We start from the raw sequence: 54,920 nt of genomic DNA on the forward strand, positions 1-54,920 counted from the left end.
AAGATAATTTTTGCGAGTATGCGAAAATTCTGCCTCCTATTTATATTGAATTTAATGAAAGCTTTGTTGTATCTGACGATGAATTTGAAAAAATTGAAAAAGATGCGGCTGATGTAGATTTATTTTTAATTACGTATCGGGTTCCCGGCCTCGAACGTTTCGGAAAACCTATTTCGATGATAAATCTCGGACCTACACCTGTCGATATTGTCGCTTTTTATCGTGATATCGGCCTTGATGCTTATATGGCGCATGATTATGACGAATTCAACGAACTGTTAAAAATGTTCCATGTAAAAAAAGCGATATCCAATACAAAATTCCTTGTTCTTTCCGCTACCGAACAAATCCCTGCAAGTGTAAACAGCAGTATACCTGATTTATACGGATTATTTAAACGGTACGGTATTAAAAATAATCGTATGTCTTTTAAGAATGTCTTTGACGTTATGGATAAACTTGAAATTAGCGAATCGATAGAAAAAATAGCTGACAATCTTATTGCCGGTTCAAAAAAAACCGGTATCAAACGGGATTGGATATTACAGGATATTAAATATTATTTTTCAGTACGGACACTAATGGAACAATACGGTTGTAATGCGTTTACTACTTCATGTAAAGAATTGTGCGCTTCACGCTATCCGATGCGTGAAAAATGTACCCCCTGTCTTACTCACTCACTGCTCAAAGATGATAGGATACCCTCTGCCTGTGAAGAGGATATAAATGTTTTGCTGGCAGAGATGGTTTTTATGTATTTGACCGAGAAATCCGTCTTTATGGGAAATCCGGTATTGGTAAAAAAAGGTTCCAAAACGGTCGAACAGCTTGGAATGCCCAAGTTATTATTTGATCCTGCACAAACTTTTGACGAAGATGTTCTTGAAATTCATCATTCCGTTCCGGGACTTAAGATGGAAGGATACAATCAAAATTCGATGGAGTATGAGCTTGGTCATTTTACCTATGCCGGTTGGGGAACTAAGATTCAAGTTGATATGTCAAATGCAAAAACTAAAACTGTCACTTTCGGTCGATTTAATCGTAAAGGAACTCGAATGCTTGTTGCTTCCGGTGAAATAGTGGGATGTATTTTTAAAGAAACTTATTGCAGTCCTGTTGTGTATTATAGGGTTACCGGCGGTGCCCGTGAACTGCGTCATGCGCTTGCAAACGGATGTTACGGGCATCATTTAGCTGTTGTTTATGGTGATTGTATTTCACAAATAAAAAAACTCGGTTCTGTCGTAGGGTTTGAAGTGGAGGTATTCAAGTAGCAAAGTGTCCAAATATTTCTCAAAGGAGGAGTAGAAATATGAGAAAAAAAATTCTAATGGTTGCAATTATTTTAATTGTAACAATGGTCGTTCTTAATGCTTCCGGCGGTAAAGAAAATGCAAAGGGCGGAAAATCCCCGTCATACGTTTTAAAGCTCAGTTACGTTCAAAATGAAGAAGATCCTTTGACCAAAGGATTGTACAAGCTGGCGGAGAATGTCGGAGCGGCAACAAACGGCGATTTTGAAATTCAAGTTTTTCCAAGCGGTCTTCTCGGCGATACGGCAGATGTTGTAGAGCAAGTGCAAACTGGATCAAATATCGGGTTGTTGACTGATGCCGGACGATTTTCCGGAAATCTTCTGGAAATCGGTATTTTGGATGCCCCCTATCTTTTTGATACCTATGAAGAAGGAAATAAAATAGTACAATCGGATCTTTTTAGAGGATGGACAGATCGACTGCAAAAAGACGGATACAGAGTTTGCTCTTTTAATTGGTACCAAGGTGCTAGAAATTTTATTACAAATAAACCGATTAAAAGTATGGCAGATCTTAAAGGCTTAAAAATACGCACAGGTTCTTCTCCTGTTTGGCAAGCTACTGTTGATGCTTTCGGCTGTAAACCCACTTCACTTGCTCAGGGTGAAGTATATTCGGCTATCCAGCAAAAAGTTGTTGACGGAGCCGAACAGCAGGATATGGCTACATATGGCCTTAAACTGTATGAAGTCGTAAAATATATTACAAAAACACAGCATTTCCAACTTCTTACCGGTTTGGTTGTAAGCGAAGCATGGTTTCAAAAACTGCCTGAAAGGTATCAAAAAATTTTAATTGAAGAGAGTATTAAAGCCGGTGAATATGCTTCAAACTTGACTTTGCAGAATATAAGCCGCGCCAATGAACAGATGCGGAAAGCAGGTATTGTTATCAATGAAATTGATCTTGCCGAGTTCAAAAAAGCCGGAGATAATGTATATAAAAAATTCAACGGTTTTTCTGATATCAAAAAAGAAATAGATAAGATTCTCGGAAAGTAACAGGTAAAAGATGGTGACTGTTGTTTGTGACAGTCGCCATTTTCTTTTTTGATAGTTAAGAACTAAAATAAGGTAGATGTATGCAAAAGAATATAATGAATGATTTGTATAAAACAATTGTAAAACTGGAGCAATATATAAGTAAAATTATTCTATTCTTTATTATCGGACTTACATTTATAGCTGCTATGTCACGTGCTTTTAACTTTCCGCTGCCTTGGTCGATAGATGTTATTTTGCTTTTATTTTGTTGGTTTGCATTTTTTGCCGCCAGCCAAGCGACTCGAAGGAAAGCGAATCTCGGTGTTGATATTATTGTCAGGCATTTACCCAAAACGGTGCAAAATATTATTGACCTTATCAATAAATTATTGATTACATTTTTTTTGATATGCATGGGATACAGTTCACTCAGATTATCCATAACAAACGTAAAAAGACTGATAACATCTTTAGATATCAGTTATTCTTTTATTACTGCCTCTTTATTTGTTGGATGTGTGCTTATGACTATTTCGGAAATTATTCAAATTGTAGAACGGATTCAAATAATGCGAGAAAAAGCTGAAGAAGAAAACTTTAAAAGTGTAAAAACTGATTGAGTGTTATTGTTTAAGGAGTGGTGCGATTATGACTGCGATTATTATACTTTTTGTTGTATTACTTTTAATGGGGATGCCGATAGCTTTTGTCATAGGAATCTCTTCCCTTATTTTTTTCTTGGGAAATCCCGATCTTTCTCTTGATATAGCTGCTCAAAAAATGGTCAGTTCAACACAATCGTTTACATTTCTTGCAGTTCCCTTTTTTTTAACGGCAGGAAATATTATGAATGCTTCCGGAATAACAGAAAGATTGGTAAAATTTGCAAAAGTATTGACCGGACATATGGTGGGGGGGCTTGCCCAAGTAAGTGTTATGTTGAGTGCTTTGATGGGAGGTATTTCCGGCAGTGCAGTTGCGGATGCTTCAATGGAAGCACGGTTTCTCGGACCTTCTATGATTAACTCAGGGTATTCGAAAGGATTTGTTGCATCGGTTCTTTCATACGGCGGACTTATCACTGCAACCATTCCGCCAAGTTTGGGTTTGATTGTCTACGGTTTTGTAGGGGATGTTTCCGTCGGTCGATTATTTGTTGCCGGTATTATACCGGGGTTATTGATGACAGTCATTCTCATGGTTCCGACACATATCATTTCAAAAAAAAGAAATTATAAGGTGGAAAATGAAAAGCCTCCGCGGATTGGAGATGTTTTTAAGGCACTAAAAGAAAGTTTTTGGGCACTACTATTTCCTCTTATATTAATTGTAGGTATTAGATTCGGCTTTTTTACTACATCCGAAGCCGGTGCATTTGCCATCGTTTATGCAATGTTTGTCGGAAAATTTATTTATAAGGATTTGACCTTAAAAAAACTTATAGCAGTTATTGATACCAGCGTTTCCGATAACGGTGTAATTTTACTTATTATTACCGCTGCCGGTATTTTTGGGTTTGTATCGGCTTATAGCGGAATGCCTGCTGCAATTGCAAAATTTATTACAAGTATTACAACGAATAAATATATACTTTTATTATTGATTACTGTTTTTCTTTTGTTTATGGGTATGGTGATGGAATCTACCGTAAATTGCTTAATTTTTACTCCTATTTTTCTTCCTATCCTTAAATCGGTTGGAGTAAATCCCGTTCATTTCGGTATTGTTATGATGACTCTTGTTACCATGGGATGTATGACTCCGCCTGTAGGAACTGCGATGTATTCCGTTTGTCAAATTCTTAATTGCCCGACCGATGAATATATGAAAGAAGGTTTACCCTATATTATTACAATTTTGGCAGAGATCCTTTTACTCATTTTTATTCCGCAGATTTCTTTATTTTTACCGAATCTTATATTCGGGAAGTAATAGTCGCAAGCGCTTACGACGCTTATACAGTAAAAACAGGGCTGTTATCACACAAAGCAAGAAAAAAACTTATTGACGATTTTATATATTATTATAATAATATATGTATATGAAAAGATCTTAACCGGTTCATTCCGGAACAACCGGTCGTTTAGAATGCTCTAAGAATTGAGGTTATTTCATTCAGTTGATGACGAGGAGGAGCCTTGAGGTTTAAGATAAAAAATCAAACAGATAAGGAATTGTATCCCCTTGCGATTACATACAATGCAAAAATAGCATTGGTTTTTTCAGGTGTTCTTTTCATTGCAGTTTTATTTGTAAAAGTATTCGGCTTTAAAGTCGCTTCTGAAATAATCAAAGAAGAAGCTCTTTCTCAAAATAGTATTCTTACAAAACAATTTTCGGAGAGACTTGATGTTTTATTTAATGAAATTGACAGATTATCTCGTATCGTTCTTATCAATTCCGAGATTCTTAATGCATTGGATTATAACCTTGACAAAAATTCTTCCGAGTATCTTGGTATAGATGTTTCTATGCAAAATGCAATGGAACACGGTTTGCTTATTAGAACTGATATAGCGAGAATTTTAGTGTCGAACGGTTATAATGCTTATGCGGCAGGCCCTTATAATTATCGAGATGAACCGATGGAGTTATACGAACTTGCTGCTAAGTACGGTTTTTTTGAATCCAATGCATTATATATGATTATACTGCCTTATGTCAGCATTTACAATCAAAAGGTGTTTACCTTTATAAGAAAAATACGTCATTATGATGATCCGAAAATTATAGGCTTGATTGCAATTGATATGCGCTTGCGTACTATTGATGAGATTTTTGCCGGGATTGAATTTGGGGAATCATCGATTATAATATTTGATGCAAAAGGTAATGCCGTTTATTCTAAAGGCGCTTTACTTGAAGCGGATACCCTGAATTTGATTCGACAAAAACTTAAAAAAGAATTTCAGCAGTTTAGCGTCATTCTAAGTGACCAAATAAACAATGCCATTGTGACTGCAGAGTATTCTGACTATTCCAATTTATATATTTGTAGAGTAATTCCTGAATCATCACTTTTTCATCAGATAAAGAAGGGAAATAGAATGTTTAATTGGATTACCTCCTTAGTATTTGCAAGCTCGCTTTTATTGATCATTGTGAATTCAAAATTGATGACACGTCCAATTCATGAATTGTTAATTCAAATGAAGCAAATAGAAGTTGGAGAAAGAAAGCTTCTCTGCATTCAATCTAATGATGAAATTAAACTTATTGCAGAGAGTACCAATGACATGTTAATTCAAATAATAGAATTAATGAAACGAAACAGTGAGATAACTCTTAGAAATAGAGAGGCTCAATTAAAAATTCTGCAAGAACAGTTAGATCCTCATTTCCTTTTTAATACACTGGAATGTATCAGGATGAAAGCGATAATGGCAGGAGATGAAGCAACTGCTTCAATGATAGAAAAATTAGGGATTCTATATCATGCGGTGAATGGGAATGAACCGATTATTTCACTTGCAGAAGAAATCGGTTATGTTAGAAATTACATAGCATTACAAAATATACGATTTAAAGTTCCAATTACGCTTTTTATCGGAGTATCGCCGATTTTTATGAATGTAGGAGTCCCTAAACTCATGTTACTTACGCTGGCAGAAAATTCTATAAGGCATGGATTGGGGAATAAAAAAGATAACAGGAATATCTCCATCAATACCGCAATCAACGATGGTACGACATTTATGTTGACGTTCTCGGATAACGGATGTGGTATTTCTTCTACAAAATTGAAGGAATTGAACGAAAAATTGGAAATACCGCCTGATATGGATATCAATCATATAGGACTTAGAAATTTGAATAGCAGGATCCGTCTCTATTACGGAAACTCATATGGGCTTTCCATAGAGAGTGTTGAAAAATACGGGACGACCATACAAATTACTTTACCATGGAACGGATAGGCGAGAATAATATGTTCAGCGTAATATTAGCAGATGACGAACCTTTAGTGCTTGATGGGCTTGAATGTATAATTCCATGGAAAAAACTCGGCTTTGAGATAAAGGGAAAAGCATATGACGGAGAAGAATTAATAAAACTTGTTGATAAATACCATCCTGCCGTTGTAGTTACCGATATTCAAATGCCTGTATATACCGGACTTGAATGTATTTCCATAATTCGTAATATTAATCCGGAAACAAAAATATTGATTTTAAGCGGTTATGCAACTTTTGAATATGCAAAAACTGCAATGTCATACGGTATCATAGGTTATATTCTTAAGCCCATTAACAAAAAGGAATTGATAGATTTTTTAATCCGTATAAAAGAAATAATTGAACGGGAAAAAAAGCAAAGTACATTTCGATCTATAGCTTTAAATGACATGATGCGGGAATATTTGGACGGAAACCTTCCGGGTAAAACCCTAAAGGATATATTTAATTTTTTTGAAATAGGCAAGATTCCCTCTTCATTCATCATTGTTGCTATTGAACCATTATTGCTTTTAAGCGAAGATAGAGAAAAAATACGAAAGATTATATTGTATATCGAGAATCTAGTGGATAAAACGGATGCAGGAATTTTTATTCCATACTCAGAATCACTTATACTTTTGTTGATCTACAACAAAAATTATCTGGAAAATGACCAAAGATCAATTAAAGATCTTATTGATGAAATAAAAAAAAATTGCTTTATGAATTTTTCAATTGCGATAAGAACCATTTGTTCAAGCATCGTATTTTCAGATGAGGTTCGGGAAAGTTTTTATAATATAAGAGCTTCTTTAATGAGAGATGATGACGTATCAAAAATCGAAAAAGAGATAACTTCTCTTTTTATTTGTATAGAAGACGGTATAGGTATCGGAGCTGTTGATGACATGGAATATATCATTTCTTTATTGGTCTTAAAGCTTTCCGGACTATCTTGTATGGAGGCAGGTAGTATTTATAGTTCTTTTATTTATTCTCTTCGTCAAAAATACGGACAGAAACTATGTCCTGAAATTTTTTCATTTTCAAGTATTTATATGTCACAACATTGGTGGCAAACACGATCATCAATTGCGGAGATGAATGAAATCCTCAAAACGGTGATTAAATTATGCATAAAAAATATGCAAATCGAATTACAAAAACATAGTGTAACCGAGTCTATGATTGAAGATATATCACATTATGTGGAAAAAAATTATTGCACTGTTACACGAGGTTCCGTTGCAGAATATTTTAATGTAAATCCATCATATCTTTCACAAAGTTTTCAAAAATACAAAGGAGTATCCTTTATCGACTTTGTTACAGAAGTGAGAATTAAAAACGCAAAACGTCTTTTACAAACAACAAATATGAAAATCCAAGTTATTGCTGAAGAAGTCGGATATAGCAGTGCGCAGCATTTTGCAAAAATATTTAAAAAATCAACCGGCATAATGCCCAGTACTTTTAGAGAAAATTTGTTTACAATCTAACAAAAACGTTGTTTTATTCTAACAATATCGTCACAGGTGTTTTTTTTGCATGGTATAATAAAATCCGAAAAGGAGACAGCTATGAAAAGATATTCAAAGTTTATTTTTAATCTTACAGTTTTCCTGTTAGTCTGTTCAACATTATTTGCAACAGGTAATCGTGAACCTTCAAATAGTTCAAGAGTAGCAGAAGTGAAGATTTGGGTCAGGCAAAGCGGCCCGGATGCCGGTTTTGATGCGATTATAAATGCATTCAATAAAGCGAATCCCGATATTCATGTGAGCTATGAATATTATGGAGAGAACTATCCCTCAATAGTTCAAATGGCTTTTGCAAGTGGTAATGCCCCCGATATTGTAGAAGCAAGTACCGGTATTACTGTCAATGATCTTGCAAAAGCCGGTAATATTATTCCTTTGACCGACGTTTTAACACCGGAACTCGTTTCCGGCTTGCATCCGAATGCCTTTTCATCTCTTTCCCTGCAATATAAAGGTAAGCCGTATTCCGTTCCTGTCAGAATTAGCGGATACAGATTTTATTATAATCGTGATATTTTTGAAAAGTGCGGCCTTGATCCGAATAATCCTCCTAAAACATTGGAAGAAGTTCGGGAATATGCAAAGATAATTACAAAGAAAGGTAATGGAGATTTTTACGGATTCGGGCTTCCCCTTGGAGTTAATCAGATTTGGGAAAGAGTAATAGACCCGATACTTATTGCACAAAATGAATGCGGAAGGTATGGATATAATCCGGCTAAAAACAAATATATGTTCGAAACCAATAAGCGTTTTTTTAATTTCTATATCGATCTTATGAAAGACGGATCTCTTTTTCCCGGATATTTGACTATGGGCATTGACCCGCTTAGAGCAAATTTTTTTGCAGGAAAGGTGGGCATGTATATTGACGGTAACTGGATGGTAGGGCAATTTCCCACACAGTTTAAAGGAAGATGTAACTATGAAATAGCACCGCTTCCCGTTTTTAAGGGCGAAGTTGCCGATAAATACTGGGCCGAGTCCGGTGTTGCATGGTGCATTACAAATGGGCCTAATAAGGAAGCGGCAAAGAGATTCTATGCCTTTTGGCTTTCGCATCAGGAACTCGCAAATCAATTTGTGCCGGTACCCAGAACATATTTAGCTGCAAACAAACCTGAAAACCTTCCCACAGATAAGCTTGATATCAAGGGGATGGAGTATGGTTTTAAAACAGAAGATCTTACAATTCCTTATTTTGAACCGCATTATTTTATAAGTCTTGAAGGCGAAAACCGAAATCGCACATTTACAAACCTCTTTGCCGAAGCAACTCGGGGTGTTGATATTTCAAAGAAGCTTGATGCAGCCATCGATGATTTAAATAAACGTTATACAGAAGCGTTTAACAAAGCCGTCAAAAGCGGTGCAATCGATTCTTCTTGGTTAAAAAAATAAAACCTGACATACTGGGGCTGTCTGATAAACTTGCTTTTTTGGCTGGCCCCAATTATGCAATCGAAAAACTATGGAACAATTTAATTCTGCAAACGCGAACAACGATATCAGAAAATTACTCAAAGAGAATGTTGTTCAATATCTCATGATTTTACCGACAGTTATTTTGGTAATTCTATTCGGAATATATCCTATTGTTTATATATTCTATTACAGTTTTATGCAGTATAACGGATTTTCAGATCCGATATTTATCGGCCTATATAATTATGTTCGGGTTTTTTTAGACAGGTCATTTTGGATTTCAGTGAAAAATACATTAGAATTTGGACTGCTTATTCCAATTGTGCAGATTCCATTTGCACTTTTTCTTGCTGCTTTGCTTAATAAAAAATTTAAAGGGAGCGGAATAGCAAGAGCTATTATATTTGCTCCCAATATTACAAGTACTGCGATAATGGGAATTGTGTTTTTTCTAATGTTTGCTTCGTATAATGGTATTGTCAATGCTTTTTTACAGTCATGGCATATTATTTCAAAACCTATAGAATGGCTTGGAAATGGTATTCTTGCAAAATTGGTAGTAGTTATATTTTGTACATGGAGCGGGGTAGGTTTCTATATGGTTTTATTTCTTGCCGCACTTCAAAGAATCCCCCATGATGTGATTGAAAGTGCAACCATTGACGGAGCAAATTCCAGGCAAATTTTTTTTAAGATAACGATTCCTATGATGGGAAAAATGTTTCAAATTATTTCAGTTCTTTCTATTTTAAACACATTAAAACTTTTTGACTCGGTTAAAGCACTTACCAACGGAGGGCCTGGAAATGCCACGGATGTAATGACAATGTATATTTTTAGATATTTTTTCGAAAATCCCGGTACTCCGCAGCATGGATATGCATCGTCTGTTAGTATAGTGACTACATTGATAATTCTCATTGTTACAGGCACCTATAGCTATTTGATAAGAGGAATGAAGGATAACGGGTAGGAGTCTAATATGTTAGAGAATAAGAAAAAACGTATCATTTCACAGATATTAGTTTATTTTATTCTTGTGATTGTTATAGCTTTTATAGGATTCCCTCTTGTATATGCGTTTGGAGGATCATTTAAAACTATCAATGAATTTCTTGTTGGTGGGACAAAAATATTTCCGGATGCATTTCAATGGCAAAATTATACTAAAGCGTGGAAACAGGCAAACTTTGCCAGATATACACTAAATAGTATCTTTTTTTCATTGTTTTCGGTAATCGGAACAGTCATTACAACCAGTATGACAGGATATATTATGAGCCGCTTTAATTTTCCTGGGAAGAAAATTCTTACTCTTATATTTGCTGTTATGCTTTTTTTAATCGGTGCTGTAACGCTCTATCCTATTTTTTTACTTTGTAATAAAATGGGACTTTTGAATTCAATTTGGGGGATGGTAATTGCGGAAGTAGCTACTCTTCAGCCGTTTTATTCAATTCTTATTATGGGATACTGTGATGGAATACCGAAACAAATTGATGAAAGTGCAAGAATAGATGGAGCCGGCACTTTTCGTATATATATAGGAATAATACTTCCGATAATAAAACCCATATTGGCGACATCGGCAATTCTTTCCTTTCGGGATTCTTGGAATAACTATATGATGCCTCTTGCTTTTACTATTGCACAGCCTAAATTGCGTACTCTTACTGTAGGTGTTGTATTACTAAAAGATCAAGGAGACGGGATTGCTGCGTGGAATACAATGTTGGCCGGTACAATAATGAGCATATTGCCTATTTTAATTGTTTATATGTTTTGTAACAGATATTTTATAGAAGGTATGACACAAGGTTCAATTAAGGAGTAATTCAATGAAAGTACTTAAAACATTACATATTGAAGAACTCACTATTGAGCAAAAAATTGGTTTAATGCTTTTTATGCGAAATCCTATAGATGCTGAAGATTTAGATTTTACTTTGGAGATGATACGAAATCATAGTCTTGGCGGGATACATCTTTCTTTTCGATATGTTCATGAAAATTATTATTGTCCAGGAGAAAAATACCTGCTGGAGAAAGTTCTAGAGAATGCAGATTATCCGATTTTAATTGGAGATGACATGGAATATGGATTTAATTATGGTAATATTGAACTTCCATATCAAATGGCATTGACTTCAACTAATAATATAAAGCTGGCATATGAATACGGTCGTATTACTGCAATAGAAGCAAAAAAAGGATATTACAATACTGTTTTTGGGCCAATAATGGATATTGCCGCCTTACCCTTGAGCAGTTGTGTCGGGAGTAGGGCATATGCTGACACAAAAGAAAAAGTTTCAGAGTACGCTATTGCAACGATAAAAGGTTACCAGGATCAAGGAATGGTCGTTACAGGTAAACATTATCCTGGCTTTGGATATTCTCCGGTAGATTCACATATAGGAATGGTATATTTAGATGCAGATGAAAAAACCTTGATAAACCGTGAACTTGTTCCATATACTGAAGCAATAAAAAGTGCCGATCTTTCCGGAATAATGGTTGGTCATATTATGGTTCCAAAGGTAGACCCGCAATATCCGGCATCTCTTTCAAAGAAAATAGTTGATGTGATACGTAATCAGGGATATGACGGTCTTATGATAACAGATAGCCTTGCGATGATTGGATTGACTAATATCTTTGGACTTGAAACTTGTCATCAACTCCCTATGGCGGCCGGTATAGATATGGTTCTTACAAGTTATAGAATCAGTTGTAAAGAGGCGTACACATATATGCTGGATGCCTATAAAAAAGGTATTGTAAGTGAAGAACAAATCAATAATGCGGCAAGACGTGTGATAACGGCGCAAAATCGCACATTAAAAAAACCGGTAGTTTCTGATATCTCGGAAGAGGATAGAAGTACCGTTTTTCAAATGAGCGTCGATGCTGTTATTGATATAAGAAAAAATGGTAGTGCTACAAAGCTGTTTGACGGTACTGATTTGCTTTTTGTATTCCAAAAAGGAAACATATATGAAGATTTTGATACTGGAGAATTAAAAAGAGAAAGCTACAATTTTTTAACCTTTGAAGAAAATATAAAAAAGAATTATCCCAAAGCATCTATTCTCTATCTGCCGGAATTTCCTGCAAGAAATCAGCAGGAAAGATTTATGGCAAAGACTATGGATTACTCTCGCATAGTTATGGTTCTTGGCACTAAAAATGAGTCATACAGGGGGACAAGTGATATTCCTCGAAGAATGCTTGCGATGATGGAAGGTCTTAAATCTAAACTTGTATGTGTAATTCTTTCAGGCTGCCCCTATGCATGTCGTGAATTTTTGTATGTTCCCAGAATAATCTGTGCTTACGATGGCCAATTATGTCAAAAGATTGCTATAGATGTTCTTTTAGGAAAGAAGAAGTCAACAGGCATTCTGCCTGTTAATCTTATAGAAAGAAAGATAATGACCGAAGAATGATGGACTTGTCCGGTTTGCGGAAAATTATGAGATTTTATGAAAATTTAGGTACGAAGAAGGTATAACGATGCCTGCAATGACGAATTACCATAGTTCGGTATATATTAAGCGATATAGTAATGGAAAACCTGTATTAGATGCATCTATGGTCCCCTATGATGCACAATTGGTATTTAATGCCGGTGTCGTGAAATTTAACGGAGAGTATATAATGCTCTTTCGTGACGATTATGGATATATAGAAGGCCCATCACAATTTATGGGAGGGAACAAGTTTAAAGGGACCTATTTGGGCTTTGCAAGGAGCACCGACGGATATACATGGAAATGTGATTCGAATCCTTTTTGGAGTGCTGAAAAGATTGCTGATAATGAAATATTTAGAATATACGATCCGAGATTGACTGTAATTGAACATAAATTATATTTATGTTTTGCTGCTGATACATATCACGGACTAAGGGGAGGAATCGCAAAAATTTCGGAAAAATTAGACAGCGTTACAATAATCAGTTTGTCTTTGCCTGACAACCGAAATATGGTTTTGTTTCCGGAAAAGATAAACAATAAGTATTATCGTTTGGAACGTCCAATGCCGGTTTACTCTCGTGATGGAAAGGACAGTTTTGATATCTGGATATCAAATTCTCCGGATTTAGAATACTGGGGTGGGAGTTCGCTTTTACTGGGCTTGGAGTCGGTTTCATATGCAAATGACAAACTTGGACCTGCAGCTCCTCCGGTAAAAACAAATAAAGGTTGGTTAACGCTTTTCCATGCAGTTCACAAAGATATTTCAAGAGGAAAAAACGGCTGGGAAGATAAATGGCAAAAATGCTATATGACCGGAATAATGCTTTTGGATTTAGAGGATCCTAAAAAAATAATCGGTTTTTCAAAAGAACCTCTCATAGTTCCAGAAACATATTGGGAAGTTGATGTCGGATTTAGAACTAATGTTATATTTCCCGGAGGAATGATATTGGAAGAAAACAATGAAGTAAAAATTTACTATGGTGCAAGTGATATGGTTGAATGCCTTGCAACGGCGCAACTAGAAGATCTTATTTCATTATGTACTCATGAATAAAATTAAAGGTGTCATATTTGATCTCGATGGTGTTCTGTGTTCTACAGATACTTATCATTTTATTGCATGGAAAAATCTTGCAAAACGGCTGGGGCTTAGAATCGATGAAAGCTTAAAGGATAAAGTAAGGGGAATAAGTCGTATGGCCAGTTTGGATATTGTGCTGGGCGAAAAAAGTAGTTCGTTTACAGTTGAAGAAAAACAAAAGCTTGCAGATGAAAAGAATACAGATTATAGAAGAATGCTTTCAAATATGAATCTGGCGGATAGAAGCGAAGGAGCGTTTGAGGTAATATCGTTTTTAAAGAAAAAAGGAATAAAAATTGCAGTCGGTTCCGCCAGTTGTAATGCTCCTCTTATACTTAATAAAATAGGGCTTAGGCAACAATTTGATGTCGTTGTCGACGGCTCAATGATAAGCCATTCAAAACCGCATCCGGAAGTGTTCCAAAAGGCTGCGGATTTTCTGCATCTTTCCCCGGGGCAGTGTTTAGTTATTGAAGATGCGTATATGGGAATTGAAGCTGCAGCAAGGGGAGGGTTTGTACCTGTTGCGATAGGTACTGATGCTTCAAAACATGAAAAAGCCGTTTTCAAAATTAAAAATCTTTTAGAAATAGAAAATATAATCCCACTTGACATAAAATTCCGTTTTTGATATTATATGCAAGTCGCTTATTGCGGTATGTCTCCTTCGTCTAGTGGTTAGGACATCGGGTTTTCATCCCGACAACAGGGGTTCAATTCCCCTAGGAGATGGCAGGCCGGTTCTTTCGAATCGGCCTTTTTTTTATTTATAGGAACTCTATGGAACTTGAATCGACTCCTTTGGAATTATTGGATCCTCTTGAAGTTTCTCATTGGCTTTCGGCCGGCGGACCTGCGGAAAAAATATTCGACGGTTTTGAGGAACGCGAAGGTCAAATAGACTTATTACAGCATATTTGTACGGCTTTCAATGAAGATAAAATCGGTGTTTTTGAAGCCGGAACCGGTGTCGGAAAGTCGTTTGCATATTTGATTCCTGCAATACTTTGGGCGGTAAAAAATAAAGAACGTTCGGTTATTTCCACCGGTACAATCAATTTACAACAGCAATTATTTGAAAAAGATATTCCGGCGGTACGCCGCTTACTCGGCATTGATTTTAAAGCCGCCCTTATGAAAGGCAGACAAAATTATCTGTGTTTACGCCGTTTACATGACAGTTTGGAAGAAACCGATTTATTTGATGAAGAAAAAGAAGATTTATACACAATTCTCGAATGGTCAAAAACATCCGAAACGGGAAGTAATTCCGATTTAAGTTTTATGCCGTCTTTTTCCGTATGGCAGCGGGTTAACTCGGAAAGCGATGCTTGTTTGGGTAACCGTTGCCCGTTTTACGAAAGCTGTTTTGTGATGAAAATGCGTAAAAGAGCGGCAGAAGCTTCAATTTTAATTGTTAACCACCATTTACTGTTTGCCGATATAGAAATGCGTTCCGCGGGAGCCGGGTTTGAAGATATTGCCGTTTTGCCGCCGTACAAACGGCTTATCTTGGATGAAGCGCACGGCATTGAAAGTGCGGCGACCAGTTTTTTTTCAAGTTCGGTAAACCGCTTTAGCTTTACAAAACAACTGAATAAACTGTACCGAATACGTAAAACGTCGGCGGCGGGACTCTTATATACTTTGCAAACATTGTCTTCGGCGGAAGAATCGCTGCAAGAAGCAATTTCTTTAATTCAAGTTATCAAAACCCGCTTACAGGATATGGAAGAAGCCGCTTTGTCTTTTTTGGCGGGAGCTTCGTCATGCAGACTGTGTGAAGCTACGGTTTCGCGGGCAACTTCGTTTATCGGAGCGGCCGAATTACTTGCAAAAGAGATCGCCTCTTTATGTTCATCCGTTAGAAATCTTATCGACGGTATAAACGAAGAGGAACAAGCCGGACAATGTGTATGGGAAACGCGGCATATTTTGCGCCGCCTTGAAAGTGCGGCTTTGGTATGTAAAAATTTCGGCGAATGGGCCGATAGGAGTGCTTCCGTTTTTTGGGTGGAAAAACATTCGCTTGAAAAAGGCGGTTTTTATCCGGTTTGTTATGAAACGCCCCTTGATATAGCCCCGCCGATATACGAAAATCTGTTTGAACCCATACCAACAGTTGTTTGTACTTCGGCTACCTTAACATCGAGTTCCGCAAAGAGAACGGGCAGTTTTGTTTATTGGCTGGGAAGGACAGGCGCTTGTTTTGCGGAAAAAGAACGTTTACTGTGCGCGGAATTTATATCACCTTTTAATTATAAACAAAATCTTTTGCTGACCGTCGCTTCAGATATGCCGGTACCGAATAACGATGGTTTTCAACAAACCCTTGAACAAACAATTGTCCGCCTTATACGTTCATCCGCCGGACGTTCCCTTGTGCTTTTTACGTCTTACGAATCTTTACAATCCGCTTGTACCTATGCACGTACTATTTTGGCAAAGGAGGGGATTCGTGTTTTAAAACAGGGAGACGATGACCGCTTTCGCTTATTGGAAACTTTTAAAAAAGATGCGACAAGTGTACTTTTCGGAACCGATTCGTTTTGGGAAGGTGTCGATGTACCCGGCGAAAGTTTATCTCACGTCATTATTGTAAAACTGCCGTTCAGTGTTCCTTCGGATCCTGTTTTTCAAGCACGGTGTGAGAATTTGGATTCACGCGGATTATCGTCTTTTATGGATTTAAGCATTCCGGAAGCGATTATTCATTTTCGTCAAGGTTTCGGCCGCCTGATACGTCATTGCTCCGATTTCGGTGTCGTAAGCGTTTTGGATAAACGCCTTCTCATAATGCCCTACGGAAATTTATTTTTAAACAGCTTGCCTGAAAGTAAGCGCCTTTTTGATTCTACCGAAACAATTTGCACTTCGATTCGGCGGTTTTTGGATATTTAAAATGTTTAGCTTCTAAGAGATTTTGCCTTTAAAATAAAAAAGCCGTCCTACAGGTATCACCTTTAAGACAGCTTTTTGCTGAGTTTCCCCTCGGATGTCTAAAAACAACCAAGCTTTAGACACAAACCCCGATTGAGTCTTTTATCTAAAGTCTTTCGGACGGCGTTCGGTGCGTTTGCATTTTGTGCATTCGGCAACATTTTTTACTTTTCCGCCTTCACACATTGTTTTCATAATAACTTCACCGCCGCAGCTGCAAAAAAACTTATGGGTTGAAACTGTCGTACGAGAGTTTTTACTGGCTCCTGCCATAATAACCTCCGAAAAATAAGAGTGTATTAAATATACCCTTTTTTGCTATCTTAGTCAATCGCTTAAAAGTGACATCGGTTAAAATGTATGCTTGTAATTTTTATTTTTTTGCATTATTTGTTGTTTTTTGCCATACATGCACCTTTAATGCTGAATTGACAGAGAATTCAGCTTATGGTATAATATAATGTATTTTTATATGTGATAGGAGTTTCGATGTCAGGACATAGTAAATGGGCGACCATTAAACACGCAAAAGGTGCTGCCGACGCAAAACGGGGGCAGCTGTTTACGAAATTTATCAAGGAAATCTCCATTTCCGCCAGAATGGGCGGCGGCGATCCGGCTTCCAATCCGCGGCTTCGTACTGCGATACTCAAAGCCCGTGCCGCAAACATGCCTAAAGATAATATTGAACGGGCTATAAAAAAAGGCACGGGAGAACTCGGAGGTTCCGTATACGAAGAAAAAATCTATGAAGGCTACGGTCCCGGCGGTGTTGCCGTTTTGGTTGAAGTACTTACGGATAACAATAACCGTGCTGCGGCGAATGTACGCAATATCTTTTCAAAAAGCGGCGGTAACTTAGGAGCTACCGGTTCGGTTGCCTATATGTTTAACCGTAAGGGGGTTATCGAATACGATGCCGAAGCGGTCAATGAAGACGAGCTGATGGAAGCGGGACTTGAGGCGGGAGCGGAAGATATTGCCGCCGACAGCGGAGTTATCACCGTTACCACGGATCCGGCCGATTTTGAAACCGTTCTTGAGTTTTTACAAAATAAGGGTTACGAATCGGTTTCTGCGGGTATTTCCATGGTTCCCGATACCTATTCCAGTTTGGATGCCGATACGACACGGAAGGTTTTAAAGCTTATAGACCGTTTGGAAGAAGATGACGACGTACAAAACGTGTACTCGAACATCGATATTCCTGAGGGTTTTGAAGCAGAATAAATCGGTGACGTTTTGTTCAATGCCGGGAACCGAAAAGAACGTTTCCGGCAGCGCCCCTTTATTGAAAATGACTTCGTTCCGGCGCGTATTGGGAATAGATCCGGGACTTGCTTCTACCGGCTGGGCTGTTATTGATTATGCGGATTCGCGTTACCGCAGTGTAGGGTGGGGCGTAATAGAAACTGAAAAAGATATGAAAAGAGGCGAACGCCTTTTATATATCTATGATCAGCTTCAAAATATTTTGGATATGTATAATCCGAATGAAGCCGGTATGGAAACTTTATATTTTGCAAAAAATGTAACCAGTGCACTTGTCGTTGCCGAAGCACGGGGCACCGTAACCCTTTGTCTGAGCCGTAATGCCGTTCCTCTTTTTGAATATTCACCCAACTGTATAAAAAAAGCCGTTTCCGGTACCGCAAGGGCGGACAAGATCCTTGTTCAACAATATGTTAAATTATTGCTGGGCTTATCCGAACTTCCCAAGCCCGATCATGCCGCCGATGCTTTAGCTGCGGCTATTACTCATATTCATACTGTGCTATAACTTTTATTTATTGGACGTATTATGGTTGGTGAACATATAATCGAAACTGAAAATGCAGAATACCTTTCGGAACAGCTTATTACGTATTTGGGTAATAAACGTTTGCTCCTTGATTTTATCGGTGATGCCGTCGATATTGTAAAAAAGCGCCTTAACGCAGATAAATTGCGTTTTTTTGACGTATTTTCAGGCTCCGGTATTGTCGCGCGGTATTTTAAAAAAAATGCGTCATATTTAATTGCAAACGATTTGGAATTATACAGTTATATGATAAATACATGCTATCTTTCCAATGCCGCCGACCGCGATATGGTCGAATTGCGCGGTTTTTTTTGCGATTTAAAAGATCATCTTGAAGATTGTGAATTTGACGGCAATTGGAAGTACGGTATTTTAAGCGAATCCTATGCACCCCAAAACGATTCCAATATTAAAAAAGGCGAGCGGGTTTTTTACACGCGAAGAAACGCCGCTTATATAGATACCGCACGCAGTTTTATCGATACCTATCCGCAGCGACTGCATCCGTATTTTATTTCCCCGCTTATGGCCGAAGCATCGGTACATGCAAATACCGCCGGCGTTTTTAAAGGATTTTATAAAAATCGGGAAACAGGTATCGGAGAATTCGGCGGGAAAAACCGTGATGCGCTCAGCCGTATTATCGGCAATATCAATCTTTCGTTCCCTCTATTCAGTAATTATGATTGTGACGTTTCAATACACCGGCGCGATGCAAACGAACTTGCCTATGAGGTTCCGGAAGTGGATCTTGCATATTTGGATCCGCCTTATAACCAGCATCCCTACGGTTCCAATTATTTTATGTTAAATATTATTGCGGAAAACAAAAAACCGCACAATATAAGTCCGGTATCAGGAATCCCGGCAGATTGGAACCGTTCGGTATATAATAAAGGAAAAGAAGCGCAAAAGGCTCTTATAGAACTTATCGACGCCTTAAAAGCAAAATTCGTTCTTCTTTCGTTTAACTCGGAAGGCTTTATTTCGAAAGACGCACTCGTAAACATACTGAAATCGAAAGGTAATTTGCAGGTATTTGAATCTCCGTATAATACCTTTCGGGCAAGCCGCAATTTGAAAAACCGCAATACGCATGTTACCGAATATCTTTTTTTACTTGAAAAAAAGTGACGATACGATTATAGTAATATAATGTTTAACAGCATAACCGGAACGGTGACTTTTAAATTTTCACAAACGCTTTGCATACAAACACAGGGTTTGGAATGGGAATTGACCGTGCCCCTTACAAGTCTTGATGCACTCGGTCCTGTCGGCGAAACGGTAAAAGTGTACACATGGTTGTATCACCGCGAAGATTCGATGAAACTGTTCGGCTTTGCGACGGCAAACGAGCGATCCGTTTTTCTTGATTTAATGAAGGTTGAAGGAGTCGGCGCTAAGGCTGCCATTCGCATATTATCTTCGATAAATGCCGGCGATTTAGCTGCGGCTTTGGATTCCGAAGATATCGGCAAACTGGAAAAAATTCCCGGTGTCGGTAAAAAAACGGCACAAAAAATGATGCTTACCTTAAAAGGTAAACTGAATCTGGAAGACAGCTCAAACGTATCGAACGGCCGTATACGCGAAAACTCGTATTCGCCCTGGTCGGATGTCATTTCCGCTTTAGTAAATATGGGCTATGATAAATCCCGCTGCGAGCAAACGGTGGAAAATTTGCTGCACTTGTTATCATCGGATACGGATTTTATGGCCAAAAATAAAGTCGCTCAAGAGGAAATTCTTTTCCGCCGCGCTATTGTTGAGCTTGCATAACGGAGAAATTATGACTGAAAATATACTTAGGGCTGCGGTACAAATGGAAGAAGATCAGGATTTAAATCTTCGGCCGAAATTCCTAAATGATTTTTTAGGTCAAACAAAGATAAAAGAAAATTTAAGCGTATTTATAAAAGCTGCCCGCGAGCGTTCCGAAAGTTTGGACCATTTGTTTTTAATCGGGCCGCCCGGATTGGGCAAAACGACGCTTGCACAAATTACTGCGCGGGAATTGGGCGCCGATTTTAAAGTGACGAGTGCGCCCGCTTTGGATAAGCCCAAAGACCTTGCGGGAATTTTATCGACAATAAGCGAGCGCACCGTTTTTTTTATCGACGAAATACACAGATTAAAACCGGCAATAGAAGAAATGCTCTATATTGCAATGGAAGATTATGAACTTGATTGGGTTATAGGGCAGGGGGCGGCGGCACGTACGGTTCGTATTCCCATTCCGTCTTTTACCCTCGTCGGTGCGACTACCAAAGCCGGTATGGTTTCCAGTCCGCTTATAAGCCGATTCGGAATAGTCCAGCGTTTCGGCTTTTATAAACGTGAAGAACTTTCCGCCATTATCAAGCGTTCCGCCGGTATTTTGAACATCGGCATTGATGAGGATGCCGCCTTTATTATGGCCGATTGTTCCCGCGGTACACCCCGTGTCGCGAACCGTATTTTACGCCGTATGCGGGATTTTGCACAAGTACTGGGAGGCGGACATATTACGAAGGATATTGCCCGCGCGGGTTTGGATAAATTGGAAATCGACGCTTTAGGTTTGGAACATTATGATCGTGCGATTTTACGTTCTATTATCGAAAATTTCGGCGGCGGCCCGGTAGGAGCGGAAACCCTGGCCATTTCAATCGGGGAATCGGTCGATACGCTTGAAGATTATTATGAACCCTATTTGATACAATCGGGCCTTTTGCAGCGTACCCCGCGCGGGCGCACGGTTACCGATAAAGCGTATACACATTTGGGATTACAGGGAAAAGCCGTACATGCTGACGAAAGACTTTTATTTTAATCTCCCCGAAGATTTAATAGCGCAATATCCTTCTTCGGTGCGCGGAGAAGACAAATTGATGGTTTTAAATAAAACGGACGGAAATCTTGCACATTATATGATAGAAGATTTACCGGACCTCATGGAAAAAGACAGCCTTATGGTTTTTAATAATTCAAAGGTACGTCCTTCACGCTGTTTTGCCGTAAAACTTGATTCGGCTTCTTCAAAACCTGCGGAATTTTTGCTGATTGAAAAAATAGGCGAACATGCGGAACAAACACATGCGGAACTGTCAAAACACTGCGGAAACGGCGAACCGAAAGAACTGTGGCGTGCTATGGTAAAAAATGCGAAAAAACATCGTCCGGGCAGCCGTTATCGTTTTCAAGACGGAACTGTAGGATCGATTGTCGATTTTGCCGCCGATGAAGGAACGGAATTTCGTACTCTCGTCTTTGTCCGCTCGCAGCTTGGCGGAATGCACAAAAAAAACGTAAGCTCGGATGAGGTTTTACTTGATGAAAACTGGTTTGAACGTAACGGTCATATGCCCTTGCCGCCCTACATAAAAAGAGCCGATACGGCCGAAGACAGCAGCCGCTATCAAAATGTCTATGCGGCGATTTCAGGTTCCATCGCATGCCCTACAGCCGGCTTACATTTTACCGACCGCATTCTTGAGCGATTAAAGGCTAAGGGAATCCGTATGGCCAATCTTACCCTTCATGTCGGCTTGGGAACTTTTTTACCCGTCCGTACCGAAAATATAGAAGATCACGTTATGCACAGTGAAGTTTATACCGTATCGGAACAAACGGCTTTTGAAGTAAATTCGGCTAAACGGGACGGGCGTCCCATAACGGCGGTAGGCACGACTGCCGTACGAACATTGGAGTCTGCATGGAAAAACGGACGCTTGTGCAGCGGAACTTCTTCTACCGACATTTTTTTATATCCGGGATGCACGTTTAATGTCGTAGATCGTCTTATTACGAATTTTCATACGCCCGAATCGACTCTTTTGATGCTGGTAAGCGCTTTTGCCGGAAGAGAGCACATTTTACATGCATATGAACAAGCGGTTAAAAGCCGTTATCGCTTTTTTTCATACGGCGATGCTATGTTTATTCGCTGATTCGAAATCACATAAGCGTTTTTAAAGAATATTGAAGTAAATTCATATATTGGTTTTTTAATAGGGGCGCACAATCCTTGTTTTGGCGTATCAATTCGTCATCATACAAGCGTGAAGCCGAAGAAAGCAGGTTTTCAATATCGCGTTCATTTAAAGGCAGCCGGGAACCTATAATGGAGTTTTCAAGTTCGTGACTGCGTATGGATACGGGGCCGCAAAACGCCGCCCTCATATCTCCCAGTATTCCTTTTGTCGTATCAGCTAAAAACGTAAAAGATACCGAAAGATGATTTATTTCGTATGAGGGGCCGAGCCGGTTAAAGGCGGTTACCGACCAATCCTGCATGGGAATAAGAACTTTGGTGAGCAAAAAGCCTTGCGGAACTTCACTGAATTTTGACATAGGAATCTGTACTGTTTCGGTTATGCTTTTAAACTCAAGACGGGCGTCCATTGCCAAAAGCGGTGCATATAGACTCATTTTATGATCTGCTTTACATATATTTCCGCCTATGGTGGCTAAGTTGCGGATATTGTGAGAAGCTACCGAAGAAACGGCATCATATAAAAAATCGGGAATACGCTTTTTCCCCAATTCTAAAATGCGGTTTAAACTTACTGCCGCACCGAAACCTATAAAACGTTCTTTTTTATCTACGGTTTGCAATTCTTCGATATGCCGTATAAAAAGGGCGGCAGGCGGCAAGCGTATTTTGGTACCGTTTAAAGATTTTATACAAGAGGTACAGCCCGCCAAAACCGTTAGGGAGGGTATGTTTTTAAGCTGCTGCAAAGCATCGGTTAAATTGGAAACAAAAAAAGTATCGGGTTTAACGTAATCCATATTTTATGCTCCCCAGACGTTTTCTGCGTATATCTGCCGCCGTTAAAGCGGTTTTTACTAAAAGGTCGTCTTCCGTACAAGGACAGGAAAATGTTCGTAAAAATTCTCCTATCAATTGTTTTTCCGGTCTTTGACTTTGCTCGAGAATTTCATGTATTGCAAAGATTCTGCCGGCATTGCAAAATCCGCACAGTTTTACATCGTTTTTTTCAAAAGCCTGCGAAATATCGGAATATGCATCGGTTTTCATAAAATGTTCCAAAGTTATAATATTTTGATCTTTTACGGCTGAAACCGGAATAAGACATGAAGGTACCGACTTTTCATCGATAAGAACCGTACATACGCCGCAAAGACCTTTGCCGCAGCCGCATTTTACCGAAAACAGATTTAAATTGCGCAAAACAAAGGCAAGCGGTTGATCGGGTTCGCAGTTGACAGTTACGGAATTATGGTTAATTTTTAACGGGATTCGCATCCGGCTGCTCCTTTTGATGTTCGTCGAGGGTTTTATGTATATGCGTATAAATTGTTTCCGGGCCGATAGGAAAATCGGCAATTCTGTACCCTAAAGCTTGTGATACTGCACTGCCTATGGCGGCCGGCAAAACATTGAATATGAGTTCACCTATTTGCTTCGGCTCGCTTTCTCCGGGAATAAAATTGATAAAAACCGTCGGTATCGGATTGGTTTGGAATTCTTCGGAACAGGAAAACAAGCGCTTTATGCATTGTTGTATAACCGATTCCGCTTTTGAATCATATAAAATGGTTCCCCCGTCTATGGTTACCCAAATGTTCCGTACTGTATACGTATAGGTTTTGGGATTTAATTCCACTTCCGCCGCAGCCGCCGCCCATGAGGTTGTATAAAAAGGGGTGCCGCAAAAATCGTCATAATTCCACATGTTTTTTTTACCTGGAGCAAGGCTTCGTTTAACCCGTATCGGAAGCGGTTGGCGGAATCGGAGCTTTTGTATAGCTTCGCAACATTTTTTTAATAATTGAGTCATAATACTTATGTTGCTTATAATCGTTTCGGGCAAATCGTTTTCTTCACTGTGTGAATTACAACTGTCAATAACAATCGATTTTGTCGGAATTGATAAAAGGTCGGCGGCTATATTTTTCCAAATACTCGATACCGTTGCCGATGAAGCTTGTGCGTAGATAACCGCACTGCCGTCTTTTTCCATAGAAACTTCCAAACTTTGCCGTAAAGAATTAACTTCCGTACCTAAAAAACCGTTACCTTCATATGCGCAGGAAAATCCGATTCCCCGTATCGGAACAGTGGAAAACAAATAATGCGATTGTAAGCCGGTTAATTTATAACTTGCATATTTACGGTAAAAATCGCTTCTTTTAATCACATCGTGTATAACATCATGAATAGGGGACGTTTCAAATTTAAAAGGGAAGGAATGCCGTGTTTTATGCGTATCGAATATATTTTTTAAACGTACGTCAACGGAATTTAAATTGGAAATACGCGACAATTCCTGTATTTGAGATTCTATTGCATAAAATCCGTGATAGTCGGCCCATTGCATGGAGGCCGTTCCGGGCGCCGTCCGGGAACGGTAGGCAAAGCCTTCTACAATAAGATTTTGAGGTTTATATATGCTTATGCAGGAAACGGCGAGTCTGTCAAGAATAGCCGATATAAAGGGATTAAAGGCCCCCGCATCTATTTCAATACGGACGGAAGCTGCGGTTATCGAGCCTTGTTCGTTCAAAGCCGTTTTATGCCGAATCGTTACGGGCAGCGGATTATCTATATATAAAAGCTGTTCGCGGCGTGAGAGACTCAGTAAAACGGGAGCTTCGGTAAGTATTGCCGCAAGCGCACATTGAATGCTTAAAACGCTGTTATGCCACGGAGCATTTGTTTTTGCGGAAGAAGAGGGTGTTTTGTATAATTGTATGCGTGATTTATCGATGTTTAAAACGGAACACATATTGTGATATAAATGACTCGGCCAGCGGCTGGGTGTATAAACGGTAAGTTCGTTGTTTTGAAAACGGCAAAAAGCACCGTCCGTTTCCGTATGAGAGGGAAACCGTACATTGAGTTTATACGTTTTGTCGCTTTTGAATTGCGATGTACTCCATGCTTTATCGAAATTGCCGAAACTGTAGCGACGGCTTGCCGCAATTTCTTTATCCGTTTTATTTTTATCGGGAAATGAACGTGTATATGTAATTTCCAATTCCGCTAAAAGCTGATTGAGTTGTATATAATCGGGACCTGTAAGAATTCCGATAGGCTCTCCCTCATATGAGATTGTTTCGGCTGCAAGCAGCGGAAATTCGGTATTAAACGTATGTATTTTGTTTTCGCCCGGAATGTCTTTTGCCGTAAACAATCGGTAGCCTTCGGGTAAAGACGAATGCCGTATGTCGCGGATTGTACCGTCCGATACGGGGCTTCGTACCAATACGGCATATAAAAGATGTTCGTCTTGTTTGTCGCTGTAAAATACGGGCGAACGGTGAATTTCGATTGTTTTGGTTTTATTTTGTTTTATATTTTTAGACTTCACGGCTGTGCTCCTCCAAAACATCAAAGGCAAGATCTATTAAAAAATTTTCATTTGCAAAATCGAGGGATATTTTTGCCCGTTTTTTACGTTTATCGACTTTTACAATCAATCCTTCCAAGCCCTGCATAGGCCCCGACTTTACAATGATACGATCATTTTCATCAAACGTAACCAGCGATGTATCCGCTAAGCCCCCGAAATGTAAAAAATGCTGCAATACCGTTAAATCCCGCCCCGTTATCGGTGTGATTTCTTTATTGTTTTTTAAAAAACGGGTAAAATTCTTTGTTCCCCTCATAATATTAAAAAGTTCCGGATCTATTTCATCTGCGGCAACAAAGATATAGCCGGGAAAAACGGGGCGAATTTCATCACTTGTTTTGCCCATGCGCCGAACGGATAATTTCCGTTTCGGGAACATAAATTCCTGCTTATCGTGGCGAAAACGCAAATATTCGTTGAGCTGCGCTATATACGAGTCTTCTTTTAGAGTCCGCACCTGTACTGCAAAATATTTCATCTGATTTTGATACTATCACAAAAAAGGGCTTTCTTCAATCATAAGCTTTTTTTTGTTAATACTGTTGGAAAAAAAACCGACAATAAAATAAGGATAAAACATGATTGATACGGAGGGGAAAATGAAAACCGCAGTACGATTTTCATTTTTTATATTATTTTTTTTCTCGGCGGTTTTTTCGTTTGCTTCTTCCGTAAGCGTATTTATGTATCAAAAAGATGCCGGGGTCGATTTGTTGCGCGGTACTACAATTGCCGTTGAAAATGAAGTGCTTGAAACCCTGTTCGACAGCGGGTATATCGTTTCAAGTGTTGCCGCCGCAAAAACCGATGCCGATATAAATCAAGCTCTTGCCGAAGCGTTAAAAAACAGTGCGGAAGGTTTTTTTGATATTATGGTACAAATTACAGTGCGTTATAATGATATTATTCCTGAAAATCCGGCAAAGATTGTTTTTTCCGATATACAAAGCATAGATTGGCGTATTTTTCGCGTAAAAAATAAAACCTGCATAGCGGAAAAAAAACAGGATATCGGACAAAAATATGAAGGGGAAACCGACAGCAAAGCGCTAAAGCGTGTCGCAAAAGAAGTCGGTTATGCTATCGAAAAGATATTACAAGGGGTACGGTAAGAGGTTTTGTATGATAAAAAAACACAGTATAAAAATAATAAGCTCGGTTTTGATTTTTTTTCTTTTTATGTCAGCATCTAAACCGTCGCTTGACGGAAGGGCCGTGGTTGCAAATGGGGGAGAGCTGCCTCCGGGACTTTATGTAAAAACGGCAGCATTTTTGCCCGGCGATACGGTTCTTATTACAAATCCTGCCGCAAAGGTAAGTGTGGAAGCATTGGTTTTCGGAACTTTCAGCGCTGCCGAGGGAATTGCCGTTATATTATCGCCGGAAGCGGCACAACGGCTTTTTATTACAAAAGATTCAAACAGCATCGTGCAAATAACCAAAAACGGCAGCGATATGGAGATGTCGGTTTTGTCAAAGGCATTTGAAGCCGTTTCTCCTGCGGCTTCGGTACAATCTCCCGTAACGGTGCAGGAACCCGTAACGGCCGAAACGCACAGTGATACTGTACCGGCGCTGCCCGAACCGACGATAGCCGATTCGACCGAAGTCGCTGTCGTCGAACCTGAAATTACCGCCGCCGTACACGCGGCAGATGTTCACAGTACCGCCGATAGTGTGCTTGAAGCTGCCGAAAACGCAGTTGAAAACCTTCCCGCTGCGGAAGAAACCGGCTACGTTTTTACTCCTTTTGCCGATACGCAAGCGGCTGAATCCTCCGCTGAAGATTCAAGTGCCGTTTTTGAAGAACCGCCCGTACAAGTTGCCGAAATTCCTGAGCAAACGGCCGAACCTTCGGCGGAAGATTCGACTCCCGTTATTGCCGTATCCGATTTTGAAAATGAAGTACCGGCAGAAATTGCGGAACATATTCCCGCAGAAAACGGAGAACCGGTTGCGGCGCAAGAGCCTCCCGCCGAGGAGCCGGTTGATACGGTTTTTGTTTTTTCCGACGAACCGATAGCTGACGTATCATCCGACGTGCTGGCCGATGCAACGGCTGACGTAGCGGCCGATGAACCGATAATCGAGGGAGAGCTTGCCGAAAATACCGACAATGCGGACCTTGCCGAGAGCGTGCCTGAAGTTTCGGCTGTAATCGAAGAAGAATCCGTTTCCGAAAAAACCGTAATCGAACCCGAAATCGAAACGGAAAATGCCGTTGCGGCGGAAGAACCGAATGTTTTAATCGAAGCGCAAAGCAATCCTCCCGCCGCAGCCGAAATTGCGGTTATAGATTCGGATACCGCGGATACGGATGAAGATGCAACAGCAGAAATACTGCCGGATTATTTTGTGTATACCGAAAAACCGGCGGAAACTGAAGCCGAACTTACATTTACAGAGCCTTCAAAATCCGAAAAGTACGATTACTCAAAAATAGTCGAATCAGTACATAAGGATGCATATCTTATAGACGGTATTGCTTCTTTGGGCAGGGGAAGTTATTGTATACAGCTTGCCACGTATAAAAATGAGGCGAATATAGCCGACGTCTTTGAAAAATATGCGGACAAGTACCCCCTTCGCCTTATCAAGTCGGAAAAAGTGCCGGGCGCTTATCAAGTTATTATAGGTCCGTTAAATAAAGACGAATATCCGGTTATCTTAAAGCGCTTTGTTTTATGGGGCTTTAAAGATGCTTTTTTGCGGGAAGTACGTTGATTTTTCCGCACGGAGGTGTGAAACTAAAAAAAAACAAATATGCTGCTCAGCTGAAGCTTTTAAACATGCGGCTTTTCTTATGCCGAAAAGTCCATACGGATAATTGCCATTTTTAAAAGGGAATCGCCGATTTTTGCTAAAAAACGGTGCGCTCCCTTAATGCCCGGATTTTTCATATCGTAGTAGCCGAGCATATAGCCTTTGCTTGTTACCCGTATTTTATCCGACCAGTTTAACTGACGAGCGGCATTGTTTACGCTGAAAAAACCGCCCACATCGCTTATGCCCATGTTTTTTAAGCTTTTTGAAAGCATTAACTCCAAGCCTTTTTTGCCGACCGTATCGAAAATCAAGCGGCCGCCCGGATAACGCCGTGAAAGTTCTAAAACAAGATTTTTTACGTCTTCTCTTTTAAAGTAGTGAAATACGCCCGCCGCAAAAAATACGGCGCCGTTATCCCCGGCGACTTCTTTCATCCATGAGTAATCTTTTAAATCGCAGGCGATGTTTTTTTCGCGCTCACCTACAGGTATAAGCTGCGTACGGATTTTTATAACGTCGGGAAAATCGACGTTGATTATGCGGCAGCTTCCGTTGTCGCAGGTTTTTCCCGTTTGATCCAAACCGCAGCCCAAATTAACGACTGCGGCTTTAGGATGCGTTTTTAGATAGTCGTTAATTTCGTACATAATGTCAAGCTGCCGCATTGCCGCTTCAAGGGCGCCGAATTCGTAGGCAAACGAATCTTTTTTTGCTTCCTGTTCGGAAAAATCGTAATCCAGCTTTTCGCACAGCTTTTTTGCCGACATATCGTTATATAAGTCAGGAAATTTTTCGGCACACATTTTTCTTCCGTAAAGGGGAACAATAAGCGTTTCCTGAACGGAGTTTTTTTCAATACGTATTTTTTTCTCCTGCATGGACATCCTCCTTATTTTTATTTATGCACCATAACTTGTCCGTTTTTTATGTATACCGTTTTTCCGTCCGATGTGATTGTACCCGGATATGAGATACCGTCAATAAAAACTTTGTGGATGATTTCTCCGTCTTTTTGAGCGGTGTATGCCGCTGTGCTTCCGTCGGGGGAAAATCGGAAATCGGTAACAGCGTTAAAGGGACCGTCCTGTGCTTTTCCTGCGACGATAAATGTTTGCCAGTCCAGTTCGGCAATGTAGGCGAGTGTACTGCTGTCGGGAGAAAATTCCAAATCGTGCACGGTATCGTAAGGGCCGGTTTTTTCTTTGTTTAAATTGACATACCATTTGCCGCCTATTTCAGTCTCGTACGCCAATTTACTTCCGTCCGGCGATATTTTAATGTTGAAAATATCGATATCATCAATGGGACCGTCTTCGTCTTTTCCGTCTATGATAAAACCCTTATTCTCTTTTTGTACCGCGTACATAAACAGTTTTCTATAGGGAAAAACATTTATGGGATAGGCATCGTCAATGGGGCCGATTTTTTCTTTCCCCTCAAATATATAACGGCCGCTGTCCGTTTCCGCCGCATAGGTTAAAACCGTTCCGTCGGGAGAAAATGTCAGCCACCCGATATCGTAAAAGGGGCCGCTTTTTTCAGTTCCTGCGCATACATACCATTCATTGTCGTCGGATTTTGTCACATATGCCAGTGTTTTTCCGTCGGGGGAAAAGGTTAATCCCGCGACCGTATTAAAGGGGCCGTTTTTTTCGCTTCCTTCGAAAAAATAAAATTTGCCGTCTATGACGACAGTGTATGCGGATTTGCCGCCGTCCGGAGAAAAAACGAATTCAAAGACTTCATCAAAGGGACCCGTTTTTTCTTTACCCGTAATAATATACCATTTGTCGTCTATGAGTGCCTTGTATACGAACGTACCGCCGTCCGGCGCGCTGTCCGGCGAAAACAAAAAGCCGGACGTATCGTCAAAAGGGCCGGCTTTTTCTTTACCCGTAATAACGTACCGTTTTTCACCTATGGACGCGCTATATATTAAAGTATTGTCGTTCGGAGAAAACACTAAATCGGAAATACTTTCAAAGGGGCCTGCCTTTTCTTTCCCTGCACAGAGGTACCGCTTGTTGCCTATTACAGCCGTATATATAAGTGTTTTCCCGTCAGGGGAGAATGCCATATCGTCGATATAGTAATCAAAGGGGCCGGCTTTTTCGGTTCCCGTCATAATATACCATTTTCGGTCTATACGGGCTTCATACGTTACCGTATTGTCCTTCGGAAAAAAGGCCAAGTGTGAAACCTCTTCAAAGGGGCCCGCTTTTTCTTTTCCGGTGAATACGTATTCTTTGCCGTCCATGCGGGCACTATATGCGAATGTACAGCCGTCAGGCGCGCCGTCCGGAGCAAACAATATATCGGATGTGTTTTCGAAGGGGCCTGCTTTTTCTTTTCCGGTAAAAACGTATTCTTTGCCGTCTATGCGGACTCTGTATGCCAATGCCGTTCCGTCGGGGAAAAATGAAAAATCGATAATCTCATCAAAGGGACCCGCTTTTTCTTTTCCCGCGGTAAGGCTCCACTTACCTTCCGATTTAGCGCAATATGCATATGTTTTTCTATCGGGAGAAAGGCGCACAATCGGACGCTCGTTGTAAGGCCCCGACACTTCTTTTTTATGCTGAATGTAATATTCGGTAAGGGTGGAAATAAGGCCCTCTTTTTCTTTTGAAAACACAATCAGCGGTGTTTTATTGTTAACAAGATATACTTCCAAAATGCGGCTTTCTTCAACATCAATACTGCCTAAAGCTTTTTCATTAAACGAACAAGCCGTTACGGCAATAACTGCAAAACAGATACATAAGAGCTTTTTGAGCACTGTTTTCCCCTTCGGCATGATTTTTACTGTGATGTAATAAGTATACAGTATAAATAGAGCGATATACAAGCTGTAGGAATTACACACGGTTCCCCATAAAAACTGCATTTTCCCGATTTTTTACTACTTTCACAAAACATTTTCAATGCCGCTTTTATTTTTATGCAGGGCAAACCGCAGGTTCGGTTTGTGTTTCCCTGTGTTCGAAAGACGGCGGGATGTGGACAAGGCTGCACGCCTCCAAGTTTCGCTTGCGAAACTTGCCGCATAGAATCGCACGTCCGGTGCGATTCTATGCCCGTTCCTCACTCAATAATCCAGTCTTTAATCGTCCGCTTTTTTTCATCAAAGCTTGCACCGACGGCTATAACTTTTTTGCCGCTTCCGGAGTACCTGTCGGCGTAGCCTTTTTCGCGTATTTGCTTCAGGGCATCTTCGGCCGTGCCGTTGGACGTGAGCTTAAACTCGAAGATGTACACCTTGTCTTTAAACTCGACTGTGCAGTCGGCCCTGCCTGCGGCGCAGTGAACTTCCGTATGTACAAATTGGTTCATAAGGGCAAAGACAAGATAGACTGCCGTTTGGTAATTTTGCTCGCGCAAAGCCAAGTCTTTTTCGGTAAGACTGTCGTAGGGAATGCCTGAGATGATATCTTTCAGCTTTTCCATAAAGCCGTCAATGTCCGCCGCTTCTATCTGCTCGTAAAACTCCCAAATTGAAAGCCCCGTTTTATCGCTTCGCACGGAAGTGTATGCGGGCAGTAAATTATCCAAAAAACCGTAACGCACTTCATCGTTGGGGAAGCCTAAACGGTACAGGCCTGCAAAATCGTTATAGTCTTTAATCGTTACATAGCCCGCTTGGAACAGTATGGGCAGGGGATTTACGGCATCGGCCCGGTAGGTTTCCAAACCCGCTTCGTTGATTTTGACGTTTCCGTCAAGGTCGGGAATATTGTAATAGGCTTTTTTAAGATAGTCGACCAAAAAGGTGGGCGTTCCCGTTGCAAACCAATAGCTTGAAAATTCTCCCGATGCAAACACATTGAGCAAACTGAAGGGATTATACATTGCGCTTCCTTTCCGAGCAAATTTATAGCCGTCATAGCGCTGCTTTAGTTTTGCAAGGGCTTCTTCATAGCTCAAGCTGTTTTTTTCGGCAAGGTTTTTAATTTCGGGCACAAAGCCTTTTTCAAGTTCTTCCTGCGAAATGCCGCAGATACCCGAATAATCCGAAAGAAGGCTTAAATCGCGTAAGTTATTCAAATCGCTGAAGATACTTACTTTGCTGAATTTGGTAACTCCGGTTAAAAAGGCAAAGCGGATATATTGGTCGGCACTTTTTATAACGCCGAAAAAACTTTTAAGAACGGTGCGGTATATTTCGTTGAGGTTTTCGTCTTTCCACATGGTTTGTAAAAGCGGCTTATCGTACTCGTCGATGAGGATAACCGCCTGTCTGCCCGTTTTTTCGCAGGAGCGGTTGATTACACCGAAAAAGCGTTCGGTAATCGTATTTTCCGAGTCTTTACGGCCGTAGAGTTCTTCCCACCTGCACAGATGATTATTTAAAAGACTTTCCAAATCTTCCCGTGTTTCATATTTTGAAGGGTTAAAATCCAAATAGAGTACCGGATATTCCTGCCAGATTTCGCGTTTTTCTTTTTCGGCTTCTTCATATGTTTCAAGCGCCAAGCCCTTAAAGAGTTCTTTTTGACCGAGAAAATAGGCTTTGAGTGTTGAAAGAAACAGGCTTTTTCCGAAACGGCGCGGCCGGCTTAAAAAATATGGGGCGGGATCTTTTACCAAATTCCATATATGAGCGGTTTTATCAATATAAAAAAAATCGTTTGTTATAAGTTTTTCAAAGCTTTGCACGCCTATGGGCATCTTTCTGACTGTACTCATAAGCCGATTATAGCACAAAACCGCCGAATTGACAATGAAAGCAGCTTTTTGATATCCCGGCACGGATGCCGGAAAAAGCCGCAGATAAATGAGTTTTATAGAGCGCTCGGTGCTTTATAAAACTCAAGTTTCAAACCGTGCACGGATGTAGTTTGAAAACCTCACGTCCTTGTTCGGTTTTCAACTCCGGTTTTACGCTCCGCGTAAAACCGATTATTTATGGCTTTCCCGTACCTCCTTGTACGGGATTTGAAACAACGGTGAAGGCAGGGACACTACACTATTGTTGTTTTAACATGGAGATAATAGAAGGTGTGCGATGGGGTTTCGCGCCCGCAAATAGTTCAAAACCGAACCTCCTGTTCGGTTTTGAACTCCAATTTTATGCTTCGCATAAAATTGATTATCAACGGTTTTTCTGCACATCCGTGTACAGAACCATAAAGTAAATCAAATATAAAGTGTTACGCGGAAGCTTTTTGATATCCCGGCACGGATGCCGGAAAAAGCCGCAGATAAATGAGTTTTATAGAGCGCTCGGTGCTTTATAAAACTCAAGTTTCAAACCGTGCACGGATGCACGGTTTGAAAACAGTACTAGTATTTTTTTCCTTTTTACAGTATACTTTTATACTATATATCCGAATTTATTTTTTTGAGAGGTTTTATTTTGTATAAGGCGGTTGATCCCAAAGTCGATTTTTCCAAACAGGAAGAAGAAATCCTGAGCTTTTGGGAAAAAAATAATGTATTTCAAAAATCGGTAGAGCAGCGGGAAGGCTGCGATGAATATGTGTTTTATGACGGACCTCCCTTTGCAACGGGTTTACCCCATTTCGGGCACTTTATTCCCGGCACGATAAAGGACATTATACCGCGCTATCACACGATGAAGGGTAAAAAGGTGGAACGCCGCTTCGGCTGGGACTGCCACGGCCTTCCGGTCGAAAATCTCATCGAAAAAGAATTAAAACTCAACAGTAAAGCCGATATCGAAACATACGGTATCGATAAATTCAATGAAGCATGCCGTGCAAGCGTGCTGCGCTATGTAAAAGAATGGAAGCAAACGGTAACCCGCTTGGGACGCTGGGTCGATTTTGAAAACGACTATAAAACCATGAACCCCGACTATATGGAATCCATTTGGTGGGTTATGAAACGTTTGTGGGAAAAGGGACTTTTATACGAAGGTCATTATATTTTGCCCTATTGCCCCCGCTGTGCAACCGTGCTTTCAAATCACGAATTGAATTTGGGCGGCTACAAAGATGTGCACGATCCCGCAATCACGGTGCGCTTTAAAGTAAACGGCATACCCGAAGGTTTTGACGATAAAGACGTATTAAACGGTTCAACCTACTTTTTGGCATGGACGACCACCCCTTGGACACTGCCTTCTAACCTCGGTCTTACCGCAGGGGCGGACATCGATTACGTCAAAGTAAAAGACGGCGATGAATACTATATTTTAGCCGAATCGCGCTTGTGCGCTTATTATAAAAACGAAGCCGATTATACGATTGTATGGAAAAAAAAGGGAAGCGAACTGCTCGATATGCGCTACGAACCTCTGTTCCCTTATTTTGCTTCTTTAGCCGAAAAAACCGACGGCTCGGACGGAAATCCCGCTTCAATCGGCGCATTCCGCGTTTTTAACGGCGACTTTGTAACAACCGAAGACGGAACCGGCCTTGTTCATACGGCTCCCGGTTTCGGTGAAGACGACAATAAAATCTTTAAGGGAACGGGAGTTCCGACGGTGTGTCCGATTGACGGCGAATGTAAGTTCACATCCGAAGTGAGCGATTACGAGGGACGTTTTGTAAAAGACTGCGATAAGGATATTATCGAGCGCCTTAAAAGCGAAAAAAAGCTTGTCAAGCGCGAACAGATTTTGCACGCCTATCCGCATTGCTGGCGCTGTTCAAGCCCCCTTATTTACCGCGCAATCGGAAGCTGGTTTGTAAAAGTCGAACAAATGAGGCCGGCTCTTTTAAAGGCGAACAATCAAATCGCCTGGCAGCCCTCACACATACAAACGGGCCGCTTCGGAAAATGGCTTGAAGGCGCGCGCGACTGGGCTATCAGCCGCAACCGCTATTGGGGAAATCCGCTTCCGATTTGGAAATGTCCCGACTGCGCAAAAACCGTCTGCATCGGAAGCCGCGAAGAACTCAAAGAGCTTTCCGGAACATATCCCGAAGACTTGCACAAGCACTTTGTCGATAAAATCACGATTCCCTGTTCATGCGGCGGCACAATGGAGCGCATTCCCGAAGTATTGGACTGCTGGTTCGAATCGGGTTCCATGCCCTATGCGCAAAATCACTATCCCTTTGAAAACAAGGACTATTTTGAAAATCATTTTCCCGCCGACTTTATATCCGAAGGTTTGGATCAAACGCGCGGCTGGTTTTACACGCTCACCATTTTGGCGGCCGCCCTGTTCGATAAGCCCGCGTTTAAAAACTGTATCGTCAACGGTCTTATCCTTGCCTCCGACGGCAAAAAAATGTCCAAAAGCTTGCGCAATTACACCGACCCCGCCGATGTTATAAAGCAGTTCGGTGCGGACGCTATCCGCCTGTTTTTAATGCATTCGGCCGCCGTTAAAGCCGACGACTTAAAATATTCGGACGAGGGCGTGCGCGATATTCTTAAAGGAATTTTAATTCCGTTGTGGAATTCGTACAGCTTTTTTGTAACATACGCGAACATCGATAAGGTTAAAGTGAGCGGCAGCGCCTTTGAAAACAAAGCGCCCGTCAACCCCCTTGACCGCTGGATTTTATCGATTACGCAAAAAACGGTTAAAGAAGTAACCGAAGCGATGGACGCCTACGACCTTTCCGCTGCGATAGACCCGATTGTCTCTTTTATCGACCAGCTGAACAACTGGTACATCCGCCGGAGCCGCCGCCGTTTTTGGAAAAGCGAAAACGATAAAGATAAAATCGAAGCATACGAAAGCCTGTATACCGCCCTTAAAACCCTTGCCCTTGTCGCAGCCCCGGTTATTCCCTTTATTACCGAAGCAATGTGGCAAAACCTGCGCTTGGACGGTGCGGAAGCAAGCGGCGGAAAAACCGGCACAAAGGCGGATCCCGAATCGATTCACTTGGCCGACTATCCCGTTTACGATGCCAAAAAGCGCGATACGGAATTGGAGTTTAAAATGGAAACCGTACAAAAGGCCGTTTCCATGGGACGCGCGCTTCGTTATCAGTACAACTTAAAAATCCGCCAGCCCTTAAAAAGCGTCGAATTCGTTACGCGCAATGCCGACGAAAAAACCGTGCTTTTGTCTATGGAAGAATCCATACGCGAAGAGCTGAACGTTAAAAAGGTGGTTTTCCACGAGCGCGAAGACGAATTGGTCGAATACCGCGCAAAGGCGAATTTCCGTACCCTCGGTAAAGAACTGGGCCCCCTTATGAAGTCCGCCTCTGCGATTATCGCAAACCTCGAACAGCAGGCGATTCAGTCGGTGCTTGACGGTGCGGTATTAAGTATCGATGTCGAAGGTAAAACGATTGAATTGACCCAAGATAAGATAATCGTCGAGCGTTTGGAAAAATCGAGTTTAAAGGTTGTAAACGAAGGAACGTTGACGGTTGCCCTCGATTCGGAAATTACCGAAGAATTAAAGCTTGAAGGCTATGTGCGCGATTTGGTACGCGGCGTTCAAAACCTGCGCAAAGAGCGCGGCTTAAACGTTACCGACCGCATAAAACTTTTTGTCGCAGCCGGTACCGACCCCGACGGAGAATTGGGCAAAGCCTTTGAAATGTTCGGCGATTACATTATGAGCGAAACCCTTGCAGCCGACGCAATTTGGAAGGATTCGGGAATCGCCGATTCCGCCGCTTGCGTTGAAGCGGGCGATCTTGTATGGAAGGCAGACCTTGAAAAAGTATAAGGTGCAGTATAATGCACAAAAAAAAATACAAAAAACGCTTTTGTGTGCGGTTTTGCCGCTCTGTATAACAGCGAGCCTTTTTTTCGCCGCCTGTAAAACGCCGCCCGTAGCGGAAACTCATATCGATCCTTTTACCCTTTTCGACGAGGGAGCGGGGATGTATTTACGCATTCCCGTAAAAGGAAACGAAAGCTTTCTTCAAAATCTTGTGCGCGCATGGACGGATGAAGTTTCCGATTCCGATTTGCAGGACATTTTCGGACGCACCTCTACCGTTTATGCGGCATTTTTTGTCGAACAGGGCAAGGGCTTGATGAATAAGGTGTCGTTTCAAATCGTTTTGCGCGGAAACTATCCCTTATTTTTTCTTAATGCGGCTTTAACGCACAAAAAAGGCTGGGCCGATATAAGCGCAAAAGACGGCGATACCCTTTTTAAGCGTAAAAAATCCTCTTACGGTTTTGAACTTGCATATCCGGACAGCGGCACCGTCTTTGTGTCGAATAAGGACGTTTTTTCCATGCAAAAAAAATACGCCCTGTACCGTCTGCTCGGTTCTCCCGAACCGGATTGGCCGCTTTTAGGGACGGAAAAAGTGCCGGTACGCTCTTTTATACAGGATGACGAAAAAGCCGGTTTATATATGCCGCAGGCGGGAGTGCTTTTGCCCAAAATGGTCGGTTCCGCACTTGAACTTGCTATCGACTATGCGGCCGGTACCGTAAAGCCCTATAAGGACGATTACGTAATCGTTCATTTAAAACTTCAAATGCGCGATGAGCGCGCTTTAAAAATTGCCGAAAAACTGTTCCGCTTTGCCGTTTTGGGAACGAATATTATCGTAAAGCCGGAAGCGGGAAATATTTTGGTGTTGGATAACTTTGTCGTGTCTCCCGCCCTTTTGGCGGGATTTCGGCCTAAAAAATAATCGGGAGAATGTATGAAATCAACTGTTATATTAAAAGCGGAAGCCTTGGACGGCTATTTAACCGAAAAAGATCAGGACTATTTGGCTCAAATGGACGCGATGTATAAGCGCGCTATGAACTCTTTTAGCCTTCTTTCCGCCGGCGGCTTCAGCTCGTCCATTGCAAACGAAGAAAAAAAAGTTATAGACGTATTTAACGAAATGGGGCACTTAATGCAGGAAATCTGTAAAGAAGTGCCGGCTTTAAAAGTGTTTTCGTTTGCAACCGAACGTTCAGCCCATGCCGAAGCTTCCCGCGTTATCGCAAAACTGCGCGATATACGCACGGGACACAACGAGTTCGTATACTATTGCCAAAGAGCTTACGAAATGCTGTTCCGCATGGCTTTTGCCGGAAACCAAACCGACAATAAAAATTACCTCGTTGTAAAAACGCCCGTTACCGTTCCCGTGCAAAACTATTCCGTGCATAAAATTCCCGACATCGATTTTAAAATCGAAAATACGGTTATGTGCGTTATGCTGCGCGGCGCCCTTCTTCCGTCGATGATTATATCCAAAGAAATCGAAGAATATTCTTCGCACGGTTATGTAACGCCCTTTGCCTTGTTTAAAATAAAGCGCGACGATTCGAAACTGGAATCGAATATGGAATATATTTTGGATTTGGAAAAATCCTTTTTTAATCTTAGCGAAATGGACGGTAAAGACCTTGTCTTTGCCGATCCGATGAATGCAACTGGCGGCTCTTTGGTTACGATTGTAAAATATCTTTTGGAACAGGGCGTAAAGCCTCGCTCGATTTTGTTTTTTAACGTTATAGCCGCCCTCAAAGGCAGTTTGCGCGTTGTGCGTGCTTTGGATAACTGTACCTGCTATACCCTGTGGATGGATCCCGTTTTAAATGACTCCGCCTACATTATGCCCGGCTTGGGCGATGCGGGCGACCGCTTAAACGGTGTTGATGCCGAAGCTTCCCCGCGCAATATAATCCAGCTTATTGCCGATTACGGTTCCAATATTGCAGGATTGTACCGCTCTCAGCTGCGTAAAATCGAACAAACCGTTTTGGGACATTAAACGCCGTGCGCCGCCGCTTTTTCAGGCATTCGCCTTCGTTTTTGTTTTTGCCGCTTGTACCTATACCGGTGTTCACACTTGTGTCGGCACTTGCGCTTGCTTCCTGCGCTTCAGGCGGCGCAAACTCTCTTGCGCGCTCATCGGGTATGATAGAAGATTTGGGGCGCGAATATTATCTTTTGGCGGATTCCTACGCCGAGCTTAAAAAATACGACAAGGCGCTTGAACTGTATCAAAAAGCCTTGCGCACGGGCGTTAAAAGCGACCGTGAACTTTCGTTCAAAATCGGCCGTACCGCCGCCCTTGCCAAAGACTGGAATACCGCTTTAAAAGAATACGGTTCTTTACTCGAAAAGGATAAAGACAATCTTCTTTTAAAAAAATCGATTGCTTGGATTTACGGTCAAAAAGGCGATTTGGAAAAAGCCGAAACCGAATACGAAGCCTTATATGAAGCACACCCCTACGACAAAGACGTATGCACAAACTACATTTTAGTGCTGCACGCCCTTAAAAAAGACGAACAGGCGCGCACCGTTTTTTCATCCTACGCCGAACTGTATCCGGACGCCTCCAACATCGCCGACTTGGAAAAACTGTTTACGGTTACAAAAACCGAGGTTGATAAATGAAGGTTATATATCCTGCCGTTTTTCATTATGAGGACGAGGGTTTTTGGGTTGAGTTTCCCGATCTGAACGGTTGTATGACGCAAGGCGACAGTCAATCCGAAGCATATATAAATGCCGTTGAGGCAATGGAATTGTTTTTACAAGACGATTATACCGTTGATACCTTACCTGCCGCATCTTCGGCAAATAAAATACAAACCGACAAAGACAGTTTTGTTGTCTTTGTGTGTGGTGAATTCAAGGTGAATGAAAAGGCTGTAAAAAAAACATTGACTATCCCTTTTTGGCTTAATGCACAGGCGGAAAAAGCCGGACTTAATTTTAGTCAAACACTGCAAGAAGCATTATGTAAAAAATTGAATGTTGTAATGTAAGCAATTTTACAAAAACCGAAGGTGATAAATAAAATCTATGGCTCGGGAATCGCATACATCTTGCAGTTTGGATTTATGTTACAGACAATTTCATATTTTCCGCAAAGGACTTAAAAATCCCTTTAATGAATGGAACGAAAAACATGTTGAGCAGGGGTTTTCATTCCGGCCGGAATCCGTCGGTATTATGACGATTTCCGAAAGCGGGATTTTACACATCGATGTATCGCAGGACGCGGTTATCTGCGATGACGCAAAGCGTATTTTGGAATTCAAATTTACGGTGCCGAATAATTGCATTGAAATTGCGACTATTACCGCTTCATGTTTTTATAAAATTAAACGCGGAGATTATAAAGTGAGAATTCAATTAAGTTCGCAGCGGGAAGGGGAAGATTTGTGCCGCATTTCCTTTTTGCCTATAGCGAAGGATGACGATTTCCCGCGGTATTTAAAGTACGACAGTTCCATAATAAGACCTTGCGGTTTCGACTTACATACGGTCGGTGCTTAAAACATATTTGACATCTTAATGCTTTACCGCTATACTTGTATAGCGATATACTCGTATAACATTTACTTCGGAGGTGTTTATGTTAGCCTTACGTTTAAAACCTGAAACCGAGTCGCACCTTGAACGGCTCGCACTTAAAACGGGCAGAACAAAAACATTTTATGCCATACGGGCTATTGAACAACAGCTCGATGATATGGAAGATTACTATCTTGCAGAAGATGCGTATAATGAATGGGTAGAGGGCGGAAAAAAAACGTACTCAATCGATGAGGTTTTTACCTAAGTAGATATTCACATTTGACGTTCCGAGTCGGCTACAAATTGGCGGTATTTGTCGGGATTTACACGGAATGCGACAATAGGCATCCCCGTTTCGTCAAATGCTTTTTCCAATGCTTTATCCGCTTCGGTGATTAAGCGGCTTCCCGGTAAAAGGCGCAAGCTTCGTGTTGAAATTCCTATAGCAAGTTTATTACGGATATTTTCCGATTCCAAAAGCTCTTTCAATTGTGAATACATTGTTTCGGCCAATACCATTGTTTGATCCAAGTTGACATTTAACAGAATTCCGGCAAAACCGTCTTTTTTATACTCGAATACAAAATCTTTAAATTTAAAAAAATCCAAAAGTACTGCGGCCGTTCTTTTAATCATAAGTTCGTTATTTTCAATATTTTGTATGCGCAAAAGCACTAAAGCCAAATCCTGCTCGGAAGAAGCCGCTCTTATCAATTCGGAATCAAGCCGCGTTTCCATATACGATTCCCAGCCGACTCCGGTCAAAGGAGAAAACAAACCCATCGGATCGCTGAAACTGTCTTGCTGCGGTGAATTTTTTTGTGCTTTTTCCGTAAAATCGGTATTTTGGGCTTTGTCGCCGTATTCATTCGGAGTTTCTTTGTCTTCGTTGTGATTTATTCGTTCAAAAAGGCTTTCGTTTTGTGCCGCGGCAAAATTATCGGTTGCAGCGAAATTATCGGAAGGTTCCGCATTGTCCGGTGAGTACGAAATTAATGCTTTTTCCGGAGCTCCTGTGTGTACGGACTCGGAAAAAAAAGGTTGTTCGGGAACATTTTGTTTTTGCGGTTCTTTTTCTTTTTGCGGAGCTGCAGCTGAAAGATATATTAAAACCGCAAACACCGAAAGAGTACAGCTTAATATAATTAAAAAAGAAAGCCGCGCCGGATTGTAAATATCCGAAGGGTGCAGGGTGTATATTGCTGCAGTAAGTACAGTGTTTGCCGCCGGGGCGGAGGGCAGAGCGTCTCCGAAGATTTTTATAAACGGCGAAGAACTTTTTAATGCGGGTTTGCCGGCTTCGTCGGTGTCGATAAGGGGTGATACCGAAGGATAGGCAAAGATAACGTTTTGTCCCGATGATATCAATAGAGCGGCAATACGATTATTATTTAAAGCTTTGCTTTGAAATTCTCGTGCACCGTCGGCATTTAAGTCGAAAAATAAAGCCGAACTGATATTTTCACTGATGCGGGTAAAATCCTGTTTTGCACGTTCCGGCCCCTTTTTAAAGCTTATGATAACCGAAGTTGCAAAATAAGCCGTTGTAAGTGCAAATAATGATAAGATTATTCCTGCGAATATGTATACCCCTTTTTTGCTTCCACCCATACAAATCTCCGCCTATATCTTATTATTACATTATATCAATTTAACTTCGTATTGTACAGATGTTTTTTTGATAATTGCATATTTCTTTAGTAATTTTTTTTACGTCGCCGTTTTCAAAATGCTGTCCTGCATACCATGCAATATAGGGAAAAATGCTGATTTGAACCGCTCTTTGTAATATATTTTTGTCGATGTTTTTATCTGTAGGACTGCGGTTTTTATCCGAAAAAAAATCGTCCAATTCGGCTGCATACCAATTAAAGAAATCGGTTAACAATGCGCGCTCGTCGGTATGCATGTACGAAAAAACCGTTTTATCGTGATTTTCGTCATAAGTGTATTGCTGCATAATGTGCGGATGCATCGCCTTGAATTCTTCGAATCGTCGGCGGTATTGTTGTAATAACGCCGTTGTAAAAGCTTTGTGCGATACGCCCATATCTACCGGCTCAAGTTTGCGGCTGTACATCAGCGAAGAAAATTGCTGTTCGACGGAATACAAGCGGTTGTTTTGTATACCGAACAAAGCGTCAAAATACGAACCCTTCGTATATGCTTTTCCGTCTATATAGCAAAAATCCGCTCCGCCTGCACTTATATGCTGAAAGCCTGCCTGTACTGCAAAATCAAAGGCGGTTAAGGTAACCGTTCCGCTCGAACAATCGAAACGGGGAAAAACCTCGGATTTTTTTTTGTTTTGATTGTATACGCCTTGCAAAGCGAATTTTTGTACCCATAATTCGACAAGCGTGCAAAGCGGATGTGCGCTTGCGAAAAACAAAAGCGGGGAACCGGCGTGCAGTATTTTGCGCGGAACGGCAGGTTGACAGCACAGGTCGCAGACAAAAAACGTATTTTTATCGATTGCAGTATAAAAGTGATTGATTGAAACTTGTTGCGGGTCGATTGTTACAACCGCATCGGCTTGTATGTTTTGTGCGGATAATGCGGAAAAAGCCGTATCGGTTGCAATAATATAAAAAGCATTGCGTTTTTCTTTTAAAATATCAAAATGCGATTCGAGTGAAGGGCCGGCTGCCGCAACAAAGGCCGTTTTTTGTGTCGGAAAGTGCGTTTTGTTAAAATCGATACAGGAACCGCTTTGCGCATGTGCAAACAGTTGCAGATTTTGCATGATATTTTTATGCCATAATTTACCGAAGCGGCTTTGCGTTGACACGTCCGCCGCGATGTTTTGTAATGCTTTTTGGGTATCTTTTTTTACGTTTTCAAACAAAATCGGATTTGCCTGTGTCCATGAGCGCAGAGGAAATAAACAAAAATCGCCGTCAACCGGCGGAAAATAATTTTCCGCCAAAAAATCGCAAATTTCGCCGGCCGTGCAAACCCGTATTGTTTTTTGCAGCCGTATATCGGGATTTTGCAATATAAAGTCCGCCGATGCTCTGTTTGCTTCAACTGCGGCAATGCGGGCATTCGGATATTTTGCTGCCAAGGCGTTTAAATGAAGAGTCGATCCCAAGCCCGCTATAAGAATAAATCCCGCTTCGGCAAATGCACCCAAGTCGGCAAAGTTTTGCGCCTCTTTTATCGGATCGTATACGGAGGCGGCGGGTTTTCCGTCCGCATAGCAGGGAAGGGGAATGCCGTTTTTTGATCGTATCCATGCCGTATAACAAGACGGCTCTTGCATATTCATACGCATAGCTTAAACAGTTCATCCAATGTGTTCAATACCGCGGCGGTACATTGTGCTTTAAATTTTTCGGATTCGGGATATTTGAGCGATAAAAAATATTCAAGCGGAGCGCAGTTTTCATACCATAAATGCAGTTCTGCCGAATACGGTTCCTTTGTTTTCGGATTATAAGCTGCGTTTTCTTTTATGTGTTGTTTTTGTTTTGTTAAAAAAGCAAAAACTTTTTTTCGATTTTCAAAAACATTTTGTTTATCGAGCGCTTGCAATTTCGGCGGGTATGCATTCGGATTTTTTTCGTTTGCAGCTTCAAAGTCGGCCCAGCTTATGTCTGTAATAAAACCGAGGGGGGCGCTGTACGGTGTTTTTGATATGCGAAATATACGGCGCGCAAAATCCGAATCCTGTGTGGAAAACCACCGGCGGTATATGTCCAGCGAAATGTATGCCGACTTCGACAAACGTGTAGCAAGCGGACGTAACCGATTATCAAAACAGCAATCGGTTTGTTCAAGGGCGTTGGGCTGGGTGTGGGGATATCCCGTTGCGCCTTCCAAATCCAAACCGCAAAAAAATACGTAAGCAGATGTTATCGAAAGGGCCGCATATGCGGCCGTACCGCTTACACTGCCGTTGCGTATTCCGTTCCATCCTTTTACGCCGCAGTAGTCGAACAAAAGGTTTTCTATACCGTCCCCGTAGCGCAAAGGAACTATCGGAAGGTGTTCGAGTAAATCGGTATTGATTTTACTTTCCGCTGAAGCGGCAAGCGGTACGGATATGCCTTTTTTATACAAGATTTTTAAAATACGTATGTGATAATCCGCATAAAAACCGCCGTCCGTCGTTATGCACAAGTCCGGATATATACCCTTATGTATAAGCACCGTCAGTGCCGATGATACGGCTATCACAAAAAAAGCATTGCGGTGTTTTTGTATAAACGGAAGCGATGAGTGCAAAGACGGCCCGGATGCCGCTACCAATACCGGTTTTGTTCCCGGAAGTATTTGATACGGATTTTGTAAAAAAGTAAAAAAACGTACACTGTTTTTAAGCCAGCGCCGGGCAAAAAAACCGCGTGTTGCAAGGACATCTTTGTTTTTTTGTAAAAGAAGCTTTATTGCCGCCCATGCACATCGGCTTTCGTTTTCGAAAATCTGTTGTGCCGGCGTCCATGCAATAAACAAAGCTCCGAAAACCTCTTGTTCGCCCAGAGTAAAAAACAGTTTTTCCGACAAATCCGCACCGGCTTTTTGAATATCGCCCGCCGCATTTTCGCATAAAAAAACACCATCCCATTTTTCGTCAGCGCATGCAAGTTGAAGGGCCGCATCGGAGCTTTGTGTACCGGATATAAAAAAACGGTTATACTGTACCGCGTACAGGGGAATGTCCGAAAAGCGTTTTCGCAAAGCCGGCAGACAATATGAAAGACAGGGGCCCAAAACAATAATGCATAGGGGAGTAAAGTCACAGCGGATTGAATCGACAAATTTTTCAGCTTCTTGGCGGGGATTGTATCTTGAATGCAGGTAGCGCCCGTTTATCCTACACGTATAAGACCCGTTTTTCGCCCGTTCAAGATATATCATATTCTTTTAATACGTGTGTCCATGAGGGGCTGCCGGGTTTTACATCGACTTTTTCGATTCGGATAAGGGAAGTGTATCGGGGGCTGAACAGTTTTTGTATGATTTTTTGTATGTCCCGATATAAATCCTCTGCAGCACCGTCGGTTGTTCCTGCATATATAAGCGTTTTTTCATCGGAAATGCCGCTTATTCCCCGTTTTAGCTTTGTTTTCAAGGCGGAACACAGGCAATCGCATATAAAATTAAAGTCCGAAGGGTACAAATATGCAAACAGAGCTTCAAAGAGTTTATTCAGCCGTAGAAAATACAAGTGCGGATTTCGCTCCTGCGTAAATACATCTTCTGCGACAAAATCCTTTGCCGCTTTCAAGCGGAGGCCGGCCGTTATCGAATAAGTTTGTTCAATAAAGGGTAACAACCGTACAAGTTTTTTTTCGGAATCCGTTTCGTTGCAGGGCTCGGTCGTAATAAAAATAAAGGGAAGGGCGGAGACGCTCGATTTTTTTATACACAATGTTTTAAAGTCGCTGTCATGGCGGGAAAAAAGCTGGTAAAATCCCGTCAAAGAGTCGCCGTGCAGGATATGCCATCCCGAATCGGACACTGTGCCGTCCCAAAAATCTCGGCTTGAAACGGATTTTCGCACCGTTTCGGCATTAAAACCGTGGTTCAGTACTATCCGAAAATTCCCGTCAAATTCGACAAACACCGCAAACGAATTACGGCTTTCATCGGCAAAACGATGAAAATCTACAAACAAGGTATCGAGAAAAAAAACATTTTCCCGGTTCGAATACGTACAAGCTAAGCGGTATAAACCCATTAAGACAATCCGAGATCGGCAAACAGCTTTTTATATACCGGGAAGTATTCCGATTGAGCGAATTCGACAATCTTTTCTTCAGGCAGATTTTCCAAAAGCTGATCCATATATGCCAAAACGGACTTAATGTCTTCGCGCATATTATGCGGAATATGTACGGGGGTATCCGATGCACTTTGTGCCGGCATGTGTTTACCGAATACCGTTTCCGGTTTTTTTTCTGCGGTTTCATCATCGACCGCTTCCAATTCTTCTTCAGACTGCCATTGTTTACTGTTAAAAACGGCGTTTACGGGTGAATATTGGTTAGATTCTTCTTTTATATCTTCTTCCGATTCTACAGGTAAATCGAAATCCGTTTCACTTTTTTCGGCTTCTTCAATGTCCGCAGCATCTTCGGCTTCGTCGGCTTCTTCAATATCTGCAGCATCTTCGGCTTCGGCAGGTTCCTCCTGAGGATTTTCCGCTAAAAAATTCATGGCGGTTTCATCGATTTCTTTCGGATTGTCATCTTCGGCAAAAAAATCGTCTGTGGAAGAATCCACTACAAGATCCTCTATAACCGGAATTTCTATTTCACTCGGAAGTTCTTCGTCCGCCGTTTCGTCCATATCAAAATCGATATCATCCAATTGAGGCTCTTGAAGTTCGTGTTCTTCGATTGTCAATTCCGACTGCGGGCCGTCAAAGCTTGTTTCGGTTAAATCGGTTTCGTCGATTGTCGGTTCCGCCGGCAGTTCGGGTTCGGAAGGAAGCGCGCTTTCATCCGCATCGGTATCGGGGGCTTCGGCGGCCGGGTCAAGTTTTTTTTCGCTGTCATCTTCGGACGTAAAATCGGCACTGGTTAAAATATTATTTAATTCGTCGCCGGAAAGCGCAATCGTATCGTCTTCACCGTCGTCGGCAAAAAAACCGCTGTCCGCTTTTTGTTCCGCCGCTTCTTCATCGGTTTTTTCTGCGCTGTCGGAGTGTACGCCGCTTTTTAAGGAAGTTAAATCCGATTTTAAATCGGTAATGTCTTTGCGCAAAAGCGACAGTTCACCCATAATTTTTTCAAGCAAAGAAGCGCTCATCATGTGCATATCGGTTTGCACCGGTTGTGCATCTTCGCTGCTTTCTGATTCGTCATCCGCTTTTACCGCAATGTTATATATTTGTTCTTCAGTGCCGGTTTGCGGCGGCGCCGTATCGATGTCATTCGGTTCTTCCGTTTCAAAGGCGGATATGTCTACGTTTTCTATGGCAATATCGCTTTTTTCCGTTTGGGGACTTTCAAGTTCGCTGCCGTCCGTATCGCTTTTTTCGATTTCCGCATTTTCGGAAAACTCCGGTATGTCGAATATATTGCTGTCGATTTCTTCAATTTCGCCGAAATCGATACTTTCGACTTTATCGCTTATATCCTGATTGTTTTCGGATATGAATTCAGATACTTCAATATCCTGCGGGCTTTCTTCAGGAAAATCGGGGGTAATCTGTTCGAAGTTATCTTCAAAATGCAAGTCCATATCCAAGGGCGGCTCGTCTGCAATGGCCGGTTCGGCAGCAGGCTCGGCAGGCATATATTCTTCAATGTCTATATCGATTGTATCGCTTATATCCGCGGTATTTTCTTCAGCGGTTTTAATCGTATCGGAACTTTCCGGATTATCGGCAGGAATAAAACTGTCGGAATCGTCCATCGCAAATACATCTTTTGCGGATACGGTTTCGGCATCGAATTCTTCTATGAGATTTTCGGTAAAATCTTCATTTGCAAGAGTATCTTCTTGCGTCGTGCTTTGTACGGCGGCCGGTTGTTCGTCTTCAACGGATTCCAAAGCTTCGTCGATTTTATCGTTTAAATTGTTGTCAAAAGAATCCGAATCGATGTCGGGAACTTCCGCAAAATCCAAGTCGTCGATAAAAAATGCCGAAGAATCCGTTTCGTCTTCATGCACTTCCGCCGCAAGTGCTTCTTCCGGTGTTTTTTTTACCCAAACACCGTATTGTTCCAGATCGTTTTCATCTTTGTGTTGAAGAATATTGTCGAAGTTTTCATGTTCTATAGACATACCTGCTCCATGAATACAAAATATACGTATATATTGTATATCGGTAAATTCAGCGGTTTTATTAACCCTCTGTTAATTCTTTTGTATATTATATCACATTTTTTATATTCAGTAAAAGGGGAAAATGACCGAAAATTGAAAATATGAACCGGTTTCATTTTTTATTATCCGTATGTGCTGCGGTTTTTGTATATGTATGTTTATCCGCCATGTTCGGGCAAGAAGGTATATGGGCGTATAAACAATTGCAAAAACAAAAGATTGTATTGTCGCGTTCGGTCGAACGTTTACAGGATTTAAACGGCCGGCTCTTTACTGAAAGTACCGCTTTACAAAAAGATACGGATGTTATTGCCGCCTATGCGAAAAAAATGGGTTTTATTTATCCGGGCGAACATTTGGTAAAAATAAGCGGTATGCCCGAACCGCCCGCTTTTGTGTATGATCCGGGGACAAAGCTTTTGCGTCCCGATATTATATATATTCCGGAATGGTTGGTAAAAAGCATTGCATTTTTAGTGTTTGTTTTTTATAATCTGTTATATTCTCTTATCAGTTTAATCCGTTATCATGATCCTGCAAAAATCTGATCCGCATTGCATGGCGGCCGTTGCCGAAGCTTTGTGCGGCGGCAAGGTCGTTATTATCCCGACCGATACGGTATACGGCTTTTCCGGCCTTGTTCCCGCGAGTTTGGCAGCCATTAAACGCATTAAGGGGCGCGATGAACATAAGCCCTTTATTCAGCTTATAGCGGATCCGCAGGATATAGCTTTATATTCCGCTACCTTTATACCCGAAGCCGTCCGTTCCCGTATGCCCGGTGCTTTAACCGTTATCGTTTATACCGGCATTTCGGCATATTCCGAAACCGAAACGACAGCTTTCCGCTGTCCGGATGATGATTGGCTCCGTTCGCTGATACGGTTATGTAAAGCTCCCCTGTATTCTACAAGTGTAAACCGGAGCGGCTGTCCTCTCGTAAGTGATATTGAAATTATGGAAGCCGAATTCGGACGGGAAGTCTTTTGTGTCGTTGACGGCGGGCCGCAAAAACAAGCGCTTGCTTCTACTATAGTCGATTTAAGCGGCGGCGAACTGAAAATTCTTCGTCAAGGTACGGTTTATATAAGCTGATTTTTTATTTGTATTATCGATGCCAGCGTACCGGAACGGCGCCCGGTTTTACAAATACTTTTCCGTTATCGTCATACTCGGCAATAAGGCTTAGTTTTATCCCCTGCATGGAAGATTCGTTTTCTATTGTCAATTCCCAGCGGATGGGAGCGGCGTCGGGCGCATTTATCAAAGCGGCTTCACGGGGGATTTCCGGGAAAAAAGAAGCGTTCGGCTTGCTTTGTTGGACGGCGGTTAAGCTTTTTCCGCTGATAGTGATAGTGATATTCATCGACGCACCGTTTTTAAAAATCACAAAGCCTCTGCCGCCGCGCAAAAGGATTATTTTATCGATGTGTTCTTCGCCGTACCATGTGCCGGACAAACTTTCGGCATTTAGGGCAACAGCCGCTGAGGTATGGGGAACTTGAGTATATGAAGCGGATTTAAATTCTTTTATAAGATTGTGTAAGGAATTTTTTGCTTCCATAAGGATTTTATAATATCCGGCGTAATTATTTTGTATAACCGTTTCTTTACCGCTTGCCGCTTCTATTAAAGACAATTCGGCAAGCCACTGTCCGTTTTTTTCATATATGTTGGCGTAAAAAAGTAAGGCGTTCTCGGCTTTGTAACGTTGAAGCTCTGCCGGCGAATATTCCGTATCGCGTTTATCATATACGGTAAAAATATCCAAGGCGATTAATTGAGAAAAAAGCAAATCCTGCGTCATTTTGATAACGGCAGGATCTCCTGCCGAATTTTTTTCGGAAGCGGCGTGTGCATAAAAGTAAAGCGGCGTTTTTTTCTCTTGGGCATAAAGCGGAATTATGCATAGAAAAAATAAGATAAAAAACAGTATATATGATTGTAAACGATACTGTCTTCCGTGTATCATTAGCCGTTTAATCCTTTGCGGAAATCCCGCTGCATATCGCGCTGTACGTCGCGTTCGCGTATATCCGCCCGCTTATCATATTGTTTTTTTCCGCGGCACAATCCTAAATTGACTTTTACTCTGCCGTTTTTAAGATAAAAATCGAGAGGAATAAGCGTTACACCTTTTTCTTCTACTTTGCGGTTAAGCCGCTTTATTTCGTCACGGTGCAAAAGCAGTTTTTTTGGCCGGTTTGGGTTATGGTTAAATACGGAAGAATAAGAATACTCGGAAATATGCATTTGTTTTATCCATACCTCACCGTTCGAAATTTCGGCAAATGCATCGGGAAACGAAATATTTCCGGCCTTTACCGATTTTACCTCCGTTCCCTTTAATTCAATACCGCATTCAATGGATTCCACTACGGTATAGTTAAAACGGGCTTTTCTATTTTGTGCAATCATTTTTGTACCGCTCGTACTCATACTGTCAGTATACGCTATGTATAAAAAACGCTCAAGGGGGCTGGCGAAAAATAAAAAACGGCGTTCCGAAAGTAGAGCGCCGCTGGAATTGTATAACTTAAATTATATTTTAAGATTGTCCCTTTTTCTTTTCATCCAAAACCATTTGATAAAACTTTTCTGCGGTTTTGCGGCACGCAATCAATTGCTCCATTTCATCCTGCTCGTCTTTACCGTAAATACCGACTTCAAAGTCCGCAGGTAATTCTACCGGAGATTTTGCCACCCATTTTGCAATTTCCGCCCAATCCAAAGTGCCGTGCCCCCGCGGATCCATAGGAACCCAGTGTTTGTCGTGTTCCAAGATTGCAGTATCATCTTTTGCAAGTTCTTCGCTGATAGATTCGTTTTCCTGCAAATGGGTTGCATACATGCGTTTATGATATTTACGCAAAAAATAATAAAAATCGTGGCGGCACATCAAAGTTGCATGTCCGGAATCGAAGGTAAAACCGAGAAAATCGCTGTCGTAGCGGTTAAACATACGGTCGAACTGTTCTTCCTGTACTTGCCACGGCGTTACGATTAAGTTTTCCAATGCCATGCGTACACCGGCAGCCTTTGCGTAGGGCTCAAGTTCGTCCAGCGATTTACATACTTGCCGATAATAATCCTCTTTATCTTGCGGACTTTCTTCGAACAGTTTCCATGGGAGCTGCATATGAAATACCATAACGCTTGCACCGATATGACTGCATAAATCGATACGGTTTTTTAATAAATCGACTCCGGCCAGCCGGCAGTATTCATTGGTAGACGTATAGTCTTTTCTGATATTCGTTAAGCGGTACCGGTTTTGAAAAATCTTTTTTCCGTTTTCTTTTATGGTGCGTATACCGCCTTCGGACGCATGCAAGCTGTGTGCATGTATGCCCAGATCTTTTAATAAATCGCGCGCTTGAAACATTTCACTGGGGCTGTATATGTATTCGGCTTCCCAGTCATGTATCCACTGTGTATGCGTAAAGCCCGCTTTTGCGATATTCGTTACTTGACGTTCGATTTCATACCAATTATGTTTATCGTTATTATAATCGCTGTTTACCGAACTGAGCAATTTTTCCATTTTTTATCTCCTTTATGATACTCCGGCCGGCCTTTTGTATTACACGTTTGCAGCCGCTTGTGCAGCGGCAACGGCCTTTGCGTTCATACGGCGCAAAACAACACCGGTAAGGAATCCTACTACGGAAAGAACAACCATTGCTATCCAGCAGTGCTGATATCCTGCCAATGGAGTTGCGGTATTTGCAAAACGGTCTACCATCCAGCCGGATAAGGCGTACAGGAAAATTTCGGGTGCATAGGTTACCAGGGAAATGACACCGGATGCGGTACCCGCCAAGCGTTTGGGAACCAAAACTTCATCGATGGTGGAAAAGTACAAAGCCTTTATGCTGTAAATACACAAACCGTAGCAAACGAAGTTTGCAACAATCAAGGGAATAGCCGAGGGACCTGTGGGAATAAGTACGTACAAACTTGCAAAAACGGCCATACCGACAAAGGCATATTGAATAAAACGGATACGGCTCCCGATTTTATCGGAGATAATACCGGCGACAAAGGAACCGACCATCATCATAAAATACGTACGGATAACCGACAGATTTGCTACGACGGCATTGCTGATATCGAAGCCTTCGGATAGATATGCCGTAATATAGCCGTGAAAAATCAAAGCCGAATAATTGCATACACCGAGTAAACCGCATAACCAGACGCGCGGCATTTTTGCAACTTCGATAAAATCTTTTGCATTTAAAGGATTTTGCTTTTTTCCCGCAGAAATGGGACTTTCATCTTTCATAAAAATGGCGGCTAAAACACCGGCAAGGACCAATAGGGCGGAAAAATAAAAAATAGCGTTTTTCATTCCGCCGATATCGTTTGCCGCCAAACTGAACACAAACACCGAACCGAAAGCCGATAAGGTACCGATTAAGCCGCGTCCGCCTTCGAGCATACCGAACAATCTTCCCTGTTCTTCGGCCGGACCCAAATTATTGATGCTTTTAACCATTGCCGCCCAAAAGGTGAATACGGTGGTAACGGCAAAAATTGCATGAATAATAACAAGGGCTGTAAAACCGGGCATCGTCCAATACCAAAAACCCGCTAAGGCCGTCCCGATGCAGGAAATGATAATCAATTTTTTACTGCTTATTTTATCCGCCAATACGCCGCCGGGAAAATAACTTATAAAGTTTACGATACCGTATGCGCTCATAATAAGACCGAGTTGTGTTTTAGTAGCTCCGGTTGCCGCTTGCAGGGGTTCCATATAGGTTTCGCGTAAATACGGAAGTTTTGTAATCAAACCTCCGGCAAAAGCAACGATAACCAAGGTTATCCATTTAGTAGCATTTGATTTTTTTGAATTATCCATAAAGCAAATGACCTCCTTTGATTTGCTGTGTGTGTGATAGTTTAGGATAACATGACATTTTTTCTTTGTCAAAATTTTTTTAAAAGCCTGCGGTTTTAGCCAATAAAAAGAATGAAAAATCTTGAATATGAGCGGAAACGAATTATTTTATGAGCCGGTTGACTGTTTTACCGCTTTTTGATATAGTATTATCCGTTGCCGCTTAAAAACGGCAGCGACGGGCAATAGCGCAGTTGGTTAGCGTACAAGTCTGGGGGACTTGGGGTCCCCGGTTCAAATCCGGGTTGCCCGATTAAATACTTCCGTTAGGAAATAATATTGCTGAAATGACAATGTTTGCATCTACAAAAACGCTCATTGATTCTTGCGCAATGCTTTGATATAGACTTTTCCTTTGCTTTCTTCAAAAAAGACTTTATCGCCGATTTTCAACTGCAACAATTTTCTTATGTAGTGTCCCTTAGTACTGTAGTAGCTTGTTTTCAAAAACTGTGCTATCATATTTATGTGAAGGAAAGTAAAATATCAATTCGCTTTTTCAATGATAAAGAAGTCCGGGCTGTCTGGGATGAAGAAAATTCCAAATGGTGGTTCAGTGTGCTTGATATTGTCGGAGTTTTAAACGAACAGAACGAATACGAAAAGAACCGTAACTACTGGAAATATCTTAAGGCGAAGTTAAAAAAAGAAAATCATGAGTTGGTTAGTGCTGCTACCCAACTGAAATTGACCGCTGCCGATGGGAAAAAATATAAATCGGATGTGATGGATTATAATCAAGTAATAGAGCTTGCAAAAAACTTTCCGAACAATAAATCGGCTGCGTTTATTCAGTGGTTTACTTATAGTGATGAAACAATCGACGGTAAAAGTAAGACAAAAGCCTATGCGCTTTTTGAAAGCACGCTGCTTGACAGCATAGAAGTCGGAACTATAAACGGACTCAAGCAGATTCATGCGTACCTGTTCGGCGGGCTTTATGACTTTGCAGGAAAAATAAGGACAGTAAATATTTCAAAAGGGGGCTTCAAATTTGCTGCTGCTGAATTTCTGGTACAGACTTTAGACAACATAGAAAAAATGAGCGATTCAACATTTGAGCAAATTGCCGACAAATATATCGAAATGAACGTCGCGCATCCGTTCCGTGAGGGAAACGGCAGGACAACCAGAATCTGGCTTGACCTGATGTTGAAACGTGCCTTAAAAAAATGCGTTGATTGGAGTAAGATAAACAAAAAAGAATATCTTGAAGCTATGGCCGAAAGTGTGACGGATGCAAGCAACATAAAGTCCTTGCTTCGAGGTGCTCTGACCGACAAAATAAATGACCGTGAAATGTTTATGAAAGGCATCGACTATTCGTATTATTATGAAGAGGCGGAGTAAGTGCATGCAATGCGTAACCGGACAAATCCCGATTACGGATTATCAAAGTCGACCGGATATCAATACTATCCCTATTGTT

The 54,920-nt window shown here is 41.4% G+C and carries 48 protein-coding genes and 2 tRNA genes (1 of these 50 only partly in view); 33 read left to right on the forward strand and 17 right to left on the reverse strand.

All coding sequences use genetic code 11. The annotated features are described in order from the left end of the window. The 14 genes from H0R92_RS10325 to H0R92_RS10390 all read left to right on the forward strand — a co-directional run. Nucleotides 1-1,280, forward strand: partial view of a hypothetical protein gene (locus H0R92_RS10325; protein WP_432964212.1) — the 3' portion only. It extends 169 nt beyond the left edge of the window; only the last 1,280 of its 1,449 coding nucleotides appear in the window; its start codon lies beyond the left edge, outside the window; its stop codon occupies nt 1,278-1,280. Between the two features lie 38 nt (nt 1,281-1,318). Then, complete coding sequence (locus H0R92_RS10330) at nt 1,319-2,323, forward strand: C4-dicarboxylate TRAP transporter substrate-binding protein (RefSeq protein ID WP_432964215.1); 1,005 nt, start codon at nt 1,319-1,321, stop codon at nt 2,321-2,323. An 80-nt stretch (nt 2,324-2,403) separates the two neighbouring features. Continuing rightward, on the forward strand, nt 2,404-2,925 hold the full coding sequence (locus tag H0R92_RS10335; protein ID WP_432964218.1) for a TRAP transporter small permease: 522 nt from the start codon (nt 2,404-2,406) through the stop codon (nt 2,923-2,925). Between the two features lie 28 nt (nt 2,926-2,953). Next, on the forward strand, nt 2,954-4,237 hold the full coding sequence (locus H0R92_RS10340) for a TRAP transporter large permease (protein ID WP_432964221.1): 1,284 nt from the start codon (nt 2,954-2,956) through the stop codon (nt 4,235-4,237). Between the two features lie 206 nt (nt 4,238-4,443). Further along, entirely contained in the window at nt 4,444-6,222 is a 1,779-nt protein-coding gene (locus H0R92_RS10345; RefSeq protein WP_432964224.1) for a sensor histidine kinase, read from the forward strand. A gap of 11 nt (nt 6,223-6,233) precedes the next feature. Further along, a complete protein-coding gene (locus H0R92_RS10350) occupies nt 6,234-7,742 on the forward strand; it encodes a response regulator transcription factor (RefSeq protein WP_432964227.1) in 1,509 nt (502 codons plus the stop codon). A gap of 192 nt (nt 7,743-7,934) precedes the next feature. Continuing rightward, nucleotides 7,935-9,185 carry an ABC transporter substrate-binding protein gene (locus tag H0R92_RS10355; RefSeq protein WP_432964230.1) on the forward strand — a complete coding sequence of 417 codons (1,251 nt, stop codon included), beginning with the start codon at nt 7,935-7,937 and terminating at the stop codon, nt 9,183-9,185. A gap of 70 nt (nt 9,186-9,255) precedes the next feature. Continuing rightward, nucleotides 9,256-10,182 (forward strand): carbohydrate ABC transporter permease, encoded by a 927-nt coding sequence (locus H0R92_RS10360; RefSeq protein WP_432964233.1) that lies wholly within the window; start codon nt 9,256-9,258, stop codon nt 10,180-10,182. Nucleotides 10,183-10,191: 9 nt separating this feature from the next. Next, nucleotides 10,192-11,043 (forward strand): carbohydrate ABC transporter permease, encoded by an 852-nt coding sequence (locus H0R92_RS10365; RefSeq protein WP_432964236.1) that lies wholly within the window; start codon nt 10,192-10,194, stop codon nt 11,041-11,043. Nucleotides 11,044-11,047: 4 nt separating this feature from the next. After that, nucleotides 11,048-12,658: a glycoside hydrolase family 3 protein gene (locus H0R92_RS10370; RefSeq protein WP_432964239.1), complete on the forward strand. Its 1,611-nt coding sequence runs from the start codon at nt 11,048-11,050 to the stop codon at nt 12,656-12,658. Nucleotides 12,659-12,725: 67 nt separating this feature from the next. Further along, nucleotides 12,726-13,748, forward strand: a complete 1,023-nt coding sequence (locus H0R92_RS10375) for a glycoside hydrolase family 130 protein (RefSeq protein WP_432964242.1) — start codon at nt 12,726-12,728, stop codon at nt 13,746-13,748. Further along, a complete protein-coding gene (pgmB, locus tag H0R92_RS10380) occupies nt 13,741-14,406 on the forward strand; it encodes a beta-phosphoglucomutase (protein WP_432964245.1) in 666 nt (221 codons plus the stop codon). The genes H0R92_RS10375 and pgmB overlap by 8 nt, the downstream gene beginning before the upstream one ends. A 29-nt stretch (nt 14,407-14,435) precedes the next feature. Further along, nucleotides 14,436-14,507, forward strand: a tRNA-Glu gene (locus H0R92_RS10385). 48 nt (nt 14,508-14,555) lie between these two features. Further along, on the forward strand, nt 14,556-16,676 hold the full coding sequence (locus H0R92_RS10390; RefSeq protein WP_432964248.1) for an ATP-dependent DNA helicase: 2,121 nt from the start codon (nt 14,556-14,558) through the stop codon (nt 16,674-16,676). Between the two features lie 141 nt (nt 16,677-16,817). On the opposite strand, the gene H0R92_RS10395 is transcribed toward H0R92_RS10390, so the two are convergent. Next, the gene (locus tag H0R92_RS10395) at nt 16,818-16,988 is read right to left on the reverse strand and encodes a hypothetical protein (RefSeq protein WP_432964251.1); all 171 of its coding nucleotides are present in this window, start codon (nt 16,986-16,988) and stop codon (nt 16,818-16,820) included. A gap of 216 nt (nt 16,989-17,204) precedes the next feature. Between H0R92_RS10395 and H0R92_RS10400 the strand changes: the two genes are divergently transcribed. The 6 genes from H0R92_RS10400 to queA all read left to right on the forward strand — a co-directional run bounded on the left by H0R92_RS10400 (nt 17,205) and on the right by queA (nt 22,448). Then, a complete protein-coding gene (locus tag H0R92_RS10400; protein WP_432964254.1) occupies nt 17,205-17,945 on the forward strand; it encodes a YebC/PmpR family DNA-binding transcriptional regulator in 741 nt (246 codons plus the stop codon). A 67-nt stretch (nt 17,946-18,012) separates the two neighbouring features. Then, nucleotides 18,013-18,495, forward strand: a complete 483-nt coding sequence (gene ruvC, locus H0R92_RS10405; RefSeq protein WP_432964349.1) for a crossover junction endodeoxyribonuclease RuvC — start codon at nt 18,013-18,015, stop codon at nt 18,493-18,495. A 21-nt stretch (nt 18,496-18,516) separates the two neighbouring features. Further along, nucleotides 18,517-19,650, forward strand: coding sequence for a DNA adenine methylase (locus tag H0R92_RS10410; RefSeq protein ID WP_432964257.1), 1,134 nt, complete (start codon nt 18,517-18,519; stop codon nt 19,648-19,650). A gap of 21 nt (nt 19,651-19,671) precedes the next feature. Further along, on the forward strand, nt 19,672-20,298 hold the full coding sequence (gene ruvA, locus H0R92_RS10415) for a Holliday junction branch migration protein RuvA (RefSeq protein WP_432964260.1): 627 nt from the start codon (nt 19,672-19,674) through the stop codon (nt 20,296-20,298). A gap of 10 nt (nt 20,299-20,308) precedes the next feature. Next, nucleotides 20,309-21,331, forward strand: coding sequence for a Holliday junction branch migration DNA helicase RuvB (gene ruvB / locus H0R92_RS10420; protein WP_432964263.1), 1,023 nt, complete (start codon nt 20,309-20,311; stop codon nt 21,329-21,331). Then, a complete protein-coding gene (gene queA, locus H0R92_RS10425) occupies nt 21,306-22,448 on the forward strand; it encodes a tRNA preQ1(34) S-adenosylmethionine ribosyltransferase-isomerase QueA (RefSeq protein WP_432964266.1) in 1,143 nt (380 codons plus the stop codon). Before ruvB ends, queA begins: the two co-directional genes overlap by 26 nt. A gap of 7 nt (nt 22,449-22,455) precedes the next feature. Here queA and H0R92_RS10430 read toward each other — a convergent pair whose 3' ends face one another. Genes H0R92_RS10430 through loaP form a run of 4 tightly spaced genes read right to left on the reverse strand, consistent with a single transcriptional unit; the run spans nt 22,456 to nt 26,358 of the window. Continuing rightward, entirely contained in the window at nt 22,456-23,292 is an 837-nt protein-coding gene (locus H0R92_RS10430; RefSeq protein ID WP_432964269.1) for an FAD binding domain-containing protein, read from the reverse strand. After that, nucleotides 23,279-23,770: a (2Fe-2S)-binding protein gene (locus H0R92_RS10435; protein ID WP_432964272.1), complete on the reverse strand. Its 492-nt coding sequence runs from the start codon at nt 23,768-23,770 to the stop codon at nt 23,279-23,281. The genes H0R92_RS10430 and H0R92_RS10435 overlap by 14 nt, the downstream gene beginning before the upstream one ends. Next, nucleotides 23,748-25,838, reverse strand: coding sequence for a xanthine dehydrogenase family protein molybdopterin-binding subunit (locus H0R92_RS10440; RefSeq protein WP_432964275.1), 2,091 nt, complete (start codon nt 25,836-25,838; stop codon nt 23,748-23,750). Before H0R92_RS10440 ends, H0R92_RS10435 begins: the two co-directional genes overlap by 23 nt. Then, nucleotides 25,828-26,358 carry an antiterminator LoaP gene (gene loaP, locus H0R92_RS10445; protein WP_432964278.1) on the reverse strand — a complete coding sequence of 177 codons (531 nt, stop codon included), beginning with the start codon at nt 26,356-26,358 and terminating at the stop codon, nt 25,828-25,830. The genes H0R92_RS10440 and loaP overlap by 11 nt, the downstream gene beginning before the upstream one ends. A 121-nt stretch (nt 26,359-26,479) precedes the next feature. Between loaP and H0R92_RS10450 the strand changes: the two genes are divergently transcribed. Then, the gene (locus H0R92_RS10450; protein ID WP_432964281.1) at nt 26,480-26,992 is read left to right on the forward strand and encodes a hypothetical protein; all 513 of its coding nucleotides are present in this window, start codon (nt 26,480-26,482) and stop codon (nt 26,990-26,992) included. A gap of 10 nt (nt 26,993-27,002) precedes the next feature. Continuing rightward, nucleotides 27,003-28,604: a hypothetical protein gene (locus H0R92_RS10455; protein WP_432964284.1), complete on the forward strand. Its 1,602-nt coding sequence runs from the start codon at nt 27,003-27,005 to the stop codon at nt 28,602-28,604. 77 nt (nt 28,605-28,681) lie between these two features. Here the strand turns inward: H0R92_RS10455 and H0R92_RS10460 are convergent, their stop codons facing one another. The 3 genes from H0R92_RS10460 to H0R92_RS10470 form a co-directional block, all read right to left on the reverse strand. Beyond that, the gene (locus tag H0R92_RS10460) at nt 28,682-29,524 is read right to left on the reverse strand and encodes a class I SAM-dependent methyltransferase (protein WP_432964287.1); all 843 of its coding nucleotides are present in this window, start codon (nt 29,522-29,524) and stop codon (nt 28,682-28,684) included. A 17-nt stretch (nt 29,525-29,541) separates the two neighbouring features. Beyond that, nucleotides 29,542-31,425 (reverse strand): hypothetical protein, encoded by a 1,884-nt coding sequence (locus H0R92_RS10465; protein ID WP_432964290.1) that lies wholly within the window; start codon nt 31,423-31,425, stop codon nt 29,542-29,544. 305 nt (nt 31,426-31,730) lie between these two features. After that, the gene (locus H0R92_RS10470) at nt 31,731-33,332 is read right to left on the reverse strand and encodes an ATP-binding protein (protein ID WP_432964293.1); all 1,602 of its coding nucleotides are present in this window, start codon (nt 33,330-33,332) and stop codon (nt 31,731-31,733) included. Between the two features lie 670 nt (nt 33,333-34,002). Between H0R92_RS10470 and ileS the strand changes: the two genes are divergently transcribed. The 7 genes from ileS (at nt 34,003) to relB (ending at nt 41,068) form a co-directional block, all read left to right on the forward strand. Beyond that, nucleotides 34,003-37,254 (forward strand): isoleucine--tRNA ligase, encoded by a 3,252-nt coding sequence (gene ileS / locus H0R92_RS10475; RefSeq protein WP_432964296.1) that lies wholly within the window; start codon nt 34,003-34,005, stop codon nt 37,252-37,254. Next, complete coding sequence (locus tag H0R92_RS10480; protein ID WP_432964299.1) at nt 37,241-38,182, forward strand: lipoprotein; 942 nt, start codon at nt 37,241-37,243, stop codon at nt 38,180-38,182. The genes ileS and H0R92_RS10480 overlap by 14 nt, the downstream gene beginning before the upstream one ends. Nucleotides 38,183-38,194: 12 nt before the next feature. Beyond that, nucleotides 38,195-39,262 (forward strand): uracil phosphoribosyltransferase, encoded by a 1,068-nt coding sequence (locus H0R92_RS10485; RefSeq protein WP_428771107.1) that lies wholly within the window; start codon nt 38,195-38,197, stop codon nt 39,260-39,262. Between the two features lie 68 nt (nt 39,263-39,330). Then, complete coding sequence (locus H0R92_RS10490) at nt 39,331-39,894, forward strand: tetratricopeptide repeat protein (RefSeq protein WP_428771108.1); 564 nt, start codon at nt 39,331-39,333, stop codon at nt 39,892-39,894. Then, nucleotides 39,891-40,268, forward strand: coding sequence for a type II toxin-antitoxin system HicB family antitoxin (locus tag H0R92_RS10495; RefSeq protein ID WP_432964304.1), 378 nt, complete (start codon nt 39,891-39,893; stop codon nt 40,266-40,268). Before H0R92_RS10490 ends, H0R92_RS10495 begins: the two co-directional genes overlap by 4 nt. Before the next feature lie 37 nt (nt 40,269-40,305). Next, complete coding sequence (gene comJ, locus H0R92_RS10500; RefSeq protein ID WP_432964307.1) at nt 40,306-40,782, forward strand: competence protein ComJ; 477 nt, start codon at nt 40,306-40,308, stop codon at nt 40,780-40,782. Between the two features lie 79 nt (nt 40,783-40,861). Continuing rightward, a complete protein-coding gene (gene relB, locus H0R92_RS10505; RefSeq protein ID WP_432964310.1) occupies nt 40,862-41,068 on the forward strand; it encodes a type II toxin-antitoxin system RelB family antitoxin in 207 nt (68 codons plus the stop codon). Between the two features lie 8 nt (nt 41,069-41,076). On the opposite strand, the gene H0R92_RS10510 is transcribed toward relB, so the two are convergent. Genes H0R92_RS10510 through H0R92_RS10530 form a run of 5 tightly spaced genes read right to left on the reverse strand, consistent with a single transcriptional unit; the run spans nt 41,077 to nt 48,543 of the window. Beyond that, nucleotides 41,077-42,414 (reverse strand): diguanylate cyclase domain-containing protein, encoded by a 1,338-nt coding sequence (locus H0R92_RS10510; protein ID WP_432964313.1) that lies wholly within the window; start codon nt 42,412-42,414, stop codon nt 41,077-41,079. 40 nt (nt 42,415-42,454) lie between these two features. Next, the gene (locus tag H0R92_RS10515) at nt 42,455-44,074 is read right to left on the reverse strand and encodes a 6-hydroxymethylpterin diphosphokinase MptE-like protein (protein WP_432964316.1); all 1,620 of its coding nucleotides are present in this window, start codon (nt 44,072-44,074) and stop codon (nt 42,455-42,457) included. After that, a complete protein-coding gene (locus H0R92_RS10520; RefSeq protein WP_432964319.1) occupies nt 44,071-45,666 on the reverse strand; it encodes a 6-hydroxymethylpterin diphosphokinase MptE-like protein in 1,596 nt (531 codons plus the stop codon). Before H0R92_RS10520 ends, H0R92_RS10515 begins: the two co-directional genes overlap by 4 nt. After that, the gene (locus H0R92_RS10525; protein WP_432964322.1) at nt 45,653-46,489 is read right to left on the reverse strand and encodes a hypothetical protein; all 837 of its coding nucleotides are present in this window, start codon (nt 46,487-46,489) and stop codon (nt 45,653-45,655) included. Before H0R92_RS10525 ends, H0R92_RS10520 begins: the two co-directional genes overlap by 14 nt. Next, the gene (locus H0R92_RS10530) at nt 46,489-48,543 is read right to left on the reverse strand and encodes a hypothetical protein (RefSeq protein ID WP_432964325.1); all 2,055 of its coding nucleotides are present in this window, start codon (nt 48,541-48,543) and stop codon (nt 46,489-46,491) included. The genes H0R92_RS10525 and H0R92_RS10530 overlap by 1 nt, the downstream gene beginning before the upstream one ends. Nucleotides 48,544-48,686: 143 nt before the next feature. Here H0R92_RS10530 and H0R92_RS10535 point away from each other — a divergent pair, with 143 nt between their 5' ends. Both H0R92_RS10535 and H0R92_RS10540 read left to right on the forward strand, forming a co-directional pair. Continuing rightward, nucleotides 48,687-49,133: an FtsB family cell division protein gene (locus H0R92_RS10535; protein ID WP_432964328.1), complete on the forward strand. Its 447-nt coding sequence runs from the start codon at nt 48,687-48,689 to the stop codon at nt 49,131-49,133. Beyond that, on the forward strand, nt 49,114-49,680 hold the full coding sequence (locus H0R92_RS10540) for an L-threonylcarbamoyladenylate synthase (RefSeq protein WP_432964331.1): 567 nt from the start codon (nt 49,114-49,116) through the stop codon (nt 49,678-49,680). The genes H0R92_RS10535 and H0R92_RS10540 overlap by 20 nt, the downstream gene beginning before the upstream one ends. 13 nt (nt 49,681-49,693) lie before the next feature. On the opposite strand, the gene H0R92_RS10545 is transcribed toward H0R92_RS10540, so the two are convergent. The 4 genes from H0R92_RS10545 to H0R92_RS10560 form a co-directional block, all read right to left on the reverse strand. Beyond that, on the reverse strand, nt 49,694-50,557 hold the full coding sequence (locus H0R92_RS10545; RefSeq protein WP_432964334.1) for a TP0183 family DNA metabolism protein: 864 nt from the start codon (nt 50,555-50,557) through the stop codon (nt 49,694-49,696). After that, a complete protein-coding gene (gene smpB, locus H0R92_RS10550; RefSeq protein ID WP_432964337.1) occupies nt 50,557-51,024 on the reverse strand; it encodes an SsrA-binding protein SmpB in 468 nt (155 codons plus the stop codon). Before smpB ends, H0R92_RS10545 begins: the two co-directional genes overlap by 1 nt. A gap of 109 nt (nt 51,025-51,133) precedes the next feature. Further along, nucleotides 51,134-52,129, reverse strand: a complete 996-nt coding sequence (locus H0R92_RS10555; RefSeq protein WP_432964340.1) for a sugar phosphate isomerase/epimerase family protein — start codon at nt 52,127-52,129, stop codon at nt 51,134-51,136. Nucleotides 52,130-52,168: 39 nt separating this feature from the next. Further along, nucleotides 52,169-53,452, reverse strand: a complete 1,284-nt coding sequence (locus tag H0R92_RS10560; protein ID WP_432964343.1) for an MFS transporter — start codon at nt 53,450-53,452, stop codon at nt 52,169-52,171. Nucleotides 53,453-53,670: 218 nt separating this feature from the next. Here H0R92_RS10560 and H0R92_RS10565 point away from each other — a divergent pair. Further along, a tRNA-Pro gene (locus H0R92_RS10565) sits at nt 53,671-53,744 on the forward strand. 215 nt (nt 53,745-53,959) lie between these two features. Continuing rightward, entirely contained in the window at nt 53,960-54,841 is an 882-nt protein-coding gene (gene fic, locus H0R92_RS10570; RefSeq protein WP_432964346.1) for a protein adenylyltransferase Fic, read from the forward strand. Nucleotides 54,842-54,920 lie beyond the last annotated feature (79 nt).

The sequence above is a fragment of the Treponema sp. OMZ 840 genome, from assembly GCF_050937815.1.
Lineage (GTDB): Bacteria > Spirochaetota > Spirochaetia > Treponematales > Treponemataceae > Treponema_C.

Excerpts from the sequence above, each read along its gene's own strand:
- H0R92_RS10330 (WP_432964215.1), top strand. The coding sequence starts at position 1,319 with ATGAGAAAAAAAATTCTAATGGTTGCAATTATTTTAATTGTAACAATG.
- H0R92_RS10335 (WP_432964218.1), top strand. The coding sequence starts at position 2,404 with ATGCAAAAGAATATAATGAATGATTTGTATAAAACAATTGTAAAACTG.
- H0R92_RS10340 (WP_432964221.1), top strand. The coding sequence starts at position 2,954 with ATGACTGCGATTATTATACTTTTTGTTGTATTACTTTTAATGGGGATG.
- H0R92_RS10350 (WP_432964227.1), top strand. The coding sequence starts at position 6,234 with ATGTTCAGCGTAATATTAGCAGATGACGAACCTTTAGTGCTTGATGGG.
- H0R92_RS10360 (WP_432964233.1), top strand. The coding sequence starts at position 9,256 with ATGGAACAATTTAATTCTGCAAACGCGAACAACGATATCAGAAAATTA.
- H0R92_RS10365 (WP_432964236.1), top strand. The coding sequence starts at position 10,192 with ATGTTAGAGAATAAGAAAAAACGTATCATTTCACAGATATTAGTTTAT.
- H0R92_RS10370 (WP_432964239.1), top strand. The coding sequence starts at position 11,048 with ATGAAAGTACTTAAAACATTACATATTGAAGAACTCACTATTGAGCAA.
- H0R92_RS10375 (WP_432964242.1), top strand. The coding sequence starts at position 12,726 with ATGCCTGCAATGACGAATTACCATAGTTCGGTATATATTAAGCGATAT.
- pgmB (WP_432964245.1), top strand. The coding sequence starts at position 13,741 with ATGAATAAAATTAAAGGTGTCATATTTGATCTCGATGGTGTTCTGTGT.
- H0R92_RS10390 (WP_432964248.1), top strand. The coding sequence starts at position 14,556 with ATGGAACTTGAATCGACTCCTTTGGAATTATTGGATCCTCTTGAAGTT.
- H0R92_RS10395 (WP_432964251.1), bottom strand. The coding sequence starts at position 16,988 with ATGGCAGGAGCCAGTAAAAACTCTCGTACGACAGTTTCAACCCATAAG.
- H0R92_RS10400 (WP_432964254.1), top strand. The coding sequence starts at position 17,205 with ATGTCAGGACATAGTAAATGGGCGACCATTAAACACGCAAAAGGTGCT.
- ruvC (WP_432964349.1), top strand. The coding sequence starts at position 18,013 with ATGACTTCGTTCCGGCGCGTATTGGGAATAGATCCGGGACTTGCTTCT.
- H0R92_RS10410 (WP_432964257.1), top strand. The coding sequence starts at position 18,517 with ATGGTTGGTGAACATATAATCGAAACTGAAAATGCAGAATACCTTTCG.
- ruvA (WP_432964260.1), top strand. The coding sequence starts at position 19,672 with ATGTTTAACAGCATAACCGGAACGGTGACTTTTAAATTTTCACAAACG.
- ruvB (WP_432964263.1), top strand. The coding sequence starts at position 20,309 with ATGACTGAAAATATACTTAGGGCTGCGGTACAAATGGAAGAAGATCAG.
- queA (WP_432964266.1), top strand. The coding sequence starts at position 21,306 with ATGCTGACGAAAGACTTTTATTTTAATCTCCCCGAAGATTTAATAGCG.
- H0R92_RS10430 (WP_432964269.1), bottom strand. The coding sequence starts at position 23,292 with ATGGATTACGTTAAACCCGATACTTTTTTTGTTTCCAATTTAACCGAT.
- H0R92_RS10435 (WP_432964272.1), bottom strand. The coding sequence starts at position 23,770 with ATGCGAATCCCGTTAAAAATTAACCATAATTCCGTAACTGTCAACTGC.
- loaP (WP_432964278.1), bottom strand. The coding sequence starts at position 26,358 with ATGAAATATTTTGCAGTACAGGTGCGGACTCTAAAAGAAGACTCGTAT.
- H0R92_RS10450 (WP_432964281.1), top strand. The coding sequence starts at position 26,480 with ATGAAAACCGCAGTACGATTTTCATTTTTTATATTATTTTTTTTCTCG.
- H0R92_RS10455 (WP_432964284.1), top strand. The coding sequence starts at position 27,003 with ATGATAAAAAAACACAGTATAAAAATAATAAGCTCGGTTTTGATTTTT.
- H0R92_RS10460 (WP_432964287.1), bottom strand. The coding sequence starts at position 29,524 with ATGCAGGAGAAAAAAATACGTATTGAAAAAAACTCCGTTCAGGAAACG.
- H0R92_RS10470 (WP_432964293.1), bottom strand. The coding sequence starts at position 33,332 with ATGAGTACAGTCAGAAAGATGCCCATAGGCGTGCAAAGCTTTGAAAAA.
- H0R92_RS10485 (WP_428771107.1), top strand. The coding sequence starts at position 38,195 with ATGAAATCAACTGTTATATTAAAAGCGGAAGCCTTGGACGGCTATTTA.
- H0R92_RS10495 (WP_432964304.1), top strand. The coding sequence starts at position 39,891 with ATGAAGGTTATATATCCTGCCGTTTTTCATTATGAGGACGAGGGTTTT.
- comJ (WP_432964307.1), top strand. The coding sequence starts at position 40,306 with ATGGCTCGGGAATCGCATACATCTTGCAGTTTGGATTTATGTTACAGA.
- relB (WP_432964310.1), top strand. The coding sequence starts at position 40,862 with ATGTTAGCCTTACGTTTAAAACCTGAAACCGAGTCGCACCTTGAACGG.
- H0R92_RS10510 (WP_432964313.1), bottom strand. The coding sequence starts at position 42,414 with ATGGGTGGAAGCAAAAAAGGGGTATACATATTCGCAGGAATAATCTTA.
- H0R92_RS10515 (WP_432964316.1), bottom strand. The coding sequence starts at position 44,074 with ATGAATATGCAAGAGCCGTCTTGTTATACGGCATGGATACGATCAAAA.
- H0R92_RS10520 (WP_432964319.1), bottom strand. The coding sequence starts at position 45,666 with ATGATATATCTTGAACGGGCGAAAAACGGGTCTTATACGTGTAGGATA.
- H0R92_RS10525 (WP_432964322.1), bottom strand. The coding sequence starts at position 46,489 with ATGGGTTTATACCGCTTAGCTTGTACGTATTCGAACCGGGAAAATGTT.
- H0R92_RS10530 (WP_432964325.1), bottom strand. The coding sequence starts at position 48,543 with ATGTCTATAGAACATGAAAACTTCGACAATATTCTTCAACACAAAGAT.
- H0R92_RS10535 (WP_432964328.1), top strand. The coding sequence starts at position 48,687 with ATGAACCGGTTTCATTTTTTATTATCCGTATGTGCTGCGGTTTTTGTA.
- H0R92_RS10540 (WP_432964331.1), top strand. The coding sequence starts at position 49,114 with ATGATCCTGCAAAAATCTGATCCGCATTGCATGGCGGCCGTTGCCGAA.
- H0R92_RS10545 (WP_432964334.1), bottom strand. The coding sequence starts at position 50,557 with ATGATACACGGAAGACAGTATCGTTTACAATCATATATACTGTTTTTT.
- smpB (WP_432964337.1), bottom strand. The coding sequence starts at position 51,024 with ATGAGTACGAGCGGTACAAAAATGATTGCACAAAATAGAAAAGCCCGT.
- H0R92_RS10555 (WP_432964340.1), bottom strand. The coding sequence starts at position 52,129 with ATGGAAAAATTGCTCAGTTCGGTAAACAGCGATTATAATAACGATAAA.
- H0R92_RS10560 (WP_432964343.1), bottom strand. The coding sequence starts at position 53,452 with ATGGATAATTCAAAAAAATCAAATGCTACTAAATGGATAACCTTGGTT.